The sequence below is a fragment of the Rubrivivax sp. JA1055 genome (assembly GCF_020966565.1).
GTDB lineage: Bacteria > Pseudomonadota > Gammaproteobacteria > Burkholderiales > Burkholderiaceae_C > Rubrivivax > Rubrivivax benzoatilyticus.
The window spans coordinates 282,415-338,912 of record NZ_JAJKFP010000006.1 but is presented as its reverse complement, the minus strand read 5'-3'; the positions used below and the strand labels follow the sequence as shown (position 1 = coordinate 338,912).

Here is a 56,498-nt window from a genome sequence, read left to right as displayed (position 1 = left end):
GCATGGTCCACCTGCTGCAGCGCGAGGCGTCGCCGCAGCAGCAGCGTTCGCTGTCGGTCATCGCGCGCGCCGTCGACCACCTGCTGTCGCTGGTCAACGACGTGCTGGACCTGTCCAAGATCGAGTCCGGCAAGCTGACGCTCGAGACGGTGGACTTCGCGCTCGACGAGGTGCTCGAGCGTGCACGCGGCCTCGTCGCCGACCTGGCGGCCGAGAAACACCTGACGCTGTCGGTGGACAACCGTGCCGCTGGCGCCCGGCTGCGTGGCGACCCGACGCGGCTGGCCCAGCTGCTGCTGAACCTGCTGGGCAACGCGGTGAAGTTCACCGACCGCGGCGAGATCCGCCTGACCTGCGCCGTCGACGCCAGCGAGGCCGCCGCACCACGGCTGCTGCTCGAGGTGAGCGACACCGGCATCGGCATCGAGGCCGCGCGGCTGGCGCAGCTGTTCGCGCCTTTCCAGCAGGCCGACAGCTCGACGACGCGGCGCTTCGGCGGCACCGGCCTCGGGCTGGCCATCTGCCGCCACCTCGTCGAGCTGATGCACGGGCGCATCGACGTGCGCAGCGTGCCGGGCCAGGGCAGCACCTTCTGCATCGAGGTCAGGCTGCAGCGCGCCCAGGACGAGGCCGAGCGTGCGGCGGCACCCGCGCCGGGCATGGACCTGGAGACCCTGGTCCGCCAGCGCCACGCCGGTGCCCGCGTGCTGGTGGCCGAGGACAACGAGATCAACCAGCTGGTCGCCGAAGAGCTGCTGGAATGCGCCGGGCTGGTCGTCGACCTGGTCGGCGACGGCCGGCAGGCCGTCGAGCGTGCGGCGGCCAACGCCTACGCGGCGATCCTGATGGACGTGCAGATGCCGGTGCTCGACGGGCTGCAGGCCACCCGGGAGATCCGCGCCCGCCCCGGCGGCGAACACGTGCCGGTGATCGCGATGACCGCCAACGCCTTCGGCGAGGACCGCGAGGCCTGTCTGGCCGCCGGCATGAACGACCACCTGCCCAAGCCGGTGGCCGCCGAGCGGCTGTACACGCAGTTGCTGCGCTGGCTGCCGGCCGGGGAGACGGCGCGGCCCCGCCGCTGAGACCCCGCGCGCACGCGGGGCCGGGGCTCAGTGGTCGAGCTCGGCGTAGCCCGAGACGATCAGCCAGGCGTCGTGGCGTTCGACACACAGCTCCACCCGGTCCCCCGGGTGCAGATGCGCGAAGTCGGCGCCGGGCGTGCTCTTGGTGACGGTCCATTCGCGCTGGTCGTCGCCGTCGAGGTAGGCCAGCCCGGTACGGGGCAGGATCTCGCGGACGACGGCCCGGACGATCGACGGGTGCGACGCAGTGGACATGCGGTTCTCCTGACGGGGTGTCACCAGCCAGCCGCCACGGCGGCCGGCCTGCCGATTAGGCGCCCGGGCGCCGGTGGGGATTTGATGCAGCCCAAGCCGGGCCGAACCGCGCCCGGCGCGGCGGCCCGGCGCGGGCTGCTGCATCATCGCGCCGGCGGGGCGACCCGACAGCCGCCGGACACGCCACTGTCGCGTCGCTGTCGCCGTCTGTCGTGGCGCTGACGTCGCGCGCCGCCGCCGGGACGGGCAAGCTGAAGCCGTCGATTGCAGGGACACACGATGCTGGTTCAGAAACTGAGGATCCAACGCGGCTGGTCGCAGCAGCAGCTCGCCGAGCTGAGCGGCCTGAGCGTGCGCACCATCCAGCGCATCGAGCGCGGCCAGCCGGCCAGCGCGGAAACCCTGAAATCGCTGGCGTCGGTCTTCGAGATCGACTTTTCAGTGCTGATGCCGGCCGACGCGCCGGCGCCCGAACCGGAGACCGCGATGGCCGCCGAAACCCTGCCCCCGCCCGCCGCCCCGCCCGCCACCACCGCGTCGGCCGACGCCGCCCGCCTCAGCGCCGAGGAACGCCTGGCGCTGCGCCACGTGCGCCGCCTGCGCGCGTTCTACGGCCAGCTGGCGAGCTACGCCGGGGTGATGCTGATGCTGCTGGCGATCAACCTGCTGACGACGCCGGGTTATCTCTGGGTCGTGTGGCCGGCGCTGGGCTGGGGCATCGGTCTGGTGGTTCAGGCCGCAGGCGTCTGGGGCCCGTCGCGTTTCCTCGGCCCGGAATGGGAGCGCCGTCAGATCGAGAAGCGCCTGGGCCGCCCGCTCTGAGCCGTCACCACGGCGTCACGCCGGCCGGCGACGATGCCGGTCCATGCAGACGGCGCCCCCCTCCCCGCCCGACGCCCGAGACGGCGCCGCGGACGGCGTGCCGCTGCGGGTGCGCACGGCCTGGATCTCCGACATCCACCTCGGCACACCCGGCTGCCAGGCGCAGGCGCTGCTCGCCTTCCTGCGTGACCTGGAGTGCGAGACGCTGTACCTCGTCGGCGACATCGTCGACGGCTGGCAGTTGAAGCGCAGCTGGTACTGGCCGCAGGCCCACAACGACGTCGTGCAGAAGATCCTGCGCAAGGCGCGCAAGGGCACACGCGTGGTCTTCGTGCCCGGCAACCACGACGGTTTCGCGCGCCGTTACGTCGAGCTGAGCTTCGGCGGCGTCGAGGTCGTCGAGGACTGCCTGCACGAGACCGCCGACGGCCGCGTGCTGTGGGTCACGCACGGCGACCTGTTCGACGGCATCGTGCAGCACGCGCGCTGGCTGGCCCACGTCGGCGACGCCGCCTACACGCTGGCGCTGGAACTGAACCGCTGGTTCAACCGCGCCCGCGAGCACTTCGGCCTGCCGTACTGGAGCCTGTCGGGCTACCTGAAGCACAAGGTCAAGCGCGCGGTCAGCTACATCGACGACTTCGAGACCGTGCTCGCGCACGAGGCGCGCCGGCGCGGCGCGCACGGCGTCGTCTGCGGCCACATCCACCACGCCGAGATCCGCACGATCGACGGCGTGCTCTATTGCAACGACGGCGACTGGGTCGAGAGCCTGACGGCGCTGGTCGAACACGCCGACGGCCGGCTGGAGATCGTGCGCGGCGGCAAGCGCCCGCAGCCGACGGCGCTGCCGGCGCCCGCCGAGGCCCTGCCCGAGGCCGAGCCGGTCGCCTGACGCGGCTCAGGCGGGCAGCGCCTCGGCGATGGCGGCGGCGGCCGCCGGCGCGCGGCGCGAGCGCAGCAATTCGTCGAAGACCTGCAGCACCTCGGCGGCACCGCGGTTGTCCACCCAGCGCACACGCGCCTGGTACTGCGGCAGGCGCTGCAGCAGCTCGGCCATCGCGCCGGGCAGCTCGCGCAGCGAGCCCACCGCCAGCCCCAGGCCCAGCTCGCGCAGCCACTGCACGTTGTAGCGTTCCTGCGGCAGCGTCGACGCGTTCTCGAAGGTCAGCACCGGCAGCCCGAGCTGCACCGCCTCGCTGATCGAACCCGGCCCCGGCTTGCCGACGAAGACGTCGGCCAGCTGCAGCACACGCGGCACGTTCTGAGTGAAACCCAGCGCGACATGCGGCGCCGCGCGGCGCATCGCCGCCAGCTCGGCCTGCAGCGCGCTGTTGTGGCCGCACAGCAGCACCAGCTGCACGTCGCCCAGCGCGCGCGCGATCTTCAGCATCTGGCGCGAGCCATGGCCGCCGAACATCACCGCGGCCACCGGGCGATCGGGGTCCAGCCCGAGCGCGGCGCGGTCGGCGCGCCGGTCCAGCGCCTGCGGGTGGTGGAAGGCCGGCCGCAGCACCATGCCCGAGACGTGGTGCAGCCGCGACGCCGGCACGCCGGCGGCACGCGCCTGCTCGGCGGCGCGCGGCGTGCCGCAGATCAGGTGCTGCTGGACCCGCGGCTCGATCCAGAAGCGCGGCGGGTGGTCGGCCAGATCGGTCATCACGGTGACGAACGGCAGGCCGTTGCAGGCCGCCTGCGCCGACTCGGCGAGCACCCGGTTGAAGTTCGGCACCACCGAGACCACCAGGTCGGGCCGGCTGGCCAGCCAGTGGCGGCGCAGCGCGGCGAGCATCGGCCGGTGGGCCAGCCGGATCAGGCCCTGCAGCAGCTTGAGCTCGTGCGCCAGCCCGGCGGTCCAGCCGCGGCGCAGGCGCAGGTTGTAGTAGTCCTCGGGCTCGAAGCCGGTCAGGCGCTGGAAGCTCGCGCCCGGGTCCAGCACGCGCACCAGGTTGACCGGGCGCAGCGTCCACGGCCGGCCCTGTTCCTGGGCCGTCTCCTGCAGCGCCTGCACCGCGGCCCGGTGGCCGCCGCCGGCGTTGAAGTAGACGAGGTCGATCGTCGTCATGGCCGCATGCTGGGGCCGCGGCGTGACGCGGCGGTGACGGTCACGAAAGCGCCACGCGGCGGGCGCAGAGTGGCCACGGGGAGAACACCGACCGATGGACCGTACCACCGACGCCAACGCCACCACCCGCGAAGCCGCCGCCTCCGGCCCCTGGGACCATCCGGCCTGCGAGGCCCTGATCGCCGAGCTGCAGGTGCTGCGCGAGTCGATGCTCGAACACGAGGCCCGGCTGGCGCCGCAGCTGGCCGCCGTCGACCCGGCCTACCGTGCCAGCGCCGCCAACCTCGCGCACTACCTGGCGCTGCGCCGCTACGACCTGCGCCGCGTGCAGCAGCGGCTGGCGGCGATCGGCCTGTCCTCGCTGGGCCGCGCCGAAACCCATGTGCTGGCCAACCTGGACCAGGTGCTGGGCATCCTGCACCGGCTCGTCGGCCACGAAGGGCGCCTGCCCGTCCGGCCCGAGCCCACCGGGCTCAGCGAAGGCGCGCGGCTGCTGGCCCGGCACACCGAGGCGCTGCTGGGCGCCGCACCGGCCGAACGCAGCGCCCGCATCATGGTCACGCTGCCCGGCGAGGCGGCCCACGACGACACGCTGGTGGCTGCGCTGGTGGCCGCCGGCATGGACATCGCGCGCATCAATTGCGCCCACGACGACGCCGCGGCCTGGGTCGCGATGGCCGCGCGCGTGCGCCACCACGCCCGGCGCTGCGGCCGGCCGGTGCGTGTGCTGATGGACCTGGGCGGCCCGAAGCTGCGTACCGGCGCGCTGCGCGCCGGGCCGGCGGTGGTGCACCTGAAACCCGAACGCGACGCGCTGGGCCGTGTCGTCCAGCCGGCGCGCCTGGGCCTGCGCGCTGCCGGTGACGGCGCCGAGCTGCCCGGCGCCGCGCTGACGCTGGCCGTCGAGCGCGACTGGCTGGAAACGCTGGACGTCGGCGACCGCGTCGAGCTCGTCGACACGCGCGGCCGCCCGCGCCGCCTGCGGGTCGCCGAACGGGCCGCAGCCGGCGTGCTGCTGGAATGCCGCCGCAGCCTGTGGCTCGCCGACACGACCGAGATCCGGCGTGCCGGCGACACGCACGGCGCCCGGCTGCAGGCGCTGCCGCGCGAGCCCGGGGCGCTGTGGCTGCAGCGCGGCACGCGGCTCGTGCTGCAGCCCGAGCGCGACGGCCACCCGGCCGACCCCGGCGCCACGCCGCCGGCCATCGGCTGCACGCTGCCGCAGGCGCTGGCCCAGGCGCGCAAGGGCGACCGCGTCTGGTTCGACGACGGCCATCTGGGCGGCGTCGTGCGCCGCAGCGGCACGCGCAAGGTGGAGGTCGAGATCACCCACGCCCGCGACGGCGGCCAGAAGCTCGGTGCCGACAAGGGCATCAACCTGCCCGACACCGAACTCGACCTGCCGGCGCTGACCGCGCAGGACCTCGCCGACCTGCCGACGGTGGCCGCGCACGCCGACCTCGTCGGCCTGTCGTTCACGCAGTCGGCCGCCGACGTGCAGGCGCTGCGCGCCGCGCTCGCCGCACTGCCCGGCCCGGCCCCGGCGCTGATGCTGAAGCTGGAGACGCGGCGCGGCTTCGAGGCCCTGCCCGAGATCCTGCTGGCGGCAATGGCCGGCCCGGCGGCCGGCGTGATGATCGCGCGCGGCGATCTGGCGGTGGAGTGCGGCTTCGAACGCCTGGCCGAGGTGCAGGAGGAGATCCTCTGGGCCTGCGAGGCCGCGCACCTGCCGGTGGTCTGGGCCACGCAGGTGCTCGAGGGCCTGGCCAAGACCGGCCAGCCCAGCCGCGCCGAGATCACCGACGCGGCGATGGCCGGCCGCGCCGAGTGCGTGATGCTCAACAAGGGCCCGCACGTCGTCGACGCGATCCGCACGCTCGACGACATCCTGCGCCGCATGCAGGCCCACCAGGACAAGAAGCGGCCGCTGCTGCGCGCGCTGAAGTCCTGGGGCGCACCGGCGGTGGCGCCGCAGAAGCGGCCGCGGATGGTGCAGGTCAAATGACCGCCGGCGCTCGCGCCGGACAATCGCAGCCCGCGGCGGGCCGGCCCTCATCCCGGCCGACGGCCGAGCATCGATGGGCCCGCTTCAACACAACAGCCACGTCCTGTATCGCGTCGTCGAGGTCGTCCGCGGCGCCGACGGCCGGCTGCAGAAGATCCACGCCGCCTACCACGCCGACCTGGCCTACGTGCGCCGGCACGCGGCCTTCGTCGCCGAACGCACGCAGGCCGCGCGGCTGTACATCGCCGACCACACCGGCCAGGTCGTGCAGCGGCTGATCTGAGGCCGCACCGCCAGGCCGGCGAAGCGGCCTTGCGCTAGAGTCGCGGCCGCATCCGCGCGTCGCGGGTGCGGCAGCAGGACGACCTCGCTGAACCGGTTCGCAGGGGACGGCCCCGACACGCATGGAGTGCGTATGAACTGGTCTGCAACGATGTCGCCCACCACCCGCCGCGTGGTCCAGGCGATCCTGTACGAAATAGGCGCCGTGTCCTTCGTCGGGCCGGCGCTGAGCTGGGGCTTCGACCAGCCGGTGGGCGAGTCGCTGGCGCTGGCGCTGCTGATGTCGGCCATCGCGCTGGGCTGGAACTACGTCTTCAACGGGCTGTTCGAGGCCTGGGAGGCGCGCCAGGCGGTCAAGGGCCGCTCGGCCCGGCGCCGGCTGGCGCACGGCATCGGCTTCGAGGGCGGGCTGGCGATCCTGCTGGTGCCGCTGGCCGCCTGGTGGCTGCAGACGACGCTGCTCGCCGCGCTGCTGGCCGAGCTGGTGCTGCTGGCCTTCTTCTTCGTCTACGCGATCGTGTTCACCTGGGCCTTCGACCGGGTGTTCGGGCTGCCGCGCTCGGCCGGCGGCGCGGCCTGAGGCGCCGCCGCCATGACCACCCGAGCCGGCCCCTCGTCCCTCCCCGTCGACTGACAAGGTGGCGCAGCGCGACGCGTGTCACAGGCAGGCAGAACCTCGCCCCCTATACTGAGGGTTCGTTTTGTGTGAGGTTGTAACAGAAGGCGCACCCCATCCGGCAACCCAGTGCCGACAGCGCCCGACCATCCCAAGAAAAGAACGACATGTCGAAGCTGCTTGACCTGATGAGAAAACTCGGAAGCGATGCCGCGCTGAACAGCGAATACGAGAAGGACCCGCAAGCGGTGATCCGCCGTTTCGGCCTGTCGGCGGAGGAAGGCGCGGCGCTGCTGGCGAAGGACTACGAGGCGATCAAGCGCCTCACCGGGCTGAAAGATGGGCAGTACACCATCAACCACACCGTACGCGCCTACGACCAGTAGCCTGACGCGAGCGTCGAGCACCCCCATGCGCCGCTGCCGGTCCGCCGCGGCGCTTTGGCTCGCGCTCGCGGGCCTGCCGGCGTTTGCCAACGGAGCGCTGGAGCCGCAGGTGGCCGAGATCGAGCGCCTGGGCGTTGCCGCCGGCTGGCGCGACACCAACGCGAAGATCCAGGCGTTGTCGCCGCAGCTTCCGGCGCTGAGCCCGGAACAGCGCCAGCGGCTGGAGTTCGTGCGCCTGCGCATGCTGGTGGTGTCGGGCGACGAGCGCCTTGCGATCAACGGCTTCAACGCACTGCTGAAGGAGCCGCTGCCCCCGCCGCTGCGCGCACGAGCGTACGCCACCGCGATCAGCGCGGCAGCGAACGTCGAGGAGTGGACGCAGGCCTTCACATGGCTCGACGAGGCGCTCTCCCATCTGAGCGAGGCGCCGCAAGAGTCCGCCAGCCTGCTGGGCGTCGCCAGCTACCTGCACACGCTGGTCGGGGAGCCCGAGCGGGCGCACGAGCTCGCGATGCGCGCGCTGAACCTGGTCGAAAAGGGCACCGATCAACGCGCCCGATGCGTCGCGCTGAGCGACGTCGCGATGTCCGAGGACCATCGGCACCGCTATCGCGAGGCCGAACGCTGGCGCCGGCGCCAGATCGAGGCCTGCAAGCTCGCGGGCGACAGGATCTTCACCGCCAATGCCAAGTACGGCATCGCGAAGATGGCCGCGGCACAGGGACGCCACGTCGAGGCCGTGGCATGGGCCGAGCAGGCGCTGGCGGACTTCGGCAGTGCCGGCTTCACCGTCGGCGAGTGGACCGCGCGGGTGATGCTCGCCGGCAGCCTGGTCGTGGAGGGCCGCGACCTCGAGCGCGCCGAACGGCTGCTGACCGACACCCTGCGCCACTACCGCGGCCTGAAGCACCAGAACGCGATTGCCGAAACCGAACACCACTTGGCGCTGCTGGCCGAGAAACGCGGCGACCCCGCCGGCGCGCTGGCGCACTACAAGCAGGCCAGCGAGGCGGCCGCGAAAGCCGAGAGCGATGCACGCCAGCGCCGGGTGGCCTTCCTGCAGGTGCAGTTCGACACCCGCCTGAAGGAGCAGCAGATCGCGCTGCTGGAAGCCGAGAAGCAAGTGGCCGCGCTGCAGGTCACCGCCGCGCAGCGCCGGCAGTGGCTGCTGTGGGTCGGCGTCGGCGGGCTGGCGCTGGTCGCGATGCTGCTGACGCTGCTGCTGCGGCGCGCGTTCGTCGAGCGCCGGCGCTACCGCTGGCAGTCCGAGCACGACGGCCTGACCGGCCTCTACAACTACCAGCAGGTGCGCAAGCTCGGCGAGGCGGCGTTCGCCGCGGCACGCCGACGCGGGCAGCCGTTCACCGCGATCGTCGCCGACGTCGACCGCTTCAAGGGTGTCAACGACCACTTCGGGCACGCCGCCGGCGACGCGGCGCTGCGTTCGCTGGGCGGGTGGATCGCCGAGGTGGTGGGCGCGCGCGGCATCGCCGGGCGCAGCGGCGGCGACGAGTTCACGATCCTGCTGAAGGACGACGCGGCGCAGGCCGAGGCGCTGCTGCGGCAGCTGCGCGAGCGCATCGAGCCGATCGAGGTGTTCGGCAAGACCGTGCACTTCAGCATCAGCTCCGGCGTCTGCGAAGCCGGCGAGGGCATCGAGACCTTGGAACAGCTGGTGCACGAGGCCGACCAAGCCCTGTATCGCGCCAAGCACAGCGGGCGCAACCGCATCGTGCGTGCCGGCGGCGACGAGCCCCCCAAGAGCCGGCAGGCCGGCCTGGTGGTGGTGGGCAGCGGCATCGATTTCGGCCGCCACGCCAGCGAGCGCTGCCTGTCCGAGATCCGCGAGGCCGAGGTCGTGTTCTGCCTGGTGAATCCGGTCGCGCTGGCGATGATCTGCAGTTTCCGTCCGGACGCGATCAACCTCGGCGTGCACTACGCCCCCGGCAAGGACCGGCGTGAGACCTACCGCGAGATCGACGACCGGATCATGGCCGAGGTTCGTGCCGGCCGGCGCGTCTGCGCGGTGTTCTACGGCCACCCGGGCGTGTTCGCCGACGTGCCGCATCGCGTGGTGCGCCAGGCGCGTGCCGAAGGCATCCCGGCGCGCATGGAGCCGGGCATCTCGGCCGAGGCCTGCCTGTACGCGGACCTCGGGCTGGACCCGGGCCGGCGTGGCGTGCAGTCGATGGAGGCCACCCATCTGATGGTCTACGACCGCCAGCTCGACAGCGCCGGCCTGGTGCTGCTGTGGCAGGTGGCCCTGGCCGGCGACCTGAGCTGCACGCGTTTCCACGCCGAGCGCGACGGGCTGAAGGCGCTGGTGGACCGGCTGCTGTGCTGGTATCCGCCGGAGCACGAGGTCATCCTGTACGAGGCGGCGTGGCTGCCGATCGAGCAGCCGCGCATCGAGCGCCTGGCCTTGCGCGACCTGCCCGACGCGCGGTATGCCGAGTACACGACGCTGGTGATCCCGCCGCTGGGCCCGCTCGAACCGGCCCCGGCCGTCATGACGTCCGAGCCGCGCGCAACCGCGGACAGCCCCACCGAGGCCTGCTGAGCACGCGGCGCCGGCCGCCGCGGCCGTGCCGCCCGGCCGGCCGATCCCGTGCAGAAGTCACTGCGCCCCGCGGCGCGCGCGGCGCCGCGCCGCGCCGCGCGGCGTGCCGCACGGGATGATCCGGGGTCGCCGGGCGCCGAGGGTGCCGCGCCGGGCCCCTTTTCTGCGCCGCCCCGCACCCAACCGATGAACGCCCCCGATGCCCCGCCCGGCGCCGGCACGGCCAGCGGCCGGGCCCATGCCCTGCCACTGCGGCTGCTGCTGCGTTTCGCCGATCCGGTCTTCGAGCAGCGCTTCGTGCGCCACTACGTCGCCTATTACTTCCGCTTCGCCCAGGCCAGCCTGGTGCTGGGCCTGGTGCTGGTCATCGGCGACTACCTCGTCGACCTCGTCGTGCACCACGGCGGCGGCGCCAACCTGCTGCGCCTGACGCTGGCCGTGCCGGTGCTGCTGGCCGGGCTCGGCTACTCGCTGCAGCCGCGCTGGCGCCGCCACTGGCAGCCGGTGATGGCCGGCTTCATCGTCACCGCGGCGCTGTGCCTGTTCCTGATGCTGGTGCGCCTGGACGCCGAAGGCGGCGCCGGGCTGACGTCCTGGGTCGGGGTGCTCAACTTCACCTTCCTGCAGTTCTATTGCTTCGTCGTGCTGGGCGTGCAGTTCCGCCACGCGCTGGTCTCGGGCCTGCTGATCCTGGCGGCCTTCGAATACGCGCTGTGGCAGCACGCCGGCCTGCCGGCGCCCGAGGCGGCGTACGGCACCTACCACGTGCTGACGGTCTTCGTGCTGGCCGCTGGCATCGGCTGGTGGCGCGAGTACGTGCTGCGGCGCGAGTTCATGGCACGCGCCGCGCTCGACGACTCGCGCGCCGCCGCCGAGCTGCGGGCCCAGCTGCTGGCGCACTACGACGAGATCACCGGCCTGCCCAACCGCCGCCTGTTCGGGGAGCTGGCCGTCGCGGCGCTGGAGCGCGCGCGCCGCACCGGCAACGGCTGCGCCGTGCTGCACGCCCAGATCGACCGCTTCGGCAGCGTCACCGACGTCTACGGCCGAGGCCAGGGCGACGCGGTGCTGAACGTCGTCGCCCAGCGCGTGCGCACGACGATCCGCGGCGGCGACCTCGCCGCCGTCGGCACGGCAGGCGACGAGTCCGGCGTCGTGGCGCGCCTGGGTGACAACGCCTTCTCGGTGCTCGTCACCGATCTGGACAGCCAGCAGCGCGCCTCGGCGGTGGCGCAGCGGCTGCAGGCGGTGATCGGCCAGGCCATCGAGGTCGACGGCGCGCCGCCGGCGCAGCCGCTGCTGCTGTCGGCCAGCGTCGGCATCGCGATGTTTCCCGGCGACGCGCAGGACGTGGCCGGCCTGATGCGCTGCGCCGAGCTGGCGGCCCGCGCGGCACGGGCGGCCGGCGGTGCGCAGCACGCGTTCTTCGACGCCGAGCTCAACGCCCGCTCGCGCGCGCGGGCGCTGCTGGAAGCCGAGCTGCGCCAGGCCCTGGAGGCCGGCCAGTTCGTGCTGCACTACCAGCCCAAGGTCGACGTGCGCAGCGGGCGCATCGTCGGCGCCGAGGCCCTGGTGCGCTGGCAGCACCCCGGACGCGGCCTCGTCGAGCCGGGGCGCTTCATCCCGCTGGCCGAGGAGATCGGGCTGATCCTGGCGCTGACCGAGCAGGTGCTGCAGGCCGCGTGCAGCAGCCTGCGCCGCTGGGCCGATGCCGGCCGCCGGCCGCTGCCGCTGTCGGTCAACCTGCCGGCCAGCAGCCTCGCCGACCGCCGGTTGCCCGGCCGCCTGGGCGAGCTGATGCGCGCCCACGGCCTGCCCCCGTCCAGCCTGGTGCTGGAACTGACCGAGACGATGCTGATGCACGACGTGGACGCGGCCATCGAGGTGCTGGGCGAGCTGAAGGCGCGCGGCTTCGGGCTCTCGCTGGACGACTTCGGCACCGGCTACTCGTCGCTGAGCCACCTCAAGCGCCTGCCGATGAGCGAGCTGAAGATCGACCGCGCCTTCGTCACCGACGTCGCGCAAGGCGGCCCCGACGCGGCGCTGGCCGTGGCGATCATCACGCTGGGCAAGGAGCTCGGCCTGCAGGTCGTGGCCGAGGGCGTGGAGACGCCGGCGCAGTCGGCCTTCCTGAAGGCGCGGGGCTGCACGCTGCAGCAGGGCTATCTGTTCTCGCGGCCGCTGCCGCGCGAAGACTTCGAGCGCCTGCTCGACGAGGGCTGCGGCCCCCGGGTCGCGCACGCCAGCGCGGCCTGAGCCGGCGCCAGCGGCACCGACGTGAAAACGCCCCGCCACAGGATGTGGCGAGGCGTCGGTGTTGGCATCGGCCATGCCGGGTGACGGGTTCCCGTGAGTCGCCCAGTGTCGCGACCGGTTTCGCACGCCGATGCCGGCATTGTGGGCGGCCCGTGTGTCGGCCGTGTGTCAACGGCGGTCGTTCAGGGCTGCCAGCGGCCGCGCTGGTGCACCAGCACGCGCTCGCCGCGCGTGACCAGCAGCTCGCCCGACTCGGAGACGCGGTAGACGGTGTCGCCGTTGCGGAACTCCCAGCCGATGAAGCGGCAGGGCGTGACGCCGTCGGCGCAGCGCGTGTGCAGCGCGCGGCCGTCCAGCGTGATGCCCAGCCCGCTGCGGCGGCTGACACCGTGGTAGCCGACCTCGGTGCACGCGACCTCGCCCTCCGGGCAGCGCGGCTCGATCGTCACGCGGTAGCCCGGCGTCAGCAGCGTCTGCGCGGACACGCCGACCGCCATGCAGCCCGCCGCGCCGGCGAGCGCGGCGGCGACAGCGGGGCGGTGAAGGCGTTTCATGGCGGGCCGGCGGCACCACTGTAGCGCCGCCGGCCCGGGGCCTCAGCGCTGCGCCGGACGGGCCGACGGCGGCACGGCCATGTGCTCGTCGACGGCGTCGAGCACGGCCTCGGGCTGCTGCGCCTGGGCCACGGTCTCGCCGTCGAGTTGGCGGCGCATGCGTTCGCCGTCCAGGCCGCCGGTCCACTTGGCGACGACCAGCGTCGCGACGCCGTTGCCGATCAGGTTGGTCAGCGCACGCGCCTCGGACATGAAACGGTCGATGCCGAGGATCAGCGCCAGCCCGGCGACCGGCACGTGGCCGACGGCCGACAGCGTGGCCGCCAGCACGATGAAGCCGCTGCCGGTGACGCCGGCGGCGCCCTTGGAGGTCAGCAGCAGCACCAGCAGCAGCGTCAGCTGCTGGGTCAGCGTCATCGGCGTGTCGGTGGCCTGGGCGATGAAGACCGCGGCCATCGTCAGGTAGATCGAGGTGCCGTCGAGGTTGAACGAGTAGCCCGTCGGGATCACCAGGCCGACCACCGACTTGCGCGCGCCCAGGTTCTCCAGCTTGGCCATCATGCGCGGCAGCACCGACTCCGACGACGAGGTGCCGAGCACGATCAGCAGCTCTTCCTTGATGTAGCGGCAGAACTTCCAGACCGAGAAGCCGTGCGCGCGCGCGATGGCGCCGAGCACGACGAAGATGAACAGCAGGCAGGTGGCGTAGAAGGTGGCCATCAGCGCGCCCAGCGAGGCCAGCGTGCCGATGCCGTACTTGCCGATCGTGAACGCCATCGCGCCGAACGCGCCGATCGGCGCGACCTTCATGATGATGCCGACGATGCCGAACAGCACGTGGCTGGTCTTCTCGATGAACTCGAAGACCATCGAGCCGCGGCCGCCGAAACGGTGCAGCGCGAAGCCGAACAGCACCGAGAAGAACAGCACCTGCAGGATCTCGCCCTTGGCGAAGGCGTCGACGACGGTGGTCGGGATCACGTGCAGCAGGAAGTCGACCGTGCCCTCCATCTTGCCGGGGCCGGTGTAGGCCGCCACGGCCGCGGTGTTCAGCGTCGCCGGGTCGACGTGCATGCCGACGCCGGGCTGCACGATGTTGATGATGACCAGGCCGATGACCAGCGCGATCGAGCTGACGATCTCGAAGTACAGCAGGGCCAGGCCACCGGTGCGGCCGACCTGCTTCATGTCTTCCATGCCGGCGATGCCGACGACGACGGTGCAGAAGATGATCGGCGCGATGATCATCTTGATCAGCTTGATGAAGCCGTCGCCCAGCGGCTTCATCGCGGCACCGGTTTCCGGCCAGAAGTGGCCTAATGTGATGCCAACGGCAATTGCAATAAGTACTTGTACGTACAGGGAACGGTAAAAGGGTCGATTAGCGCTGTTCGAATTCACTGACATCTCCCCGCAACGACAACTCGCGCGGAAATGTCATTGTCGCATTAGGGCATTCCCGAATCGTGGAAACCCTGAATGCGACGTTCCTGCGAACGAATGCGCGGGCGGTGGACGCCGCCGGCCGGAAGCCTCAGCGGCAGCGGCAGCCCAGGCGCCGCATCAGCGCGCGGGCTTCGGCGCGGCTGGACTCGGCGTGCTCGCCGCGCAGCACGCCGTGCTCGTCGAAGTGGCGCGCCTCGAGCAGCGGGATCAGCGCCGCCAGTTCGTCCGGCGCGACGCCGACCAGCAGCACCTCGGGCAACCCGGCCAGCGCCTGCTTCAGGCGGCGGGCGATCACGCGGTACTCCAGCGGGTGCAGCAAGGCCTCCCCGCAGTCCATGTCGCCGAGGCGGCGGGCGAGGTCGAGGACGTAGAGACGGCGGGCGGCAAGTGCGGTCATCGGGGCGGGGCCGGGTGGCAGGAGATCGGCCGTTAGGATGGCGCAGCAGGCCCGCCTGCGATCGGTGCAAGAACGGGCGACAAGCCCTTCACTTCGTGCTCAAGCCGCGCGGCGTGTCGCCGCTCGGCACCAACGGGGGACGGCAAGCCCCCGCAGCGGCACCGCATCCCCTCCCGATCGGGGTTCGTCGGGGGGCTGTCACGGCGGATGGCCTGCGCCGCGTTACGCTCACGCACCACGTCCACCCTGCCCGCCATGTTCGTCACGCGCGTCCCCACGACCCCGATCGCCGGCATGAAGCCCGGCACCAGCGGCCTGCGCAAGAAGGTCGCCGAATTCGCCCGCCCGCACTACGTCGAGAACTTCGTGCAGTCGGTGTTCGACGCCGTGCGCCCGCCCGCGGGCTTCGCTGGGCTGACGCTGGTCGTCGGCGGCGACGGCCGCTTCCACAACCGCGAGGCGATCCAGACGGTGATCCGCATGGCCGCGGCCAACGGCTTCGCCCGCGTCGTCGTCGGTGCCGGCGGCATCCTGTCGACGCCGGCGGCGTCCTGCGTGATCCGCGCCCACCAGGCCTTCGGCGGGCTGATCCTGTCGGCCAGCCACAACCCCGGCGGCCCCGACGGCGACTTCGGCATCAAGTTCAACACCGCCAACGGCGGCCCGGCCCCCGAGCGCGTCACCGACACGATCCACGCCCGCACGCTGGCGATCACCGAATACCTGACGGTCGACGCCGACGACCTCGACCTCGACACCCCGGGCACGCGCACGCTGGGTTCGCTGGCCGTCGAGGTCGTCGACCCGGTGGCCGACTACCTGGCACTGATGCAGCGCCTGTTCGACTTCGACGCGCTGCGCGCCTTGTTCGCCGGCGGCTTCCGGCTGCGCTTCGACGCGATGCACGCCGTCACCGGGCCCTACGCGCACGCGATCTTCGAGCGTGAGCTCGGCGCGCCGGCCGGCACGGTGATCCACGGCACGCCGCTGCCCGACTTCGGCGGCCACCACCCCGACCCCAACCTCGTGCACGCCAAGGCGCTGTACGACGAGATGATGGGCGCCGACGCGCCCGACCTCGGCGCCGCCTCCGACGGCGACGGCGACCGCAACCTGATCATCGGCCGCGGCATCTTCGTCTCGCCGTCGGACTCGCTGGCGATGCTGGCGGCCAACGCGCGCTGCGCACCGGCCTACGCCCAGGGCCTGGCCGGCGTCGCGCGCTCGATGCCGACCAGCGCCGCCGTCGACCGTGTCGCCCAGGCGCTGGGCATCCCCTGCCACGAGACGCCCACCGGCTGGAAGTTCTTCGGCAACCTGCTCGACGCCGGCCGCATCACGCTGTGCGGCGAGGAGAGCGCCGGCACCGGCAGCGACCACGTGCGCGAGAAGGACGGCGTCTGGGCCGTGCTGCTGTGGCTGAGCATCCTCGCCAAGCGTCGCCAGAGCGTGCGCGAGATCGCCGAGGCGCACTGGGCCACCTACGGCCGCCACTACTACACCCGCCACGACTACGAGGACGTCGAGGTCGAGGCCGTGCACGGCCTGCTCGACGCGCTGTCCGATCGCCTGCCGCGCCTGCCCGGGCTGACGATCGCCGGCCGCCGCATCGTGCTCGCCGACGACTTCGCCTACACCGACCCGGTCGACGGCAGCGTCTCGCGCCACCAGGGCCTGCGCATCGGTTTCGGCGACGGCTCGCGCATCGTCTACCGGATGTCGGGCACCGGCACCAGCGGCGCGACGCTGCGCGTCTACATCGAACAGTACGAGCCCGACCCGGCACGCCACGGGCTCGATCCGCAGGCGGCGCTGGCGCCGCTGATCACCCTGGCCCGCGACATCGCGGGCATCCCGGCGTGGACCGGCCGCGAAGCGCCGGACGTCATCACCTGAGACCTCTCTCCATGCGTTTTCCCCGTCGCAGCGGCGTGCTGCTGCACCCCACTTCCCTGCCCGGCCCGCACGGCTCGGGCGACTTCGGCGCCGGCGCCTACCACTTCGTCGACTGGCTGGCCGTCGGCGGCCAGAAGCTCTGGCAGATCCTGCCGCTGGGCGGCATCGGCCCGGGCAACTCGCCGTACATGAGCAGCTCGGCCTTCGCCGGCAACGTGCTGCTCGTCGACCTCGACGACCTCGCGCAGCACGGCTGGCTGGAGCCGGGCGAGCTGGCGCCGCCGCCCGGCGCTGACGAGCACCAGGTGAACTTCGAGGCCGTCGTGCCGTTCCGAATGGACCGGCTGGCGCGCGCCGCGGGCCGTTTCGCCGCCTCGGCGAGCGCCGCCGACCGCGCCGACCTGGCCGAGTTCAAGGCCGCCAACGCCGACTGGCTGGACGACTACGCGCTGTTCATGGCGCTGGCCGAAACCCACCCGGGCCGCTGGACCGAGTGGCCGGCGCCGCTGGCGCGGCGCGAGAAGAAGGCCCTGGCCGCGGCGCGCCAGCAGCACGGCGAACGCGTGGACTTCTGGACCTTCTGCCAGTGGCGCTTCTTCCGCCAGTGGGGCCGGCTGCGCGCCTACGCCCACACCCGCGGCGTGCAGATCGTCGGTGACGCGCCGATCTTCATCGCCCACCACAGCGCCGAGGTCTGGGCGCGGCCGGAGCTGTTCATCCTCGATGAACGCGGCGAGCCCAGCGTCATCGCCGGCGTGCCGCCCGACGGCTTCTCGGCCACCGGCCAGCGCTGGGGCAACCCGCTGTACCGCTGGGAGGCGCACGCTGCCGAAGGCTTCGCCTGGTGGATCCAGCGCATCAAACGCGGCTTCGAGCTCGTCGACCTGCTGCGCATCGACCATTTCCGCGGCTTCGCGGCCTACTGGGAGATCCCGGCCAGCGAGCCGACGGCGGTCAACGGCCGCTGGGTGCCGGCACCGGGCGAGGCGCTGTTCGAGGCCATCGCCGCGGCGCTGGGCGAGCTGCCGGTCATCGCCGAGGACCTGGGTGTCATCACGCCCGACGTCGACGCGCTGCGCAAGCGTTTCGCCTTCCCCGGCATGCGCATCCTGCAGTTCGCCTGGGGCGAGGACATCAACGCCGAGCGCCGTTTCCTGCCGCACCGCTACGAGCCCGACACCGTCGTCTACACCGGCACGCACGACAACGACACGACCGTCGGCTGGTACGCCAGCGCCAGCGAGGCCTCGCGCAACCACCTGCGCGAGTACCTGGCCACCGACGGCCGCACGCCACACTGGGACCTGATCCGCTGCGCCTGCGCCAGCATCGCCGACACCGCGATCTACCCGATGCAGGACGTGATGGGCCTGGACGGCCGCCACCGGATGAACTTCCCCGGCACCGGCCGCGGCAACTGGGGCTGGCGCTTCGTCTGGAGCGACGTGCCCTCCGAAGCCGCAACGAGGCTGCACCGCATGGCCCAGCTCTACGACCGGTTATGACGGCCCCCGGCCGCCTGGCGGCCGCCCCCCGAGGGGGCTCCGAGCCCGACCGGGCGACCCGGATCGGGTTCGGCACGCTTGCCTACGCCGCTCCCCCTGAGCGCCTGCGGCGCTCGGTCCCCGAGGGGCTGGCCGCTGCGTGCAGCCTGCGGCGAGAAGTTCCAGTGCAGGACGCACGATGACATTCCCGCCGCTCGGCCGCCTGGGCCACCACCGGCTGGCCGACGGCCGTTCGGCCTTCCGTGTCTTCGCGCCGGAGAAGCTGGCGCTGCGCATCGTCTTCGACGACGGCCGCGCGCCGCTGGTGCTGCACAGCGACGCGCTGGGCTACTGGAGCGCGGCCACCGAGGCGCTGCCGGCCGGCACGCGCTACCGCGTCGAGGTCGACGGCGCCGCCTGGCCCGACCCGGCTTCGCGCCGCCAGCCCGACGGCGTGCACGGGCCGAGCGAGGTCGTCGACATCGCCCCGGCGGCCAGCACCGGCTGGCGCGGCGTCGAGATCGAGGACGCGGTGATCTACGAGCTGCACCTCGGCACCTTCACGCCCGAAGGCACGCTGGCGGCAGCCACCCGGCGCCTGGGCCATCTGGCGGCCCTGGGCGTCAACGTCGTCGAGCTGATGCCGCTGGCGGCCTTCCCCGGCGAACGCAACTGGGGCTACGACGGCGTGCAGCCCTTCGCGCTGCACGCGGCCTACGGCTCGTGGGCCGAGCTGCGGCAGTTCATCGAGCAGGCGCACGCGCTGGGCATCGCGGTGCTGCTGGACGCCGTCTACAACCACTTCGGGCCCGAAGGCAACTACAGCGGCCGGTTCGCGCCCTACACGCGCGCCGCGGCCACGCCCTGGGGCGCGGCGATCAACTTCGATGGCGAGTACGCCTACGGCGTGCGCGAGTACTTCGCCGAGAACCTGCGTTTCTGGATCGAGGACGTCGGCTTCGACGGCGTGCGCCTGGACGCGGCCTCGGAGATCCACGACAACAGCCCGGTGCCCATCGTGCGCGAGCTGAGCGAGCTGGCGCGCGAGATCGGCCGGCGCCAGCGCCGCACCGTGCTGACCATCGCCGAGCACCTGCGCAACAACGCCCGTGTCACCGCCGCCGACGGCCTGGGCTGCGACGCGCAGTGGAACGACGACCTGAACCACGCGCTGGTGGCCTGGCTGACCGGCGAACGCTGGCGCCACTACGCGAGCTTCGGCCGCTTCGAGGACGTGGTCACGGCGCTGGCGCGCGGCTGGGTGCTCGACGGCACGCGGCTGGACCGCTTTCGCCGCCACTTCACCGGCAGCGACCCGGCGTCGACGCTGCCGCGTGAACACGTCGTGCACGTGCAGAACCATGATCAGGTCGGCAACCGCCCCGGCGGCGAACGCCTGGCGGCGCTGGTCGGCCCCGAGCGCGCGCTGCTGGCCGCAGTGGCGATGTTCGCCAGCCCTTTCGTCCCGATGCTGTTCATGGGCGAGGAATGGGGCGAGACGGCGCCCTTCCTGTTCTTCGAGGACTTCGGCGACCGCCGCGTCGTGCGCGGCGTGCGTGCCGGGCGCCGTGCCGAGAACGGCTTCGTGCCGGGTTTCGACCCGCCGGACCCGCACGCGCGCTCCACCTTCCTCGCCTCCAAGCTGCGCTGGCCGCAGGCGGCGACGCCCGAAGGCCGCTTCGTGCTGGAGCGCTACCGCACGCTGATCGCCCTGAAGCGCGCCGGGGACCTGGGCCCACGCGAACGCGGCGCCGTGCAGGTCGCCGGCGACGCGGCGACGAAGCTCGTGCGCCTGGCCGCACCGCGCACCCTGACCTGGCTGAACCTCGGGCCCGACGAGCAGGCCATCGCCGTGCCCGAAGGCTGGACCGAGGTGCTGTGCAGCGCGCCGACACGCACGCCGGGCCGGCTGCCGGGCCATGCGGCGATCGTCTTCCGCGCGGGCGCCTGAGCCCCGGACGGCGGCCGCCGCACGCCGCGATCAGTTGACGACGATCTTCACCGTCGTCGTGGTTGCCGTGCCGCGCGCATCGGCAACGCGCACCGTCACCGCCCAGTTGCCGCGCACCGGCTTGGCCCAGCTCAGGCGGCCGGCCGCGCTCAGCGTCAGGCCGGCCGGCACGCTGCCGCTGAACGCGAAGCTCAGCGCGTCGCCGTCGGGGTCACGCGCCAGCAGCTGGACGGAGAAGGCGAGGTTGGCCGTCGTCGTGATGCTGAGGCTGCCCACCGTCGGCGCGCTGTTGGGCTTGCTGACGACGAGGGTCATCGTCGCCACCGAGGACGCACCGGACGGATCGGTGGCACGCACGCCGACCTTGTAGCTGCCGGCGACCGGCGCTGCCCAGCTCATCAGGCCGGTGCTGCCGATGGTCATGCCCGACGGCACGCCCGAGATCAGCTCGTAGCGCAGCGCATCGCCGTCGGCGTCGCTGGCCGTCACCTGGCCGGTCCATCGGGTGCCGGCCACGGCGGTGTAGCTCTTGGCCGTGACGACCGGCGCGCGATTGGCCGGCTTGACGGTCAGCGCGTAGACGCCCGAGGCCGAGCCGCCGGCGTTCGTCGCCGTGACGCGGATGCCGTAGCTGCCGGCCACCGGGGCCGGCCAGCTCAGCACGCCGGCGCTGCTGATCGTCATCCCCGCGGGCTGGCCGGTGAGCGTGTAGCGGATCGCCACGCCCGACGGCCCGGTGACGCCGGTGGCGGCGCTGAAGGCCGTGCCGACACGGGCGCTGAACGTGCCGCCCGGCACGACCGGCAGCGCGACCTTCTGGGACTTGACGGTCAGCGAGATGGCGCGCTGGCTCGTCTGGCCGAAGGGATCACGCGCGGCGACCGTCAGCGAGTGGCTGCCCAGCACCGGCGCGCTCCAGGTCACGACGCCGGCCGAGGACACCGTCAGCCCGCTCGGGCCGGAGACCAGCGCGAAGCTCAGCGTGTCGCCGTCGCCGTCGGTCGTCGGCAGCGGCTTCGAGTAGGCGGTGCCGGCCATCGCTTCGGGCAGCGAGGCCGGCAGCGTGTCGGGGGCGCTGTTGACGCGCAGCGAAACGGTGTTGCGCGCCGTCACGCCCGACGGCGAGGTCGCGGTCACGGCGAACGAGATCAGCCCGGCGGAAGCCGGCGCGGTGAAGACCAGCGTGTCGGCCGTGCGGCCGGAGACGATCGTCGCCGCGCTCCCGCTGGCCTGCTGCCAGGCGTAGCTGTAGCCGCTTCCCGACGGCACCGCGGCTTTCAGCGTCGCCGACGCGCCACGGGCCACCAGGCCGGCCTGCACGCCGTTGCTGCCGGTCGTGACGCCGGCCGTCGGCGTGATCGTCACCAGCGGCGCGGCCAGCGTCGCCAGCGAGCCCGAGGCGTCCAGCAGGCCGGTGCCGCAGCGGCCGGCGGTGGTGCAGAAGGTGCCCGCCGGGAACGGCCGCGCGCCCGACAGCAGCGCCGAGCGCACCTGCGCCGGCGTCAGCGACGGCGTGTAGGCCAGCAGCAGCGCCGCGGCGGCCGAGACGTGAGGCGTCGCCGCCGAGGTGCCGGCGAAGTAGCGCGCCGGCGTGTAGCCGACGAAGCTGCTGCTGCCATCGACGCCCGAGGCGATCGTCGGCGTCGTGTCGCAGCCGGCGGTGGCCTGGCGGCACTGGCCGCCGCCCGGCGCGGTGATCGCCACCTGCGACGAGTAGTTCGAGTAGCTCGCCAGGTCGCCGGTGGCCGTGGCCGCGGCCACCGCGATGACGCCGCTGCAGCTGGCCGGCGCGTTGATCGTCGCCGCGCCGTCGTTGCCGGCGGCGGCGATGACGACGATCCCGGCCGCGTTGGCCAGGTTGATCGCGTCCTGCATGTAGCTCGGGCAGCTGGTGCCGCCACCCAGGCTCAGGTTGATGACCTTGGGCCGCACCGACGGTGCCGGGATGCCGGCAAAGCTGCGCCCGGCCAGCCAGGCGATCGCGTCCGAGGTATCGGACAGCCAGCCGCCGCACTGGCCGAGCACGCGCACCTGCTGGATGCGCGCACCCGGCGCGGCGCCGGCGATGCCGTAGCCGTTGTCGGCGATGGCCGCGATCTGCGAGGCCACCGCGGTGCCGTGCCAGCTGCTCGCGCTGCCGCTGCTGGGGCAGGCGTCGCCGGGGTCGGTGGGGTCGGCGTCGCGGCCGCTGCCGTCGGCGCCGGTCGTGGTGTCGGAGACGAAGTCGTAGCCGGCGAACTGGCGGCTCTGCAGGTCCGGATGCGCCGTCATGCCGGTGTCGAGCACCGCGACGACGACGTCGTTGCCGGTCGTGTAAGGCCAGGCGGCGACGAAGTTGCCGGCACCGGCCTTGGCCGCGGGCGAGCCCAGCGCCCACTGCATCGAGAAGTAGGTGTCGTTGCTCGTCGCCGCGACGCGCACGTCGGGCTCGGCCGACAGCACTGCCGGGTCCCGTGCCATGCGCAGCGCCATCGCGCGCAGCTCGTGTGCGTCGACGGCGTCGCGGGTCTCGTAGACCGCGGCGCTGGAGCCCGTCGTGCGCAAGGTCTTCAGCCGCACGCCGGCGCGCGTGGCCATCGAGCTGGCACGCTGGGACATCGTCGCGGCCATCGCATCGGGCGACACGCCGGCGGCCTGCACCACCGGCTTGTAGCGCACGACGATGCGGCCGACGTCCTGGGCCCAGGCGCCGCCGGCGCCTGCCGCCAGCAGGCCCACGGCCAGGCCGCGCAGGATGATCGTTCGGGGAGAGACGGGTCGCTGCATCGGCCGCTCGTGACGTTCGGGACACAAAGGCGCGGCCTGACACCCGGGCGACGGCCCGTGACGGCAACCCCGCTGGCGTAGGCGTTGCCGCCCGTAGCCCGGAAGCTTTGCGTCCCCGGCTTTCGCCGGGTTTGCCCATCGGCCGCCTCGCGGCGGCCGGCTCACGGCCCGGGCGACTGCCCGAGCAGGCGGCGCGAGTGTCTCGCGGCCGCGTCCTGCGCGGAAGCCGTCGGCACCAGCGCGTTCAAAAGAACGCGAAAAACGGCGCACATCCGGCGATCACGCCGCGCCGCGCGTCAGGCCGGCGCCTGACGCTCCACCCAGGCCAGGAAGGCGTCGAGCCAGCCCTGGACGAAACGCCGCGTGCGCTCGTCCGCCAGGCTGCCGTCGACGGCGAAGAACCCGTCCCTGGCCTGCAGATAGACCTCGGGCTGGGTCAGCGTCGGCATCGCCAGGTAGGCGAGCACGTTGCGCAGGTGCTGCTGCGCCAGCGCCGTGCCGATGGCGCCGATCGACACGCCGACGACACCGGCCGGCCTGCCGGCCCAGACGCTCTGGCCGTAGGGCCGCGACGCGTGATCCAGCGCGTTCTTCAGCACGCCCGGGATCGAACGGTTGTATTCCGGCGTCACGAAGATCACGCCTCGGCAGGCGGCGATCCGGGCCTTGAAACGGCGCACGGCCTCGGCGGGAGAGGCGTCGTCGTCCTGGTCGTACAGCGGCAGGTCGCCGATCTCGACGATCTCCAGCTGCCAGGGCGCGGGCGCCATCGTCGCCAGCGCCTGCGCCAGACGGCGGTTGAAGGAGTCGCGACGCAGGCTGCCGACGACCAGACCGATGCGGTGGGATTCGCTCATCGAGGACCTCCAGGTTCAGGCATTGGCCGCATCCGGCGCACGCTGGCGGCGGATGCCCAGCGGCAGCGCCGGAGCGCCGCCGTCCTTGCCGGCGCCGGCGTAGACGGTCAGGTGCGGGTACGGGATCTCGATGCCGCGCTCGTCGAAGGACCGCTTGAGCCGGCGCAGGAACTCGCGCCGCACCTCCCACTGGGCCAGCGGCGCGACCTTGAAACGCACGCGCAGCGTCACCGCGCTCTCGTCCCAGCGTTCGACGCCGGCGATCTCCAGGTCCTCGAGGATGCGCGCGGCGAAGCGTTCGTCGGCCCGCAGCCCGGCGGCGACCTCGCGCACCACGGCGCAGACCTCGTCGAGGTCCTCGCGGTAGGCGATGCGCAGATCGGCCACCGAGAACGCGAAGTTGCGGCCGCGGTTGGTCACCGTCGTGATCAGGCTGTTGGGCACGAAGTGCACGTTGCCGTCGTAGTCGCGCAGCCGCACGTGGCGCAGCGTCATGTCCTCGACGAGGCCGCCGATGCCGGCGATCTCGACCACGTCGCCGGTGCGCAGCTGGTCCTCGAACAGGATGAAGAAGCCGGTGAAGTAGTCCTTGACCAGCGACTGCGCGCCGAAGCCGACGGCGATGCCGACGACACCGGCCGCGCCCAGGATCGGCGCCAGCGAGATGCCGACCTCGGCCAGCACCGTCATCGCCGCCAGCGCGCCGACGACGATGCCGATCAGGTAGCGCGCGACGCGGTTGATGGTGTGGGCGCGCCGCACCGCGTCGCCCTCCAGGCGCTGGCTGAAGCGGGCGTTCATCAGCCGCACCAGGCGCTGCAGCAGCCTCGCCGCCAGCCAGGCGGCCAGCAGGATCAGCACGATGCGCAGGCCCGAACGCAGCGGTTCGTTCCAGCGCCCGAAGTCCAGGTCGCTCAATGCGGCAGTCCACGAGAAATCCACGCGGTTCATCCTCCTTGGGGGGTACGCCTCACGCCGGGCGCGAGCCGACTCTACGGGCAGGGCCAAAGCCCCCACCCGTCGGCCGGCCGGCCGCGGCGCCGGCATCACCCGCGCTCACGCGGCCGGCACTTGCCAGGCAGGCCCGGTCGATGAAAGCATTGGGCAATGCCCGACAACGTCCTGCCTGCCCGCGGCCGCCGCCTCCGCAGCCCGGCCCCGTGCAGGCCCCGCGGCGCCGGGCGCGCGGCGCTGCCGGCGGCCTGGCTCGTCTGCCTCGCGCTCGGCGGCTGCGCCGGCCTGGCGCACGAGCCCGCAGACCGGCCGGATGCCCAGGCCACCACCGAGCCGGCCGAGTCGGCGCCGGTGCTGGTGCTGCGCGTGGCGGCCCCCGAGACCGTGCGCGCGCTGCTCGAGCAGCAGCTCGACCTCGCCCGCCTGCCGGCACTGGCCCAGGGCCGGCGGCCCTCGGTTCGCGAGGTCGAACGCCTGATTGCCGCCGCCCCGGAGCAGGTGCAGTCGCTGGTCGAGACCGAAGGCTTCTTCACGCCGACGATCACGATCGAACGCTACCCCGGCGACCCGCCGGTGGTGCTGGTGCGCGTCGAGCCCGGCCCGCGGGCCCGGGTTCGCGGCCTGAAGATCGAGATCAACGGCCCGCTGGCCGAGGCGCGTGCGCTTGGCGAAGCCGAGGCCGTCGACGGCGACGCCGCGCTGCGCGAGGACTGGCCGCTGGACCCCGGCGAGCCGTTCCGCAACGAGGAGTGGGCGGCCGCCAAGCGCTCGGCGCTGGCGCGGCTGCGCGCGCTGGGCTACGCACGCGCCGAATGGGTATCGACGCTGGCCCGCGTGGACGCGACGGCGCACCGCGTCGACCTCGAACTGGTGGCTGACAGCGGGCCGCTGTTTCGCACCGGCGAGCTGCGCATCCGCGGGCTGCAGCGCCAGGACGAGGCCACGGTGCGCAACCTGGCCGGCTTCCGCGCCGGCACGCCGGCCACCGAGAAGCTGCTGCTCGACTTCCAGGAGCGGCTGCAGCGCTCGGGGCTGTTCACCACCGCCTCGGTGCAGCTCGACGCCCGTGCCGAGGACCCCGGCCGGGCGACGATCACCGTGCGCGTGGCCGAACGCGAGATCCAGGAGGCCACCTTCGGCCTCGGCGTCAGTTCCGAGGTCGGGCCGCGCGGCACCGTCGAGCACGTGCACCGCCGCGCCTTCGGCCAGGCGCTGACGGCACGCAACACCTTCGAGCTGGGCCGCGTGCGCCGCTCGTGGACCGGCGAGCTGAGCACCCACCCGCTGCCCGGGCTCTACCGCAACCTCGTCGGCGGCGCCGCCGAGCGCATCGAGTCCTCGACCGACATCGTCTCGTCGGTGCGTGCACGCCTGGGCCGGGCCCAGGAGACGCCGCGCATCGACCGCCTGCTCTACGTCGAGGCCGAACGTTCGGTGCGCCGCCTCGACGACGGCACACGCACCGACGCCGACGCGCTGAGCCTGCACTACCAGGGTGTCTGGCGCCGCGTCGACAACATGCTGCTGCCGACCGAGGGCTGGGTGTTCTCGGGCCAGGTCGGCGGCGGCCGCGCGCGTTCGGACCCCGGCGGCACCGGCCCCTTCGTGCGCGCCTGGGGCCGGCTGGCCGTCTACCAGCCGCTGGGCCGCTGGTACGGCACGCTGCGGCTGGAAGCCGGCGAGGTCTTCGCGCGTGACGACGTACTGCCGCCGGAGTCGCTGCTGTTTCGCGCCGGCGGCGACGGCTCGGTGCGCGGCTACGAGTACCGTTCGCTGGCCCCGACCGACGACGGCATCGTCTCCGGCGGCAAGGTGATGGCCACCGCCAGCGCCGAGATCGCCCGGCCGATCCTGGCGCGCCTGCCGCAGCTCTGGGGCGCGGCCTTCGTCGACGCCGGCCGCGCCGCCGATCGCTGGCAGGGCTACCGACCGGCGGTCGGTTACGGCGTCGGCCTGCGCCTGCGCAGCCCGATCGGCCCGCTGAGCGTCGACGTCGCACGCGGCCACGAGACCGGCAACGTGCGGCTGCACCTGAGCGTCGGCGTGACCTTCTGACGATGACCGGACCCGCCTCTTCCACCACCAACGCCGCCAACGGCGCGCCGCCGCGACGCCGCCTCGCCGCGTGGCTGGCCGCCGCCGCCGCGCTCACCGTCGCCGCCGGGGCCGGCGCGGCCTGGGTCTGGAACACCGAAGCCGGCTGGCGCTGGCTGCTCGCGCGCGTGCCGGGGCTGGAAGTCGACACGATGCAGGGCCGGCCGGTGGCCGGCGGCTTCGCCGTGCGCGAGCTGCGCTGGCAGGATGCCGACGGCGCCCGGCTGCGCGTCGAGAACCTCGCCTGGCGGGATCTGTCGTGGCGCTGGCGGCCGCACGCCGGCGCCTGGGCGGGCATCGTGCTCGACACGCCGAGCGCGTCGCGCGTCGAATGGACCGCCGGCACGGCCGCACCCGAGCCGGCACCGGCGCGGCGCCGCGCGCCCGAGGACCTGCGCCTGCCGCTGGCGCTGGAGATCCGCTCGCTGGCCGTCGGCGCGCTCGAGATCGGCGGCGCGCCACCGCTGTCCGACCTGCGCGCCGACCTCGCGCTCGGCGCCGAAGGCGGCACGCTGCACCGCTTGGGACGGCTCGAACTCGCCTGGCCCGGTGGCCGCGCACGCGCCAGCGCCAGCGTCGGCACCGACGGCGAACGCCGCGTGCAGGCCCGCGTCGACGCCGCCGCCGCGCCCGGCGCCGCCCTGCCCTGGACCGCGGCGCTGGACGCCAGCGGCAGCATCGCCCGGCTGCAGCTGGCGGCCACGCTGGCCGGCGACGGCGGCGCGCGGCTGGACGCGAAGGCCGCCGTCGCGCCGTTCGCGCCGTGGCCGCTGGAGTCGCTGCAGGCCTCGACGCGTGCGCTCGACCTCGCCCAGCTCGCGCCGGCGCTGCCGTCGACGCGCCTGGAGGGGCGCATCATCGTCGACAGCCAGGGCCGCGACGTGCCGGTCAACGCCGACCTTGAGCTGCGCAACAGCCGCCCCGGCGCCTGGGACGCCGGGCAGCTGCCGCTGGCCTCGCTGGTGGCCAGGATCGCCGGCCGGCTGGACGGCCCCCGCCGCATCGAACTGCAGGCCTTCGACGCCCGCCTGGCCGGCGAGCGGCCCGCGGGCCGGCTGCAGGGCCGCGGCCACTGGGAGGGCGACACGCTGGATCTGGCGCTGGCGCTGGAGGCACTGCGGCCGGGCGAGCTGGACCGGCGGCTGCCGGCGATGACGCTGGGCGGCCCGCTGACGCTGCGCCTGAGCGGCCTGCCCGGCGCCGCCACGCCGCCGGCGGCGCTGGACGCCGTCGCCAAGGCCGAGCTCTCCGGCCGCCTGGACACGCCGCGCGGCCGGCCGGTGACGCTGGCGCTGGACGCCTCCTGGCGCCAGCCGCAGGACGGCACGTTGCAGGCCGGGCTCCAGCGGCTGCTCGTCGCCGCCGGCGACGCCCGGCTCGAAGCCAGCGCCAGCGTGGCGCGCGACGCCGCGGCCGTCTGGCGCCTGCGCAGCCGCGGCGAGCTGTCGCGCCTGGACCCGTCGGCCTGGTGGCGCGGCGCCGACGGTTCGCCGTGGCGGCGCGGCCCGCACGCGCTGAACGGGCGCTGGAACGCCGACCTCGGGCTGCCGCAGTCGGCGCTGGCCCAGCCGCTGCCCACGCTGCTGGCGGCGCTGGCCGGCGAGGCCCGCGCCGAGCTGCGCGACAGCGTGCTGGCCGGTGTCGCGCTGCAGGCCGGCGCCACGCTGAAGGGCGACGGCCGCGCCGCCCAGGCCGACGCCGAGCTGAACGCCGCCGGCAACCGCGCCACGCTGGCGCTGCGCAGCGGCGCGCGCGACGCTGCGCGGCTGGTCGTCGAGGCCGGCTCGCCGCAGGCGCTGGCCCCGCTGGCCGGGCTGGTGCCGGGCGCGGCCGCGTGGTGGCCCAGCGCCGGCACGCTGGCGCTGGACGCCCGCGCCGACGGCCGCTGGCCGGCGCTGCGCACCCAGGGCACGCTCGCCGCGGCCGGGCTGCGCTCGCCGGCCTACACGCTGCAGCAGGCCGACGCACGCTGGAACGGCTCGACCGGCAGCCGCGACGCACCGCTGGAACTCGCGCTGCAGGCCCGCGGCCTGGCGCGCGGCGAGCAGCGGCTGGAACGCCTGGACGCCAGCGTCGCCGGCACGCTGGGCAGCCACCGCATCGTGCTGGAGGCGCGCACGCCGCTGCGCCCGCCGGCCTGGACCGACGTCGCGCCGGCGCCGGCCGGCGGCCCGACGACGCTGCGGCTGCAGGCCGGCGGCGCCTGGGTGCCCGAGCGCGCCGGCGGCGGCCGCTGGCGCGCGACGATCGCCGAGCTGTCGGCCGGCGCCGAAGGTGCGACCCCCTGGGTGCTGGCGCGCGACCTGGACTTCGGCGCCGACTTCGCCCCCGACGGCGCGCCGCGCGCGGCCCGCCTGGCGCCCGGCCGGCTGGCCCTGCTGGGCGCCGCGCTGCGCTGGCGCGAAGCCGGCTGGCAGGCGCCGCCGCGCGACGGTGCGCCGTCGCGGCTGCAGCTGGCGGCCGAACTCGAGCCGCTGGCGCTGGCACCGTGGCTGCAGCGCGCCCAGCCCGACGCCGGCTGGAGCGGCGACCTGAAGATCGCCGGCCGCGTCGACATCCGCCGCGCCGAGCGTTTCGACGCCGACATCGTGCTCGAGCGCCACGAAGGCGACCTGTCGGTGGTGCGCGGCAACCTGCCGATCGCCTTCGGCTTCACCGGCCTGCGTTTCGCGCTCGCCGCCCACGACGGCCGCTGGGAAACGACGCAGGCCGTCGTCGGCACGCAGATCGGCGTCATCGCCGGCTCCCAGACCGTGCGCGCCAACCCGGCGCTGGCCTGGCCCGAGCCGCAGGCGCCGGTCGACGGCGTCGTCGAGATGCGCATCCCCGACCTCGACGTCTGGAGCGCCTGGCTGCCGGCCGGCTGGCGGCTGGGCGGCACGCTGTTCACGACGGCACAGGTCGGCGGCACGGCGGCGGCGCCGCAGTTCGGCGGCCGCGTCGAGGGCTCGCGGCTGGAGGTCGGCAACCTGCTGCAGGGCGTCGACCTGGACGACGGCTCGCTGCTGCTGACGCTGCGCGGCGAGGCGCTGCGCCTGGAGCAGCTGCGGCTGCGCGGCGGCGACGGCACGCTGGCCATCGACGGCAGCGCGCGGCTGGGCGCGGCGCCGAGCGCCGAGCTCAGCGTCGTCGCCGAGCGTTTCGAGGCCTTGTCGCGCGTGGACCGGCGCATCGCCGTCAGCGGCCGCGCGACGCTGGGGCTGCGGCCCGACGCGCTGGTGCTCCACGGCAGGTTCGGCGTCGACCGCGGCCGCATCGACATCTCGCGCAGCGAGGCGCCGTCGCTGGACGCCGACGTCGTCGTCGAGAACCGGCCGCCACGCCCGGGACAGCGGCCGGCGCCGCCGGCACCGGGCACACGCGAGCCCTCGGCGCTGATGAAGAACAGCCGCGTCGCGCTGGAGCTGGCGCTCGGCGAGGACCTGCGCCTGACCGGGCGCGGCGTCGACACCGGCCTGACCGGCACGCTGCGCGTGTCGACGCCGCAGGGGCGGCTGGCGATCAACGGGCTGGTGCGCACCGTCGGCGGCCGCTACGCCGCCTACGGCCAGAACCTGGCCATCGAGCGCGGGCTGATCCGTTTCGCCGGCGAGGTGGCGGCGCCGCGGCTGGACATCCTCGCGGTGCGGCCGGACCTGGACGTGCGTGTCGGCGTGACGATCCAGGGCAGCGCGAGCGACCCGCGCGTGCGCCTGTACAGCGAGCCCGAGATGAGCGAGCTGGACAAGCTGTCGTGGCTGGTCACCGGGCGCGCCTCCGAAGGCCTGGGACGCGCCGACACGGCGATCCTGCAGCAGGCGGCGCTGGCGCTGCTGGCCGGCGAGAACGGCGGCCCGTCGACCGGGCTGCTGCAGCGCCTGGGGCTGGACGAGCTGTCGGTCTCGCAGAGCGGCGACGGCGACACGCGCGACACCGTGGTCACGATCGGCAAGCAGCTCAGCGACCGGCTCTACGTCGGCTACGAACGCGGCGTCAACGCCACCGCCGGCTCCTGGCAGCTGATCTACCGCGTCGCGCGGCGTTTCACGGTGCGCGCGCAGACCGGCGACGAGAGCGCCGTCGACGTCATCTGGGCCTGGCGCTGGAACTGAGCGCCGCCGCGCGGCACCGCCGCCGCCACGGCCGGCCGAATCCCCCGCCCCGCCAGGCCCATTCATTGACAGCCGTCAACGGCTCCGGTTGACGCGACGCGGAACCCTCGGCAGTATCGGCAATGTTGTTGCGAACTACTCGCATTTGCATTGTCCATAACCGAGAGTCCTTCGATGAAACCGTCCCACTGGGGTGCCGCCCTCGCCATCGCCGCGGCCTGCTTCACCACCTCCGCCTACGCGCTCGAGTACCCGATCGGCACGCCGCAGAACCTGGCCGGCATGGAGATCGCCGCCGTCTACCTGCAGCCGATCGACATGGAACCCGAAGGCCACATGCGCAAGGCCTCGGAGTCGGACATCCACATCGAGGCCGACATCCACGCGCTGGCCAACAACGCCAACGGCTACCCCGAGGGCTTCTGGATCCCCTACCTGCTGATCAAGTACGAGATCACGAAGATCGGCGGCTCGGGCGCGCCGATCACCGGCGACATGATGGCCATGGTCGCCAGCGACGGCCCGCACTACGGCGACAACGTCAAGCTGCAGGGCCCGGGCAAGTACAAGGTCAAGTACACGGTCTACCCGCCCAACGCCAAGGAGAACCCGGCGTCGCCGCTGTACGGCCGCCACACCGACCGCGAGACCGGCGTGCGCCCCTGGTTCAAGCCGTTCACCGTCGAGTGGGACTTCACCTACGCCGGCATCGGCAAGAAGGGCGGGTACTGAACCATGTCCACCCTGCCCCCGAGACACGGGTTCGTGTTGCGCAACGCCCGGCTCGTCGCCGCGCTGACGCTGGCCGGCCTGGCCGGCGGCGCGCAGGCCGCCGGCAGCGAGATCGAGCAGCTCAAGGCCCAGCTGCGTGAGCTGGCCGCACGCTTCGGCCAGCTCGAGCAGCGCAACCAGGAGCTCGAGAAGAAGGTCGGCGAGCTGAGTGCCACGGCTCCCAAGGCGGCGCCGATCGAGGCCCGCGTCAAGGCGCTGGAAGACGCCCAGGCGGCAACCGACCAGGCGCTGCTGACCGACCGCCTGAGCGAGAACGAGCCCGAGCTCGTGACGCGGCTGAAGGCCGTCGAGACGCAGACGCTGGCGATGCAGAAGCCGGTGCGCCAGATCGAGGCGCTGGAAGGCATCACCGTCGAAGGCGGCCTGGTCGCGGTGGCGCAGCGCGTCAACGGCGCCGGCACCGACAGCGGCCAGCGCGAGTCGCGGCTGAACTACCGCGGCGACATCGAGGTCACGCTGCCCGGCGGCGAGATCGGCCAGGCCGAGGGCACGATCTACGCCCAGCTGCGTTTCGGCCAGGGCGAAGGCGTCGCGCTGCGCCCGACCTACACCAGCACGACGAACTCGTCGACCTTCCAGGTCGCCGGCGTCAACGACCCCGACTCCTCGTTCGCGGTGCTGGCCCAGGCCTGGTACCAGCTGAACGTGCCGCTGCCCTTCGACGGCTACAAGGCGTATTCGCGCCAGCGCCTGGAGTTCACGGTCGGCAAGATGGACCCGTTCGTCTTCTTCGACCAGAACGCGGCGGCCGACGACGAGACGGCGTTCTTCCTGAACAACGCCTTCGTGCACAACCCGCTGCTCGACTCGGGCGGCGACGCCGGGGTCGACGCCTACGGCTTCACGCCGGGTTTCCGGGCCGCCTACGTCAACGAACAGGACAAGGCGGGGGTCTGGAGCGCGTCGCTGGCGGTGTTCGGCTCGGGCCCGGCGACCAGCTTCTCCGGCTCGCTGGGCAAACCCTTCGTCATCGGCCAGCTCGAGTACTCGACACGCTTCTTCGACGGCCTGCCGGGCAACTACCGGCTCTACGCCTGGCGCAATGGCCGCGCCACCGACCTGGACGGCCACGAGCAGGCGCACGGCGGCTGGGGCCTGTCGATCGACCAGCGTGTGACCGACGACCTGACGCTGTTCGGCCGCTTCGGCAACCGCAGCTCGGGCACGGCGAGCTTCGACCGCGCGCTGACGCTGGGCGGCGAACTCTCGGGCGGTGCCTGGGGCCGCGCCTCCGACGGCCTGGGCCTGGCCGCCGGCCTGCTGCGCACCAGCGACGACTACCGCCGCGTCAGCACGTCGCGCGGCAACGAACGCGTCGCCGAGATCTACTACCGCTACCACGTCAACGAGCAGATCGCGCTGACGCCGGACTTCCAGTGGATCTCGCGTCCGGGCGGCGACGACGGCGCCGGCGACGTCAAGGCCTTCGGCCTGCGCGCCACGCTCGGGTTCTGAGCGCCGTGGCCGCCCGCGTCTCGCGCCGTGCGGCCCTGGCCGCGGTGCTCGCCCTCGGGGCGGGTGCCGCGGCCGCCCAGGGCCTGGCCACCTACCCCGTCGTCATCCAGAACGGCCGCATCGAACCGGCGCGCCTGGAGGTGCCGGCGGGCGTGAAGATCAAGCTGACGATCCGGAACGAGGGCCCCGGCCCGTCGGAGTTCGAGAACCTGGACCTGCGGGTCGAGAAGGTGCTCGGCCCCGGCGCCAGCTCCTTCGTCGTCATCCACCCGCTGCGCCCCGGCAGCTACCACTTCATCGACGAGTTCCACCTGGACCAGCCGGGCATGACGCTCGTCGCGAAATGACGCTCCACACGGAGCACGAAACGTCCTCATGTTGAATGCCCTGATCGTCGTCTGGCGCGAGAGCCTCGAGGCGATGCTCGTCATCGGCGTGCTGCTGGCCTGGATCTCGCGCCAGAGCGAGCCCGCGCCGCTGCGCCGCGGGCTGTGGCTGGGTGCCGGCGGCGGCCTGCTGCTGGCCGCGGCGCTGGGCGCCGCCACCTTCCTGGTGCAGAGCGAACTCGAAGGCCAGGCGCTGGAGGTCTTCCAGGTCGTGATGGTCTTCACCGCCGCCGCGCTGATCGTGCAGATGGTGCTGTGGATGCGCCGCCACGGCCGCGGCATGAAACGCGAACTGGAACGCCAGGCCGGCCAGGCCTCGGGCGCGCTCGGGGTCGGCCTGGTCACCGCGTTCGCCGTCGCCCGCGAAGGCGCCGAGACCGTGGTCTTCCTCTACGGCCTGGGGCTGGAGTCGGGGGGGTCGGCGCTCGCCGCCAACGCCGCGGCCGCGGCGGCCGGTTTCGTGCTCGCCGCCGCCACCGCCGCGCTGATCGCGCGTGGCGCGCGTTTCCTCAGCTACCGCGTGCTGTTCGGGATCAGCGAAGTGCTGCTGCTGCTGATCGCCGCCGCGCTGCTGGCCGGCGGCCTGGACCGCATGATCGGCATGGACTGGATCCCGCCGCTGGTCGACCCGGTCTGGGATAGTTCCGCCCTTCTCGACGACGGCCGCGGCATCGGCCGCGTGCTCGCCGACTTTCTCGGTTACCGCGCGCGGCCGTCGGCGACGGTGCTGATCGGCTACCTGGTGTTCTGGAGCGCGACGATCTGGGCACTGCGGCGCAGCGCCGCGCCGCGCGGCCCAGGCGCGCACGGATGACCGCCGCCGTCCCGATCCGCTTCATGCCCCGGCCGCGCAAGACGCGGCTGGCGCGCATCGGCGACGCGCTGCGCCGCCACCGCCGGGCGGTGCTGGCCGTCCAGTGGTTCGTCGTCGCGTTCTATGCGGCGCTGGTCGTCGCGCCGGTGTTCCTGCCGCTGCCGCCGACGGGCGCGAGCATCGTCTCCAACCTGACGCTGGCGGCGCAGTTCGCGTTCTGGGGCCTGTGGTGGCCGGGCGTGATCCTCAGCACGGCGCTGTTCGGCCGCGTCTGGTGCGGCGTGTTCTGCCCCGAAGGCGCGGTGACCGAGTACGCCAGCCGCCACGGCCTGGGCCGCACCATCCCGCGCTGGGTGCGCTGGAGCGGCTGGCCGGTCGTGGCCTTCGTCTGCACCACGGTCTACGGCCAGCTCGTCAGCGTCTACCAGTACGCGGCGCCGGCGCTGCTGATCCTCGGCGGCTCGACCGTGCTGGCCGCCGCCGTCGGTTTCGTCTGGGGGCGCGAGAAACGCGTCTGGTGCCGCTACCTGTGCCCCGTCAGCGGCGTCTTCGCGCTGCTGGCCAAGATCGCGCCCTTGCACTACCGCGTCGACGAAGCCGCGTGGAAGGCCTACCCGGGCCGCCCGCCGCGCGTGGACTGCGCGCCGCTGGTCGACCTGCGCCACATGACCGGCGCCTCCGACTGCCACGCCTGCGGGCGCTGCAGCGGCCACCGCGACGCGATCGAGTTCGCGGCGCGTTCGCCGAGCCAGGAGGTGCTGGCGGCGGCGCCGTCGCGCAACGACCGCGCGCTGGCGCTGCTGCTGGTCTTCGGCACGCTGGGCGTGGCCGTCGGTGCCTTCCAGTGGAGCGTGAGCCCCTGGTTCACCGCGGCGCGCCAGGCCGCGGCCACCTGGCTGATCGACCACGACGCCTTCTTGCTGCTGCAGGACAACGCGCCGTGGTGGCTGCTGACCCACTACCCCGAGGTCAACGACGCCTTCACCTGGCTCGACGGGCTGCTGGTCTGCGGCTACATCGGCGCCTACACGCTCATCACCGGCGTGCTCGGCTGGGCGGCGCTGCGCGGCGCGGCGCGGCTGGCCGGCGGCATCGGCTGGGCCGCGCTGGCGATGGGCCTGGTGCCGATCGCCGGCGCCGGGCTGTTCCTCGGCCTGTCGATGACGACGCTGACCCAGCTGCGTGCCGAAGGCTGGGTGCCGCCGGGCGTGTCCGGCGCGCGGGCGCTGCTGCTCGCCGGCGCGGCGCTGTGGTCGCTGTGGCTGGGCTGGAAGCTCGTGGCGCGCGGCGGCGCCGGCTGGACCAACCGGCTGGCCGCGACGGCGCTCTACACGCTGCCGGCGGCCCTGGCCGTGGCGAGCTGGTGGCTGATCTTCTGGGGCTGGTGACCCGCGCCCGAGCGCCGGCCGCGACGCCGCGACGCGGGCGCCGAAGCCCCCTCCCCCGCCGGAGGATTTCGCCCGCGGCACGGTGATCGGTTACGGTCCCCGGCGGGCTGCGCATGAGGCCCGATGCCGCCGCCACCACGAGGACCATGAAGGGCGAAGACCTCACCGCCATCAACGCCACCCGGCCCCAGACGCCGGACGACGCCACCGCACCCGCGCACGACCCGCTGTGGTTCAAGGACGCGGTCATCTACGAGCTGCACGTCAAGTCCTTCGCCGACGGCAACGGCGACGGCATCGGCGACTTCGCCGGCCTGATCTCCAAGCTCGACTACGTGCGCGACCTCGGCGTCAACACGATCTGGCTGCTGCCCTTCTACCCGTCGCCGCTGCGCGACGACGGCTACGACGTCGCCGACTTCATGGCCGTCAACCCGGCCTACGGCACGCCGGCCGACGTCGCGCGTGTGGTCGCCGAGGCGCATGCACGCGGGCTGCGTGTCATCACCGAGCTGGTCGTCAACCACACCTCGGACCAGCACCCGTGGTTCCAGCGTGCACGCCGGGCGCCGCGCGGCTCGCCGGAGCGCGACTTCTACGTCTGGAGCGACGACCCGACGAAGTACGCCGGCACGCGCATCATCTTCACCGACACCGAGAAGTCGAACTGGACCTGGGACGAGGTCGCCGGCCAGTACTTCTGGCACCGCTTCTTCAGCCACCAGCCCGACCTGAACTTCGACAACCCCGCGGTGCGCGAGGCGGTGTTCGGGATCATGGAGTTCTGGCTCGAGCAGGGCGTCGACGGCTTCCGCCTCGACGCCATCCCCTACCTCGTCGAACGCGAGGGCACGAGCAACGAGAACCTGCGCGAGACGCACGAGGTCATCAAGGAGATCCGACAGCGCCTGGACGCCCGGTACCCCGGCAAGCTGCTGCTCGCCGAGGCCAACATGTGGCCCGAGGACGTGCGCGAGTACTTCGGCGACGACGACGAGTGCCACATGGCGTACCACTTCCCGCTGATGCCGCGCATGTACATGGCCATCGCGCAGGAGGACCGCCACCCCGTCGTCGAGATCCTGCAGCAGACGCCCGACATCTCGCCGCAGTGCCAGTGGGCGATCTTCCTGCGCAACCATGACGAGCTGACGCTCGAGATGGTGACCAGCCGCGAGCGCGACTACATGTACTCGATGTACGCCGCCGACCCGCGCGCGCGGCTGAACCTCGGCATCCGCCGGCGCCTGGCGCCGCTGCTGGAAAACGACGCCGAGCGCATCAAGCTGATGAACAGCCTGCTGCTGTCGATGCCGGGCTCGCCGGTGCTGTACTACGGCGACGAGATCGGCATGGGCGACAACATCTTCCTCGGCGACCGCGACGGCGTGCGCACGCCGATGCAGTGGACCAGCGACCGCAACGGCGGCTTCTCGCGCGCCGACCCGCAGCGCCTGGTGCTGCCCGCCATCCAGGACCCGGTCTACGGCTTCGAGGCGGTCAACGTCGAGGCCCAGAGCCGCGACGCCTCGTCGCTGCTGAACTGGACGCGGCGCATGCTGGCCATCCGCCGCTCGACCCAGGTCTTCGGCCGCGGCCGCATCACGATGCTGCACCCCGGCAACCGCAAGGTGCTGGCCTATCTGCGCGAGCTGGGCGACGAGGTCGTGCTCTGCGTCGCCAACCTCGGCCGAGCACCGCAGCCGGTGGAGCTGGACCTGTCGCGCTTCAAGGGCCGGGTGCCGGTCGAGATGGGCGCGCACACCGCGTTCCCGCCGGTCGGCGAGCTGCCCTACCTGCTGACGCTGGCGGGCCACGGCTTCTTCTGGTTCCGCCTGGCCACCGACGCCGCGCCACCGGACTGGCACGCCGACCGCCGCCCGGTCGAGCACCTGCCGGTGCTGGTGATGTTCGACGGCTGGAACAGCTTCTTCCGCGACCGTGTCGTGCCCTGGCGCATCGCGCTGGCCGGCAAGACGCTGACCCAGCTCGAGGACGAGCTGCTGCCGCCGCATCTGGCACGCCAGCGCTGGTTCGACGCCGGCGAGGCGCCGGCGCAGGCGCGCATCGCCGGCCACGCGACGCTGGCCCAGGCCGGGCGCGAATGGCTGCTGGCGCTGGTCGACACACGCGGCCCGCACGAGGACGCACGCTGGTTCTCGCCGCTGGCCGTGGCCTGGGAGGACGACGAGGCCGACGAGGCCCGCATCGGCCAGCTGGCGCCGGCGGCGCTGGCCAAGGCGCGCATGCAGGCGCGCATCGGCCTGCTCGGCGACGCCGGCGGCGACGAGGCCTTCTGCCGGGCGCTGGTGGCCGCGGTGGCCGCCGGGCGCAGCCTGCCGGCCGCCGGCGGCGGCCAGATCCGCTTCGTCGCGCTGCGCGGCTTCGACGCCGAGGCCGTCACCGCCGAACTCGACACGCTGCCGGTGCGCGCCGTGCCGCAGGGCCGCAACACGACGCTGCAGCTCGGCGACCGGCTGTTCGTCAAGCTGCTGCGGCGGCTGCGTCCCGGCGTCAACGTCGAGGTCGAGATGGGCCGCCACCTGCGCGAGGTGGCGCAGTTCGACAACGCCGTCGTGCCGGTCGGCCATGTCGAGCACGTCGCGGCCGACGGCACGGTGTCGACGCTGGCCGTGCTGCAGCCCTGGGTGGTGCACCAGGGCGACGCCTGGGACCTCGCGCTGACCCAGCTCTGCCGCCACCTGGAACGCAGCACGCCGGCCCCGGGTGACCCGGACGGCGCCGCCGAGGGCGGGCTGCTGGCGCGTGTGCGCGCGCTCGCCGAGCGTGTCGCCGCGCTGCACGCGGCGCTGGCGCTGCGCCGCGGCGACCCGGCCTTCGACCCCGAACCGCTGCAGCCCGAGGACCTGAAACGCTGGGCTGCGACGACGACCCGGCTCGCCCAGGCCACGCTGGCGCTGCTGGCCGATGCCGCGCCGCGCCTGCCCGCCACGCAGCAGCCGCTGGCCCGGCGCCTGTCCGCGGCCGCGCCCCGGCTGCGCGACCGGCTCGCCGCCTGCACCGCGCACGGCGCCGGCGGCCCCAAGATCCGCATCCACGGCGCGCTGCGGCTGCAGGAAGTGCTGCTGGTGCACGAGGACTTCGTCATCGCCGACTTCGAGGGCGACACCACGCTGGCCGCCGCCGAGCGCCGCGAGCGGCGCTCGCCGCTGCGCGACGTCGCCGGGCTGCTGCAGTCGCTGGAACTGGTGCGCGTGGCGGCGCTGCAGCGCGGCGCGCACGGCGAGGCCGAGCAGCGGCGCCGCGAGGCCCTGGCCGAGACCTGGGCGTCGACGCTGCGCCAGACCTTCGTCGAGACCTACGCCGGACGTGCGCTGGCGCTGGGCCTGGTCGCCGGCCGCGACGCCTTCGACGGCCCGGCCTCGACGCTCGCGCTGTTCGAGATCGACGCCGCGCTGCGCGAGCTGCACGACGAACTGCGGCGCCGCCCGGCCGGCGCCACCGCCCCGCTAGCCGCGCTGGCGACGCTGGCCCGGCTGCTGGGCCCGTAGACGGAGACCTCCCATGGACACGCTGGACCTCGCCATCGAACCGCTGCGCACGCTGCTCGCGCAGGCCGGCGCCTTCCTGCCGCGGCTGGGCATCGCGCTGGCCATCGCGGTGGCCGGCTGGCTGCTCGCCAAGGCCGCACGCTACGCCACCGGCCGCGCGCTGAAGGCGCTGAACTTCCACGTGCTGACCGAGCGCGCCGGCTTCGACGGCTTCCTGCAGCAGGGCGGCACCGACAAGACGACCAGCGACCTGTTCGCGCTGATCGTCTTCTGGCTGGTGCTGCTGGGCGCGCTGGTCGTGGCCTTCAACGGCCTCGGGCTGGCGCAGGTGACCGAGCTGCTGTCGCGTGTGCTGCTGTTCCTGCCGCGGCTGCTGGTGGCGCTGCTGGTGCTGGTCTTCGGGCTGTACTTCGCGCGTTTCGTCGGCCAGTCGGTGCTCGCCTGGTGCCGCACGGCGGGCATCGGCGACGCCGAGATCCTGGCGCGCATCGTCCAGTACGCGATCGTCACCTTCGTGCTGCTGATCGCCATCGACCACCTCGACATCGGCGGCGGCCTGGTGCAGCAGACCTTCCTGATCCTGCTGACCGGGGTCGTGTTCGCGCTCGCGCTGGCCTTCGGCATCGGCGGGCGCGACCGTGCGGCGGCGCTGATCGAGCACTGGTTCCCGCGCCGCGACGACCCCCGCAGGCGTTGAGGATTCACGCGAGCCCCTGTCCTACACGGGGCTGCGCACCGGGCCGACCACGCGACATCGCGCTTGCGGCGACGATGTCGACATGGACTCACACCGCCCGCCCCTCTCCGCCGCCCCGCACGCCCCGCTGCTGCCGGCTCTGGCCGGCGAGCAGCACACGCTGGGGGACCTCGGCTACTACGTCGCCGGCCGCGGCCGGCCGCTGCTGCTGGTGCACAGCGTCAACGCCGCCGGCTCGGCGGCCGACGTGCGGCCGATCTTCGACCACGCCTGCCGCGAACGCACGGTCTTCGCGCTCGACCTGCCGGGCTTCGGCAGCAGCCAACGCAGCGACCGCGACTACACGCCGCGGCTGATGACCGACGCCGTGCTGGCGATGCTGGCGCCGATCCGCGAGCGCTGCGGCGCCCAGCCCGTGGACGTGCTGGGCGTGTCGCTGGGCTGCGAGTTCGTCGCCCGCGCCGCGCTGGAGGCGCCCGAGGCCTTCGGCCGCGTGGCGCTGGTCAGCCCCACCGGCTTCAGCGGCCGGCGCACGCTGCGCGGGCCGCAAGGCAGCACGCTGGCCATGCCCTGGCTGCACCGGCTGCTGTCGGCGAAGCTCTGGTCGGACCCGCTGTACCGGCTGCTGACACGCCCCGGCGTCGTGCGCTACTTCCTCGAGCGCACCTGGGGCAGCAAGGGCATCGACGAGACGCTGTGGGCCTACTGCGTGGCCACCGCGCGCCAGCCCGGCGCCCGCTTCGCGCCGCTGGCCTTCCTGGCCGGCAAGCTGTTCAGCGCCGACATCCAGCGGGTCTACGAGGCGCTGCCGCAGCCGGTCTGGGCCAGCCACGGCGTGCTCGGCGACTTCACCGACTATCGCGCGATGTCCATCGTCAACGGCAAGCCGAACTGGCGCTTCAGCGTCTACCCGACCGGCGCGCTGCCGTTCTTCGAGCTGCCGCGGCCGTTCCTCAACGACCTCGACGCCTTCCTCGCGGCCGGCAGCCCGGCCGCGCCGCGGCCGGTGCTCGAGGCGGTCTGATCTTCGGGCCCGCCGGCGGCGGGCCCCGGTCTCACTTGACGACGTCGCCGATGACGATGCGCACGCCGTTGGCGCCGACGGCCACCGGCTCGCTGAAGCCCTGCAGGTCGCCCGGCTGAGGCATCGCGTCGCCGGTCTTGCTGACGCGCACGCCGACGATCACGCGCTTCTGCGCCGACAGCAGCATCTCCTGCGTCATCGCCTGGCTGTCGTCGAGCGTGAACTCGAACGGCAGCTCGCCGGCGGTGCGCTTGACGATCGCCAGCGGCATGCGCGAGCCGTCGGCCGGCCGCGCGAAGACGAAGACCGTGTCGCCGGACGCGACACGCTCGCGCAGCGCCGGCGCCAGCTCCACGCGGCCGCTGACGCGGCCGTTGGCCGCCGCCACCGCGGCCCCGCTGGCCGGCACGGCCGGCGCCTGCGGGGCGGCCTGGGCCAGCGGCGCGGCCGGTGCCATGCCGCCGCGGCGTCGGGCCTCGTCCACCGCGCCCTGCAGCTGCTGCGCGAACTCGCCCGACGGGCCGGCGGCCTGGATCGCCTGCTCCCACAGCTGCACCGCACGCGGGTACTGCTCGCGGTTGAAGGCGATCGTGCCGCCCAGCGCCAGCGCCTTGACGTTCTTCGGGTCGGCCTTCAGCGCCTGGGCGATCAGCTTCTCGGGTTCGCCGTCGAGCGAGCGGTTGTTGACCATGCCGATCGCGTCGGCCAGGTCGGCCAGCGCCTGGGCGTCGCCGGGCTTGAGCTCGGCGACCTTGCGGTAGGCCTTCAGCGCCACGTCGGCACGGCCGAGCGCGGCATAGGTGCGGCCGAGCATCTGCCAGGCCTGCACGTCGCCGGGCTCCTGCTTCAGCCGCTCCTCGAGCGCGCCGACCAGGGCCTCGATCTGCTGCTGGCTGGGCGCGCCGTCGCCGGTCGCGGCCGCCTGCTCGCGCTGCGCCGGGTCGGGCGGGCCGACCTTCCAGCCGGGCCAGTCGCCGTGCACCGCGTAGCCGGCAGCACCGGCGACGAGCACGAAGGCGGCGACCGCCAGCGACAGCCGGCGCGGCACGCGGGGCTGGGGCGGCTCGGGCGGCGTGGCCGCCGCCGCGCCCTGCGCGGTGACGGCGGCGACGATGCGGCGTTCCAGGTCTTCGCGGGCGCTGCGCGCGGCATCGCCGGTCAGCACTCCCTGGCGGCCCAGTTCGTCCAGCTCCGCGAGCTGGCGCTTGAGCTCATCGAGGGAGGCGGGGTTCGTCATCATCGTCGGGGGTGTCGGGGTCGAAGGCCTCGGGCGCGGCACGCTGGCGCCGGCGCAAGGTGATGAACAGGGCCGCCAGCGCCAGCACCAGCAGCACCGGCGGGCCGACCCAGAGCAGCGCGGTCTCGGGCTTGAACGGGGGCTTGTAGAGCACGAAGTCGCCGTAGCGCTCGGTCATGTAGCTGCGGATGTCGTCCTCGCTCATGCCCTTGTGCAGCATCTCGCGCATCTGCTGGCGCAGGTCGACGGCGAGGTCGGCGTGCGACGCGGCGATGGTCTCGTTCTGGCAGACCAGGCAGCGCAGTTCCTCGGCGAGCTTGATCATGCGCGCCTCGACGACCGGGTCCTCGGCGACCGGCGGCGCCTCGGCAGCGAAGGCGGCGAGGCTGGCCGAGCAGGCCAGTGCGAGCGCGACGCGGCGCGCCCAGGTGGTGAAGCGCTCAGCCATTGAGTTTCCTCACCAGCGGTTCGATCGTGTCGCGCAGCGCCTCGGGCGTCACCGGGCCGATGTGCTTGTAGCGGATGACCCCGGCCTTGTCGACGACGAAGGTCTCGGGCACGCCGTAGACGCCGAAGTCGATGCCGATGCGGCCGTCGCGGTCGACGAAGGACGCCGTGTACGGGTCGCCCAGGCGCTGCAGCCACTGCTTGGCGGCCCCCGGCTCGTCCTTGTAGTTCAGGCCGTACAGCGGCACCGAGGCGCGCTTGGCCCAGTCGACGAGCACCGGGTGCTCCTCGCGGCAGGCGGTGCACCACGAGGCCCAGACGTTGAGCACCCAGACCTTGCCGACCATGTCCTGCTTGCCCAGGCTGCGCTCGGGCTCGTGCAGCAGCGTCGTGCGGAACTCGGGCGCCGGCTTGTCGATCAGCGGCGACGGCACCTCGCGCGGGTTCAGGCCCAGGCCGACGCCGAGGAAGCCGACGAGGACGAGGAAGGCCAGCAGCGGCCAGAGGAAACGGTTCATGCGAGGCTCTCGGCGGAAGCGGAACGCGGCGCGCCGGCCACGGCCGTCTGGCGCACGCGGTAGCGGCGGTCGGCCGCGGCGAGCAGGCCGCCGAGCATCATCAGCAGGCAGCCGCCCCAGATCCAGGAGACGAAGGGCTTGTAGTGCACGCGCACGACCCAGGCGCCACCCTCGATCTGCTCACCCATCGACACGTACAGGTCGCGCCAGAGGTTGCCGTGCACGGCGGCCTCGGTCATCGGCATCTGCTGCACGCGGTAGATGCGCTTCTCGGGCGCCAGCGAGCCGACCGGCTCGCCGTCGCGGGTGATGTCGATGACACCCTGCGCGGCGATGTAGTTCGGGCCCTGGACCTCGCGCACCTCCTTCATCGTGAAGGTGTAGCCGCCGACGGTCGTCGTGTCGCCGGGGGCCATCTTCACGTCGCGCTCGGTCTCGTAGGTGTTGACCATCGCGACGCCGAAGGCGAAGACGCCGACGCCCAGGTGGGCGATCATCATCCCGGCCATCGCGCGCGGGATCAGGCGCAGCCGGTGCAGCAGCTGCCCGGCCTGGCCGCCGGCCGGCCACAGCCGCTGGCGCAGGTCGACCAGCGTCGCGAACAGGATCCAGTAGGCCATCGCCAGGCCGCCGGTGGTGGCCGCGGTGATGCGCCCCGCGGCCCAGCCGGTGGCCAGCGCCGCGCCCAGCGTGAAGACCAGCGGCAGCACCATGCGGCGCAGCAGCGGGCCGGCCTCGTCACGCTTCCAGCGCGTCAGCGGGCCGATGCCCAGCACCAGCACCAGCGGCGCCATCAGCAGGCCGAAGACGGTGTCGAAGTACGGCGGGCCGACCGAGATCTTGCCCATGCCCAGCGCGTCGAGGAACAGCGGGTACAGCGTGCCCAGCAGCACCGCGCCGGTGGCCACCGTCAGCACCATGTTGTTGACCAGCAGCATCGACTCGCGCGACATCAGCCCGAAACGCTGCCCCAGGCCGACCTTGGGCGCACGCCAGGCGAACAGCGCCAGCGACGCGCCGATGACGATCACCAGGAAGGCCAGGATGAACAGGCCGCGGCGCGGGTCGGTGGCGAAGGCGTGCACCGACGACAGCACGCCCGAGCGCACGAGGAAGGTGCCCAGCAGCGACAGCGAGAACGCGGTGATCGCCAGCCACACCGTCCAGACCTTGAAGCTGCCGCGCTTCTCGGTCACCGCCAGCGAGTGGATCAGCGCCGTGCCGACCAGCCAGGGCATGAACGAGGCGTTCTCGACCGGGTCCCAGAACCACCAGCCGCCCCAACCCAGCTCGTTGTAGGCCCACCAGGAGCCCAGCGCGATGCCGAAGGTCAGGAAGATCCAGGCCCAGGTCGTCCAGGGCCGCGTCCAGCGCGCCCAGCCGGCGTCGAGGTTGCCGCCGAGCAGCGCCGCGATCGCGAACGCGAAGGCCACCGAGAACCCGACGTAGCCCATGTAGAGCATCGGCGGGTGGAAGATCATGCCCGGGTCCTGCAGCAGCGGGTTCAGGTCGCGGCCGTCGATGGCCGCCGGGATCAGGCGGTCGAACGGGTTGCTGGTCAGCAGCATGAACAGCAGGAAGCCCGCGGCCACCAGCCCCATCACGCCCAGGATGCGGGCCACGAAGGGCAGCGGCAGCGAGCGGCTGAACATCGCCACCGCCACCGTCCAGCCGACGAGCATCAGCACCCACAGCAGCAGCGAGCCCTCGTGGCCGCCCCAGACCGCGGCGACCTGGTAGATCACCGGCAGCGCCGAGTTGGAGTTCTGCGCGACGTAGACGACCGAGAAGTCGTGGCGCAGGAATGACACCGTCAGCAGCACGTAGGCGGCAAACACCAGCAGCGCCAGCCAGGCCGACAGCGGCCGCGCCAGCGCCATCCATTCGCCGCGGTCCTTGTGGGCGCCGACGATCGGCAGCACGCCCAGTGCCAGCGAGACGGCGAGCGCGAAGAACAGCAGCAGGTGGCCGAGCTCTGGGATCACTTGGAGTCTCCGGTGGCCAGCGTGTCGGCGCTGTGCTTCATCTTCTCGGCACGCTGCACGGCGTCGGCGGCCTCGGGCGGCATGTAGTTCTCGTCGTGCTTGGCCAGCACCTCGCGCGCGGTGAACACGCCGTCGGCACCGAGCTGGCCCTGGGCGACGACGCCCTTGCCTTCCTTGAACAGGTCGGGCAGCACGCCCTCGAAGCGCACCGGCACATCCTTGGCGGTGTCGGTGACGACGAAACGCACCGTGACGCCGTCACGCACCACGCTGCCTTCGCGCACCATGCCGCCGATGCGGAAGGTGCGGCCCTCGGGCGCCTCCTTCGTCGCGACCTGGGTCGGCGTGTAGAAGAACACGAGGTTGCTGTTGAAGGCGTTGAGCACCAGCCCGGCGGCGACGCCGACGGCGGCCAGCACCCCGACCGCGATCGCGGCGCGTTTGTGGCGCGGCTTCATTGTTCGCCCCCGTCACGCGCGGCGGCGAAGGCCTTGCGCCGGCGGCGCTCGGCGAAGTGCGACTCGGCCAGCATCACCGCCAGCGTCACGCCGTAAGAGCCCCAGACGTAGAGGCCGTAGCCGCCCATCTGCAGGAAGTCTTCCCAGGAGTTCCAGTACATCAGTCAACCCTCACCGTGCGCCGGTCAGCGAGCGGACCCAGTCGGTGTCCGACTCCTGCTCCAGCACGATCGCGCGGGCGCGCGTGAACACGACGGCGAAACTGTAGGCCCAGCAGGCCACCGTCATCAGCAGCATCGCCACCAGCATGGTCGTGGCCATCTTGGGTGCGGCGGTCATGCTGATGGTGGCGCCCTGGTGCAGCGTGTTCCACCACTTCACCGAGAAATAGATGATCGGCACGTTGACCGCGCCGACGATGGCCAGCAGCGCGCCGGCGTTGGCCGCGCGGCGGGCGTCGTCGATGGCCTCGGTCAGCGCGATGTAGCCGAAGTACAGCAGCAGCAGGATGAACTCGGACGTCAGGCGCGCGTCCCAGACCCACCAGGTGCCCCAGGTCGGCTTGCCCCACAGCGCGCCGGTCCACAGCGCGAGGAAGGTGAACATCGCGCCGGTGGGCGCCAGCGCCCGGGCGTACATCGACGCCATGCGCGCGTTCATGGCCCAGCCGACGGCGGCGAAGAAGGCCATGACGAGGTAGATCAGCATCGACATCCAGGCCGCCGGCACGTGGATGAAGATGATCCGGTAGGCGTCGCCCTGCTGGAAGTCGGTGGGCGCGATGCCGAAGCCGACGTACAGGCCGGCGATGGTGAACAGCACCGTCACCGCCCAGCACCAGGGCACGAGGCGCCCGGCCATCGAATAGAAGCGCGAAGGCGCGGAAAAGGTCGACCAGCGCAGGCGTTGGGTCATGGTCCGGAGGGTCAGTCGAGCGAGATGCGCAGCGCCGCGGCGGTGGCCGGCGGCGCGCCGAGCGCGGTGAGGATCAGCACCGCGCCGAGCAGGGAGAAGTGAGCTGCGGGCGACAGGCCGCTTTCGACCGCGCCGACGGCGCCGGTGCCGAAGATCAGCGTCGGCACCGTCAGCGGCAGCACGAGCAGGAAGACGAGCGCGGCACCGCTGCGCAGGCCCAGCGTCAGCGCGGCACCCACCGCACCCAGCAGGCTCAGCACCGGCGTGCCGACGAGCAGCGTCGCGGTCAGCGCGGCGATGGCCGCGCCGTTCATGTCGAAGAGCAGGCCGATCAGCGGCGCGGCGATCACGAGCGGCAGGCCGGTCGTCAGCCAGTGCGCCAGCACCTTGCCGGTGACCAGCATCACCAGCGGCTGCGGCGCCAGCAGCATCTGCTCGAGCGAGCCGTCCTGGTGGTCGGACGCGAACATCTGCGTCACCGACAGCATCGCCGCCAGCAGCGCGCAGACCCAGACGACGCCGGGGCCGATCTGGCGCAGGGTCTGCGGCTCGGGGCCGACGCCGATCGGGAACAGCGACGCGGCGACGATGAAGAAGCCCAGCGGCAGCAGCGCCTCGATGCGCCGACGCCCGGCAAGCAGCAGGTCGCGCTGCGTGGTGGCCAGCAACACGGAACTCATGCTCGGGAGCGACGGAGGTGACGGAACATGAGGCTCATGCGCTGAGGACGGGCGATTGTAAGGAGGCGTTGGGACACCGGAACCACGCGGCCTCACCCGGGAAAAGGCGTTTGCGCGGCACGCGCCGGGGTGTGGCCTGCGGGGCGTGTCCGCCACGCCAGGCCGCCACGGGGCGCAGGGGGCGGGAGCAGGCGTTCACGGAGGGGGTTTTCAGGTGGTGTCTCGGCCCCGGAGCGCTGGCGCGGCTGGCGCGGACACCCCGATCTGGACTGAGTCCAGACCTTAACCGTGCCGCAGCCGCCGCGCCGCGATCTTCGCGGCTTTCTTGATGTTTGTCAGACGGTCACGCGGCCGCGGCGAGCGCTCTGCACGCGGCGCGTTTCCAGGTCGTATTCCACCGCGCCGGCGAGCTCGACGACCTGGTGGCTGGTCAACAGCACCGCACCGCCGCGTGCGGCGTGCGCCAGCAGCAGCGCCGACAGCCGCGCCGTGCTCTGCGCGTCCAGCGCGTCATACGGCTCGTCGAGGATCCAGGTGCGCGCACGTTCGTCCAGCGCCAGCCGCGCCAGCGCGCCGCGGCGGCGCTGGCCTTGCGACAGCGTGCGCACCGCGGCCGCCCGGCGGTCGGCGAGACCCGCCTGCTCCAGCGCCGCGGCGGCACGTTCGCTGGCGTCGGCCACGCCGCCCAGGCGGCCCAGGAACGCCAGCGACTCGCCCAGCGTCAGGTCGTCCTTCAGCGCGTTGGCGTGGCCGATGTAGAGCACCGCCTCGCGGGCGGCGGCGCCGGCTTCGCGCACCGGGCGGCCGTTCCACAGCAGTTCGCCCGCTTCGGGCGTCGACAGCCCGGCGAGGATGCGCATCAGACTGGTCTTGCCGCTGCCGTTGGTGCCGCGCAGCCAGGTGATGCTGCCGGGCTTCAGCTGGATGTCGACGCCTTCGAACAGCAGCCGGCGCCCGCGCCGGCAGGCGAGCGCGCGCCCTTCGAGGCCGGTGCCCGGCGAGGTGGTGGTGGGGGTGTCGGCCACGGCGGTGATCAGCGGTTGCCGGCGAGCGCCGGCGGCGCGCGATTCTGTCACGCGCCGTGTCGCACCTTCACCGAATCCGGCGGCGCAGCCGGGCGATCTCATCTTCCAGGTCGGCCACCAGCGCCGCCAGCTCGGGCACGGCGTCGAACTCGCGCTCCAGCAGCGCCATGCGGCGCACGCGGCGCAGCGCGACGGCGTCGAAACGCCAGTCGCCACGGCCGCCGCCGGCCGGCCGCACGAAGCCGGCCTCGATGCGTTCGGCCACCCAACCCGGCGCCACCGGCGCGGCGCGGCAGAGTTCGTCCAGGGTCAGCAGCGCCTCGTCGAGCAGGCGCAGCGTGTCGTCGCTCATCGCTCGTCTCCACCACGGCGTTCGGCTTCGGCGGCAGCCACCTTGCGCGCGTCGAAGTCGGGCAGCGCCTGCGCCATGCGTTCGTACAGCGCACGCGCCCGCGGGTCCAGGCCGCTGGGCAGCACGACACGCACGACGAGGTCCAGGTCGCCCAGCGGCGAGCCCGGCAGGCCGCGGCCGCGCAGCGTGAGGCGCTGACCCGCTTGCGCGCCGGCCGGCACCCGCACCTGCAGCGTGCTGCCGTCGGGCAGCGCCACCGGCACCACGCCGCCCAGCGCCGCCTCCCAGGGCGCGACCGGCAGCTCGCCGACGAGGTCGGCACCGTCCACTCGCCAGCGCGGGTGCTCGTGCAGCGCCACTTCGAGGAACAGGTCGCCCGGCGGCTGGCCCGGCCCGCCCTGCCCGGCCAGGCGCACCAGCCGGCCCGGGCGCACGCCGGGCGGCAGCGTCACCTCGAGCGTGCGTTCGCCGAGCACGACGTGGCCGTCGGGCCCCAGCTGCGGCTGACGCAGCGAGACGCGGTGCACGCCGCCGCGCAGCGCGGCTTCGAGGTCGAGCACGATCTTGGCGTGGTGGTCCTCGCCGCGCATCGCGCTGCTGCGGCCATGGCGGGCGGCGCCACGCGGCATGCCGGCGCGGCCGAAGAGCTGCTCGAAGAAGTCGCTGAAGTCGCCGCCGAACTCGGCGCCGCCGCCCGGCGCGCGGCCCTGGAACTCGAAGCCGGCGTCCCAGTCGGGCGGCGGCGTGAAACGTTCGCCGGCCTGACGGCCGCGGCCGAGTTGGTCGTAGGCGGCGCGGCGTTCGGGGTCGGACAGCACGGCGTAGGCCTCGTTGACCTCGCTCATGCGCGCCGCCGCGTCGGGCGCCTTGCTGACGTCCGGGTGGTACTGCCGCGCGAGCTTGCGGTAGGCCTTCTTGACCGCGTCCTGCGTCGCGTCGCGGGCCACGCCCAGCACCTGGTAATAGTCCTTGAACTCCACCGTGTGATGCCTCCGAGCCCGCAGATGGCGGCGGCAGGCGGCCGATTCAAGAGCCGGCCGGCGGCCGAAACACGCTACCGAGGCACCGGGACGGCCTTGGCACGGCGCCGGGACACCGGTGTTCGCCTGGCCGAAGGCCCCCGCCCGCCGGCCGGCACACGCTGGCTCAGCAGCACGTCACCCGAGATCTGCAGGTCCGAGCGGAGCCGCTTCATCATCGACAGCGTCAGCGGCCGGGTGCGGTTCAAGACCTCGTAGACACGGTTGGTGGCACCGATCATCGGCACCAGATCCTGGACCGTCAGCCCCTGCTGCTCCATCCGGAACTTGATGGCTTCGATGGGGTCCGGCGGCTCGATCGGGTGGCGGGCGCTTTCGTAGGCGTTCAGCAGCGTCAGCAGGACCTCGAAGCGGTCCCCTTCCGGCGTGCCGCGCGCCGGCGGCTGGTCGAAGAAGGCCGACGCGGCGGCCAACGCATCCTGGTAGTCCGCTTCGGTACGGATGGGCTTGATCTCCATGTTCACTCCATCTCGACGGTGGCGGCGTCGACAGCGTCGTACTGCTGACGCGTGCCGACGATTCTGATCGAGCGCTGCGGCGCCGAGGCGTGACTTGGGCCTCGCCTTCTCGACGCATTGAGTTGGAGTGATTGGATTGCTGTGGACGGGATGGCCGTTAGGACCCGTATCGCTCTTCTTTTCAGGGTCGCCGTTGCTGGTGACGCGGCATGCCGCCATCGGCGCGAGAGCCGGCCACCGGGGCGTGTCCCTCCGTTCATGTCCCCCGGGCGGGCTGCGCCCGCCCTCCTCCTAATACTTCTCTGCGGGACACGCCCCGGCGACCGGCTCCGGTGCGGTGGAGGGGCGCAGGCGGACGGCGTGCCGGCTTCGGTTCAGCGCATCAGCGGCTGCACCACTGCGCTTCACACGGGACGCCGTCGTGGTTGCCGTCCATCTTCACGCCTGGACAGTGCTCGAGGAAGAACTTGGCCTCCTCGCACGAGTGCATCTGCGAGCAGTACGTGCGCCCGTCGCAGCTGAACCGGGACGACGTGGCGGCCGGCAGTGGGGCGGTCTCGGTGCGGGATTTGGCCGCCGCCGCGCGGCGCGCCTTCTCGGCGGCGTTCAGCTCCTCGATCGTCGGGTCCTTGCGCGGCTGCGTCGAAGGGCACGGCGCCTGTTGGTAGGTGACGGTGCCGTTGATGATGCACTTGTTCATCGACGCCGCGTCAGCGGCGGGGGCGGCCGTGACGATCGTCACCGCAGCCACGACGAGGCACAGCCACGAGGGAACCGCCAAGCGCGGACGAGGCCGTCGGCTCCGCTCGACCCTGTAGCTGGTCCACCTGACGAGCCGCCCGGCGCTCGCGATCGCGGTCTTCACACCCATGCTCATGAAAAAACTGTCCTGGTGATCGATGGGAGACGAGGCATCCCGATGTGTCGGCGCGAAGCCTAGCAACCCAGCTGGATGAAACGCTGACGCATCTCCAACAGCAGTTGTTGAACCAACGGCAGCGCATCGCGCGACGCATGCCGCTCGCGCTCCTGCATGGTGGGAATGTCCTCGTCCAGTTGCCGGCACTGGCGCTGAGCCGATGGCGGCAGCCCGAGCCGCTTCGCATCGACTTTGAGCTGTTTGGCATCCTTGCCGGTCGCCGGCCGGAATGCCTCGGCGAACTCCTCGTGGAAGCGCTCCTTGCGCACATCGGCGCCGGTCTGCACCCGACCGGAAGAGGCATCCAGGCCTCTGGTCGGCTCGACATCCACCTTCTTCGCACCGAGGCACGGCGAATCCGAATAGCTGACGTTGCCATTGATCTCGCATCGAAACACGTCGCGGGACGGGGCGGGGAGCTTCTGCGCCTGCGCCGCGGTGGCGCCAAGGGCGGCGGCAATGCACAGAACGAAGCGTATAGCCATGGAATCCGGGCTGAATCGAATCTGTGTTGGGTACGTCGGTGAACAGCACTGGCATTCACGGCCCCGACCTGATTGGTATTCCGCATGCAATGGCGCCCGGGATGCCGACCTTGCTGCGCGAAACAGCGCGGCGATACCGAACATCACCCAGCCTTCAACCAAGACCTCGTCAGAATTGCTGACATGGCGGGACGGATGGTCGGGTTAACAGGCCTATCGGGATTGACACAACAGCCGCGAACCACTTCGCAGCTCACCGCTCGCTGCGTTCGGTTGGAAGATGCAACGCGTCATTGCGGCTTGCCGATAAGCCCTGTCTTTGCGGCTCCTGCTGCGGCATCGGCGAGTTCTCCTGCTGGGCTCACGGTCAGGCGATGCCTGTCGTAAATTCGACCCGGAGGGCTTCCAATCGTTTCGAGGGTGTCTTGGCAAAGCTGGGATAGAGGCGATCCCTCTGATACGTCTTCGCCAATTTTTGCCATCTGTCTCTGGAAACCCAAGAAGGACGCCGCGATCGCCGCCTTGTACCCGTAGTCCTCTTCCAGTCTCTTGGAGAGCGCGGCTTCGCGACTGGCATGCAGCGCGAGCCAGATCAGAGCTCCGGCGATTGGCAAACGTGCAATCCAAAGCCTTGCCAGTTCATCCCAGCCAAGGACCGAGTTGCCCTTGTACACGTTGTAGAGACCAGAAATCGCAAGGATTACAAGGCAGGCGACGGATCCGACAAATAGCCATTGCCAACGTCTTGAAGGCTGGAGAAAAGTCTTCCTTCGATCATCAAAGGCGTGCGCAAGTCCTGCGGCTGTTGCCCCAGGCAGAAGGCCGGTGATTGTTTGAAGTTGATCTTCAGACTGTTTCCGCAGGTCGACTAGGGCGGCTTCGTACTCGGCGAGTTTCTTTTCTATGTTGTCAGATCGATCCGCAAGCTTCTTGGTTACTGAGGAAGCCTCTGCAGCCGTTTCCTGCAACTCTGCCACGGTGTCAGCCGCGTTCTGAACGGAGGCCTTCTGCGCTCGAATCTCTGCGAGGAGTTCTGAAGCGACATCAACAGCCGACTGCGCCCTTCGCTTGTGGCCATCCGCCTCTGTTGCTGATTGAATTGCAGCAGTTTGGACGCGATCGAGTTCTGCACGAATCTTGTCCGCATGCTCTTGTGCGTTTTGAATGTGCGCAGACTTTGTCGCAATGACGGCCTGCTCATCCGCGATTTGAGTCCGAATCGCAATGGCTGCCGTTGCCGCCGCCTGCGCTTCCGCGAGCCTCACCTGAAGTGCACTTGCAAGTTCGACCGCACCTGTGCGGATTAGATCAACCTCAGACAGATGCTGCCGAAGACCAGCAATCGTCGACTGGGCTGATTGAAGCTCAAGCCGTAGCGCGTCAACGGTTGCCGCAACTTCTGGTGATTGGTCGTCCACCGGACTCCCCCTAAAATCTGCTTGAATTGATGTGCAACTTTTTGAATGAGCCAGCCGCCAACCGCCGGCGATGCCGGTATGGCACCCAAAAATTAAAGGGACGCTCTATATCATCCCACCTGCCCGAGGCTATCCCTCAGACAAGGACAGCAGCCTCGAAAGTCGATGAGGTTGCAAAATCTCATACTCCACACGGCTGGCGCAAGGAGATGTTCGTGACGATTGTTTTTATAGGCATCGATCTGGCCAATGACGCATTTTCCTGCACGACATCGAAGAGCACAGCAAAATCGCACTGGCGCACCCCGCCCTGCACCGCGACTCGTCTTGGTCGACAGACGAAATACCCTTTTAGTTTGACGTGAGCGGCCGCCGTAGAGGCTTAGCCGCGAAGGAAGACAATCACAGCTTGCGAACGACCCTTATAGGAGAAATTTTAGGAGAAGTTACCACTTCTTCGCGAAATTGCTTTTCACAACAGTGGAAATATATGAATTCAAGCCCCACCCTTGCGCAGCCAAGGCTTTCATCCGATCAACCATAGCCTTCCCAGGCCGAGCATGGTTGTAGAGGTAGTTACGGTGCGCCCCAGACTTAAATACAACGTGAATTGAATCGTCAGCGGACTCGTATGAGGCCACATTCGAGTTTCCATTGAGGTTTTTGTAAGGCGTCATGATTCCTCCTGAAATCGATTAATCCAACCTGTTATAGACAAAGCGTGGACACCGCGCGATACCGTCGATGCTCGCGTAGCAGGAGCCTTCGACCGAAGGTTCAAGCTCTTGTCTTGCTTGAGATTCCATCGCCGAGCATCCAGCTACACGGGCGTAAAAATTACGCCCAAAGCGGCGCCGGTTACAGATCATTCTGAGCCCTCCCCACCGTGCCCGCCAAGCCCATCGCCCACCGTTGAGGGGAGTTCGCTCACACCAAGCAAACAAACCCAGCCCCGCCCTGCCGCGGACGTCGGGTGGCCGGTGTAGGGAAGTATTAGGAGGAGGCCCGGCGCAGCCGGGCCGGGGGACATGACCGGAACCGGCCACCCGACGTCCGCGGCATACAGCGAGCGCCAGCGTGCAACCAGCCGCACACCAACAACTGCGCCAGATCAAATCCACACAGCCGCACCACCCAAACACGGTCCCCAAAGCGCCAACAAGAAGCCGCTACACGCGCAACGAAGCGCCGAACAAGCCCCCTCTTGAAAGCCCGAACCCCGACCCCTAACTGACCCGTACAGCCAGCGGCGGCACCCACAACCAGCCCCGCCGGCCGCAACCCGACACTAGGAGGTCAACCATGTACCGCACCCTGTTCCCGCGCGACGTCTTCGCCGAGCTGGATCGCCTGCAGCGCGACCTGACGTCGGTGTTCGAAGGCTCACCCAGCATTCGCGGCATCGGCCGCGGCGGGTATCCGGCGCTCAACGTCGGCAGCACCGACAGCGCGTTCGAGGTCTACGCCTTCGCTCCGGGCCTGGACCCGGCCACCATCGACGTCAACCTCGACCGCGGCGTGCTCACGATCGACGGTGAACGCAAGGCCGGCCTGCCGGCGCAAGCCGAAGCCGGCAGCGACAGCAAGCGCACCGTGCACCTGCAGGAGCGCTTCACCGGCCGCTTCCGCCGCGTCGTCAGCCTGCCCGACGACATCGACCCCAACGCCGTCACGGCCGACTACAAGGACGGCGTGCTGCGCGTCAGCGTCCAGCGCCGCGCCGCCGCCCAGCCGCGCCGCATCGCCGTCAACTGAACGCCAGCCTTCGGAGGACACCATGAACGCCGTCACCCAAACCCGTGACACCGCGGCCACCACCGCGGCCCGCGAGCCCGCGCTGCTGCCCCCGGTGGACGTCGTCGAGGACGCGACCGGCATCACGCTCTACGCCGACCTGCCCGGCGTGCCGCGCGAGAACCTGCACCTGCGCGTCGAAGGCGACCAGCTGACGCTGGAAGCCGAGATGGCGCTGGCCTTGCCGCAGGCGCTGCAACCGCAGCACGCCGAGGTGCAGCTGTCGCGCTACCGCCGCGGCTTCACGCTGAGCAAGGAGCTCGACGCCGAAAAGGTCAGCGCCGAGCTGTCGCAAGGCGTGCTGCGCGTGCGCATCCCCAAGGCCGAGCACGCCCAGCGGCGCAAGATCGCCGTCCAGGTCGCCTGACCGCGTGACGACACGCCGGCCGCCGCCGCGGCCGGCGCTTTTTCCATCCGCATCACCCCATCCCCATCGGAGCAACGCCATGAAGATCGACGAGATCCGCCAAGGCTTCGGCACGCTGTGGGACAGCGTCACCGAAGGTTGGGACCGCCTGCGCCAGTCGGCCGCCGGCGCTCTGACCCGGCTGCGGCCGGGCGACGACACCGCCCTGCCCGCGCGCGAGCACGTGGACGACACGCTGTGGATGCCCAGCGCCGGCTGGGCGATGATGGGCGGCGAGGTCTTCGAGGACGACGACCGCCTCGTCGTCCGACTCGAAGCCCCGGGCCTGGAGAAGGAAGACTTCGACGTCCAGGTGCAGGGCGAAGTGCTGGTCGTGCGCGGCAGCAAGCGCTTCGAGCGCGAAAGCACCGAAGGCCGCTGGCGCGTGATGCAGTGCGCCTACGGCGCCTTCCAGCGCACGGTGCCGCTGCCGGTGGCGGTGCGTGGCGAAGACGCCCGCGCCAGCTACCGCAACGGCGTGCTGCGCGTCGAGCTGCCCAAGCTCGCACCGGGCAAGCCGCGCACGGTGTCGGTGCAGGTGGGCTGAAGCGCGCGCCGCGCGCGGGCCGGGCGCCTCACTCGGGGCAGTCTTCCAGCCCGTGCGCGGCCACCTGGGCGAGGCCGGCTTCGTCGACGACGAGCAGGCGCGAGCCCGAACGCTCCACCAGCCCCTGCTGCAGCATCGCGCGCCAGGCGCGGTTCACGCGCTGGCGGCTGCCGCCGACGCTGGCCGCCAGTTCGGCCTGCGAGACGTCGAGCTCGATGCGTGTGCCTTCGGGCCCGTCGTGGCCGAACTGGCGTGCCAGCCGCTGCACCTGGCGCGCCAGGCGCTGGGCCAGCGGCATCGTGTGCAGCTCCTCGAAGCGGCGGAACATGCGCCGCAGGCGCTGGCAGTTCAGCTGCAGCAGCGCGTCGCGCAGTTCGGCGTGCTGGTCCATCAGCTCGCGCAGCGTCGGCTTGGCCAGCACCACCAGCGTCGACGGCATGTGGGCCACGGCGTCCAGGTCGGACGGGCGGTCGTCGATGGCGGCGATGTCGCCGAACCACTGGCCGGGGCCGACGAAGTCGAGCGTGAAGCTGCGGCCGTCGGACAGCGCCGTGCCCAGGCGCACCGCGCCGCGTGCGACGCCGAACCAGCAGGCCGACAGGTCGCCGCGGCTGCCGATGCGCACGCCGGCGGCCACGCGCCGCACCTGGCCGCGCGACAGGATGGCGTCGCGCAGGCCCGGCGACAGGCCGGCGAACCAGGGGCCGGCCTGCAGCGCGGCCTTCTCGCCCAGGCGCAGTTCCTGGTGCGCCGGCAGCGTCGCCCAGGCGGGCAGCGGGCGGCGCAGCAGCGGCAGCTCGATCGGTTCGGCAGTCAGCATGGCGTGGTCTCCGGCACCGGCGGCACCCGCCGCCTCGACAAACCCGTTTTTCGGCCGGTGCCTTGTTAACCCCGATCAAGCGAGAGAAAAACAAGGAAACGACC

General features: G+C 72.3%; 49 protein-coding genes and 1 riboswitch (1 of these 50 running past the window's edge). Of the genes, 25 read left to right on the top strand and 24 right to left on the bottom strand.

Translation table 11 applies throughout. The features are described from left to right. Positions 1–1,085, top strand: partial view of a response regulator gene (locus tag LOC65_RS10970; protein WP_009858369.1) — the 3' portion only. 940 nt of this gene lie to the left of the window's left edge; 1,085 of the gene's 2,025 nt are visible here — the last part of the coding sequence; the start codon falls outside the window, past its left edge; the stop codon is at positions 1,083–1,085. A gap of 27 nt (positions 1,086–1,112) precedes the next feature. On the opposite strand, the gene LOC65_RS10965 is transcribed toward LOC65_RS10970, so the two are convergent. After that, positions 1,113–1,340, bottom strand: coding sequence for a hypothetical protein (locus LOC65_RS10965; protein WP_009858368.1), 228 nt, complete (start codon positions 1,338–1,340; stop codon positions 1,113–1,115). Positions 1,341–1,619: 279 nt separating this feature from the next. Here LOC65_RS10965 and LOC65_RS10960 point away from each other — a divergent pair, with 279 nt between their 5' ends. Both LOC65_RS10960 and LOC65_RS10955 read left to right on the top strand, forming a co-directional pair. Continuing rightward, positions 1,620–2,162, top strand: coding sequence for a helix-turn-helix domain-containing protein (locus LOC65_RS10960; protein ID WP_164963821.1), 543 nt, complete (start codon positions 1,620–1,622; stop codon positions 2,160–2,162). Between the two features lie 43 nt (positions 2,163–2,205). Continuing rightward, positions 2,206–3,057, top strand: a complete 852-nt coding sequence (locus LOC65_RS10955; protein ID WP_009858366.1) for a UDP-2,3-diacylglucosamine diphosphatase — start codon at positions 2,206–2,208, stop codon at positions 3,055–3,057. Positions 3,058–3,063: 6 nt separating this feature from the next. On the opposite strand, the gene LOC65_RS10950 is transcribed toward LOC65_RS10955, so the two are convergent. Further along, positions 3,064–4,227 (bottom strand): glycosyltransferase, encoded by a 1,164-nt coding sequence (locus LOC65_RS10950; protein WP_230247502.1) that lies wholly within the window; start codon positions 4,225–4,227, stop codon positions 3,064–3,066. Between the two features lie 94 nt (positions 4,228–4,321). Here LOC65_RS10950 and LOC65_RS10945 point away from each other — a divergent pair, with 94 nt between their 5' ends. From LOC65_RS10945 to LOC65_RS10920, 6 genes are all read left to right on the top strand, one after another. Then, positions 4,322–6,232 carry a pyruvate kinase gene (locus LOC65_RS10945; RefSeq protein WP_230247501.1) on the top strand — a complete coding sequence of 637 codons (1,911 nt, stop codon included), beginning with the start codon at positions 4,322–4,324 and terminating at the stop codon, positions 6,230–6,232. Positions 6,233–6,305: 73 nt separating this feature from the next. Then, positions 6,306–6,515 (top strand): hypothetical protein, encoded by a 210-nt coding sequence (locus LOC65_RS10940; protein WP_009858363.1) that lies wholly within the window; start codon positions 6,306–6,308, stop codon positions 6,513–6,515. Positions 6,516–6,665: 150 nt separating this feature from the next. Then, positions 6,666–7,094 carry a PACE efflux transporter gene (locus LOC65_RS10935; protein WP_230247500.1) on the top strand — a complete coding sequence of 143 codons (429 nt, stop codon included), beginning with the start codon at positions 6,666–6,668 and terminating at the stop codon, positions 7,092–7,094. 203 nt (positions 7,095–7,297) lie between these two features. Continuing rightward, entirely contained in the window at positions 7,298–7,516 is a 219-nt protein-coding gene (locus LOC65_RS10930) for a hypothetical protein (protein WP_009858361.1), read from the top strand. 25 nt (positions 7,517–7,541) lie between these two features. After that, positions 7,542–10,076, top strand: coding sequence for a diguanylate cyclase (locus LOC65_RS10925; RefSeq protein WP_230247499.1), 2,535 nt, complete (start codon positions 7,542–7,544; stop codon positions 10,074–10,076). 186 nt (positions 10,077–10,262) lie between these two features. Further along, positions 10,263–12,332 (top strand): bifunctional diguanylate cyclase/phosphodiesterase, encoded by a 2,070-nt coding sequence (locus LOC65_RS10920; RefSeq protein ID WP_230247498.1) that lies wholly within the window; start codon positions 10,263–10,265, stop codon positions 12,330–12,332. Positions 12,333–12,514: 182 nt separating this feature from the next. Here LOC65_RS10920 and LOC65_RS10915 read toward each other — a convergent pair whose 3' ends face one another. From LOC65_RS10915 to LOC65_RS10905, 3 genes are all read right to left on the bottom strand, one after another. Continuing rightward, positions 12,515–12,886 carry a hypothetical protein gene (locus tag LOC65_RS10915; RefSeq protein ID WP_009856710.1) on the bottom strand — a complete coding sequence of 124 codons (372 nt, stop codon included), beginning with the start codon at positions 12,884–12,886 and terminating at the stop codon, positions 12,515–12,517. Between the two features lie 42 nt (positions 12,887–12,928). Further along, positions 12,929–14,293 carry a dicarboxylate/amino acid:cation symporter gene (locus LOC65_RS10910; protein ID WP_081467604.1) on the bottom strand — a complete coding sequence of 455 codons (1,365 nt, stop codon included), beginning with the start codon at positions 14,291–14,293 and terminating at the stop codon, positions 12,929–12,931. Between the two features lie 127 nt (positions 14,294–14,420). Beyond that, positions 14,421–14,729 (bottom strand): hypothetical protein, encoded by a 309-nt coding sequence (locus tag LOC65_RS10905; RefSeq protein ID WP_009856712.1) that lies wholly within the window; start codon positions 14,727–14,729, stop codon positions 14,421–14,423. Positions 14,730–14,984: 255 nt separating this feature from the next. Between LOC65_RS10905 and LOC65_RS10900 the strand changes: the two genes are divergently transcribed. From LOC65_RS10900 to treZ, 3 genes are all read left to right on the top strand, one after another. Further along, positions 14,985–16,625 (top strand): alpha-D-glucose phosphate-specific phosphoglucomutase, encoded by a 1,641-nt coding sequence (locus LOC65_RS10900; RefSeq protein WP_230247497.1) that lies wholly within the window; start codon positions 14,985–14,987, stop codon positions 16,623–16,625. 11 nt (positions 16,626–16,636) lie between these two features. Next, complete coding sequence (gene malQ / locus LOC65_RS10895; protein WP_164963813.1) at positions 16,637–18,130, top strand: 4-alpha-glucanotransferase; 1,494 nt, start codon at positions 16,637–16,639, stop codon at positions 18,128–18,130. A 178-nt stretch (positions 18,131–18,308) separates the two neighbouring features. Continuing rightward, entirely contained in the window at positions 18,309–20,060 is a 1,752-nt protein-coding gene (treZ, locus tag LOC65_RS10890; protein WP_230247496.1) for a malto-oligosyltrehalose trehalohydrolase, read from the top strand. 30 nt (positions 20,061–20,090) lie between these two features. On the opposite strand, the gene LOC65_RS10885 is transcribed toward treZ, so the two are convergent. The 3 genes from LOC65_RS10885 to LOC65_RS10875 all read right to left on the bottom strand — a co-directional run bounded on the left by LOC65_RS10885 (position 20,091) and on the right by LOC65_RS10875 (position 24,634). Beyond that, positions 20,091–22,826, bottom strand: coding sequence for a S8 family serine peptidase (locus tag LOC65_RS10885; RefSeq protein ID WP_230247495.1), 2,736 nt, complete (start codon positions 22,824–22,826; stop codon positions 20,091–20,093). Positions 22,827–22,885: 59 nt separating this feature from the next. Continuing rightward, positions 22,886–22,972: riboswitch (cyclic di-GMP riboswitch) on the bottom strand. A gap of 150 nt (positions 22,973–23,122) precedes the next feature. Next, the gene (locus LOC65_RS10880; protein ID WP_009856717.1) at positions 23,123–23,683 is read right to left on the bottom strand and encodes an NADPH-dependent FMN reductase; all 561 of its coding nucleotides are present in this window, start codon (positions 23,681–23,683) and stop codon (positions 23,123–23,125) included. A 15-nt stretch (positions 23,684–23,698) separates the two neighbouring features. Further along, on the bottom strand, positions 23,699–24,634 hold the full coding sequence (locus LOC65_RS10875; RefSeq protein WP_230247494.1) for a mechanosensitive ion channel family protein: 936 nt from the start codon (positions 24,632–24,634) through the stop codon (positions 23,699–23,701). 156 nt (positions 24,635–24,790) lie between these two features. Here LOC65_RS10875 and LOC65_RS10870 point away from each other — a divergent pair, with 156 nt between their 5' ends. From LOC65_RS10870 to LOC65_RS10825, 10 genes are all read left to right on the top strand, one after another. Next, complete coding sequence (locus tag LOC65_RS10870) at positions 24,791–26,692, top strand: autotransporter assembly complex family protein (RefSeq protein WP_230247493.1); 1,902 nt, start codon at positions 24,791–24,793, stop codon at positions 26,690–26,692. A 2-nt stretch (positions 26,693–26,694) separates the two neighbouring features. After that, positions 26,695–30,822 carry a translocation/assembly module TamB domain-containing protein gene (locus LOC65_RS10865; RefSeq protein ID WP_230247492.1) on the top strand — a complete coding sequence of 1,376 codons (4,128 nt, stop codon included), beginning with the start codon at positions 26,695–26,697 and terminating at the stop codon, positions 30,820–30,822. A 174-nt stretch (positions 30,823–30,996) separates the two neighbouring features. Continuing rightward, positions 30,997–31,554 (top strand): iron transporter, encoded by a 558-nt coding sequence (locus tag LOC65_RS10860; RefSeq protein ID WP_009855243.1) that lies wholly within the window; start codon positions 30,997–30,999, stop codon positions 31,552–31,554. Positions 31,555–31,557: 3 nt separating this feature from the next. After that, on the top strand, positions 31,558–33,069 hold the full coding sequence (locus LOC65_RS10855; protein ID WP_230247491.1) for a carbohydrate porin: 1,512 nt from the start codon (positions 31,558–31,560) through the stop codon (positions 33,067–33,069). A 5-nt stretch (positions 33,070–33,074) separates the two neighbouring features. Next, on the top strand, positions 33,075–33,416 hold the full coding sequence (locus tag LOC65_RS10850; protein ID WP_230247490.1) for a cupredoxin domain-containing protein: 342 nt from the start codon (positions 33,075–33,077) through the stop codon (positions 33,414–33,416). A gap of 28 nt (positions 33,417–33,444) precedes the next feature. Then, a complete protein-coding gene (locus tag LOC65_RS10845; RefSeq protein WP_230247489.1) occupies positions 33,445–34,269 on the top strand; it encodes an FTR1 family protein in 825 nt (274 codons plus the stop codon). Positions 34,270–34,292: 23 nt separating this feature from the next. Continuing rightward, positions 34,293–35,657, top strand: coding sequence for a 4Fe-4S binding protein (locus LOC65_RS10840; protein WP_230248283.1), 1,365 nt, complete (start codon positions 34,293–34,295; stop codon positions 35,655–35,657). A 113-nt stretch (positions 35,658–35,770) separates the two neighbouring features. Continuing rightward, positions 35,771–39,169: a maltose alpha-D-glucosyltransferase gene (treS, locus tag LOC65_RS10835; protein ID WP_405048246.1), complete on the top strand. Its 3,399-nt coding sequence runs from the start codon at positions 35,771–35,773 to the stop codon at positions 39,167–39,169. Between the two features lie 13 nt (positions 39,170–39,182). After that, the gene (locus tag LOC65_RS10830) at positions 39,183–39,866 is read left to right on the top strand and encodes a mechanosensitive ion channel family protein (protein WP_009856817.1); all 684 of its coding nucleotides are present in this window, start codon (positions 39,183–39,185) and stop codon (positions 39,864–39,866) included. 82 nt (positions 39,867–39,948) lie between these two features. Then, positions 39,949–40,890: an alpha/beta fold hydrolase gene (locus tag LOC65_RS10825; protein WP_230247487.1), complete on the top strand. Its 942-nt coding sequence runs from the start codon at positions 39,949–39,951 to the stop codon at positions 40,888–40,890. A 31-nt stretch (positions 40,891–40,921) separates the two neighbouring features. Here the strand turns inward: LOC65_RS10825 and ccmI are convergent, their stop codons facing one another. The 15 genes from ccmI to LOC65_RS10750 all read right to left on the bottom strand — a co-directional run bounded on the left by ccmI (position 40,922) and on the right by LOC65_RS10750 (position 52,827). Next, entirely contained in the window at positions 40,922–42,130 is a 1,209-nt protein-coding gene (gene ccmI, locus LOC65_RS10820) for a c-type cytochrome biogenesis protein CcmI (protein ID WP_230247486.1), read from the bottom strand. Continuing rightward, the gene (locus LOC65_RS10815; protein ID WP_230247485.1) at positions 42,102–42,575 is read right to left on the bottom strand and encodes a cytochrome c-type biogenesis protein; all 474 of its coding nucleotides are present in this window, start codon (positions 42,573–42,575) and stop codon (positions 42,102–42,104) included. The genes ccmI and LOC65_RS10815 overlap by 29 nt, the downstream gene beginning before the upstream one ends. Then, a complete protein-coding gene (locus LOC65_RS10810) occupies positions 42,568–43,092 on the bottom strand; it encodes a DsbE family thiol:disulfide interchange protein (RefSeq protein WP_009855717.1) in 525 nt (174 codons plus the stop codon). Before LOC65_RS10810 ends, LOC65_RS10815 begins: the two co-directional genes overlap by 8 nt. Continuing rightward, positions 43,089–45,077, bottom strand: coding sequence for a heme lyase CcmF/NrfE family subunit (locus LOC65_RS10805; protein WP_230247484.1), 1,989 nt, complete (start codon positions 45,075–45,077; stop codon positions 43,089–43,091). The genes LOC65_RS10810 and LOC65_RS10805 overlap by 4 nt, the downstream gene beginning before the upstream one ends. Further along, positions 45,074–45,535 carry a cytochrome c maturation protein CcmE gene (ccmE, locus tag LOC65_RS10800; RefSeq protein WP_009855719.1) on the bottom strand — a complete coding sequence of 154 codons (462 nt, stop codon included), beginning with the start codon at positions 45,533–45,535 and terminating at the stop codon, positions 45,074–45,076. The genes LOC65_RS10805 and ccmE overlap by 4 nt, the downstream gene beginning before the upstream one ends. Beyond that, positions 45,532–45,696: a heme exporter protein CcmD gene (ccmD, locus tag LOC65_RS10795; RefSeq protein WP_009855720.1), complete on the bottom strand. Its 165-nt coding sequence runs from the start codon at positions 45,694–45,696 to the stop codon at positions 45,532–45,534. The genes ccmE and ccmD overlap by 4 nt, the downstream gene beginning before the upstream one ends. A gap of 10 nt (positions 45,697–45,706) precedes the next feature. Then, complete coding sequence (ccmC, locus tag LOC65_RS10790) at positions 45,707–46,450, bottom strand: heme ABC transporter permease CcmC (RefSeq protein WP_009855721.1); 744 nt, start codon at positions 46,448–46,450, stop codon at positions 45,707–45,709. An 11-nt stretch (positions 46,451–46,461) separates the two neighbouring features. After that, on the bottom strand, positions 46,462–47,130 hold the full coding sequence (gene ccmB / locus LOC65_RS10785) for a heme exporter protein CcmB (protein WP_230247483.1): 669 nt from the start codon (positions 47,128–47,130) through the stop codon (positions 46,462–46,464). 335 nt (positions 47,131–47,465) lie between these two features. After that, the gene (gene ccmA / locus LOC65_RS10780) at positions 47,466–48,155 is read right to left on the bottom strand and encodes a cytochrome c biogenesis heme-transporting ATPase CcmA (protein ID WP_230247482.1); all 690 of its coding nucleotides are present in this window, start codon (positions 48,153–48,155) and stop codon (positions 47,466–47,468) included. Positions 48,156–48,222: 67 nt separating this feature from the next. After that, positions 48,223–48,507, bottom strand: coding sequence for a chaperone modulator CbpM (locus LOC65_RS10775; RefSeq protein WP_009855724.1), 285 nt, complete (start codon positions 48,505–48,507; stop codon positions 48,223–48,225). After that, the gene (locus LOC65_RS10770; protein WP_230247481.1) at positions 48,504–49,487 is read right to left on the bottom strand and encodes a DnaJ C-terminal domain-containing protein; all 984 of its coding nucleotides are present in this window, start codon (positions 49,485–49,487) and stop codon (positions 48,504–48,506) included. The genes LOC65_RS10775 and LOC65_RS10770 overlap by 4 nt, the downstream gene beginning before the upstream one ends. Before the next feature lie 74 nt (positions 49,488–49,561). Next, positions 49,562–50,005, bottom strand: a complete 444-nt coding sequence (locus LOC65_RS10765) for a type II toxin-antitoxin system HigA family antitoxin (RefSeq protein WP_230247480.1) — start codon at positions 50,003–50,005, stop codon at positions 49,562–49,564. Positions 50,006–50,387: 382 nt separating this feature from the next. Then, on the bottom strand, positions 50,388–50,876 hold the full coding sequence (locus LOC65_RS10760; protein WP_230248282.1) for an excalibur calcium-binding domain-containing protein: 489 nt from the start codon (positions 50,874–50,876) through the stop codon (positions 50,388–50,390). 65 nt (positions 50,877–50,941) lie between these two features. After that, positions 50,942–51,553, bottom strand: a complete 612-nt coding sequence (locus tag LOC65_RS10755; protein WP_230247479.1) for a hypothetical protein — start codon at positions 51,551–51,553, stop codon at positions 50,942–50,944. Positions 51,554–51,699: 146 nt separating this feature from the next. After that, positions 51,700–52,827 (bottom strand): hypothetical protein, encoded by a 1,128-nt coding sequence (locus tag LOC65_RS10750; protein ID WP_230247478.1) that lies wholly within the window; start codon positions 52,825–52,827, stop codon positions 51,700–51,702. A gap of 1,302 nt (positions 52,828–54,129) precedes the next feature. Between LOC65_RS10750 and LOC65_RS10745 the strand changes: the two genes are divergently transcribed. The 3 genes from LOC65_RS10745 to LOC65_RS10735 all read left to right on the top strand — a co-directional run bounded on the left by LOC65_RS10745 (position 54,130) and on the right by LOC65_RS10735 (position 55,574). Next, on the top strand, positions 54,130–54,582 hold the full coding sequence (locus tag LOC65_RS10745) for an Hsp20/alpha crystallin family protein (RefSeq protein WP_009855656.1): 453 nt from the start codon (positions 54,130–54,132) through the stop codon (positions 54,580–54,582). 22 nt (positions 54,583–54,604) lie between these two features. Further along, on the top strand, positions 54,605–54,988 hold the full coding sequence (locus LOC65_RS10740) for an Hsp20/alpha crystallin family protein (RefSeq protein ID WP_230247477.1): 384 nt from the start codon (positions 54,605–54,607) through the stop codon (positions 54,986–54,988). A 79-nt stretch (positions 54,989–55,067) separates the two neighbouring features. Further along, complete coding sequence (locus LOC65_RS10735; RefSeq protein ID WP_009855654.1) at positions 55,068–55,574, top strand: Hsp20/alpha crystallin family protein; 507 nt, start codon at positions 55,068–55,070, stop codon at positions 55,572–55,574. 28 nt (positions 55,575–55,602) lie between these two features. On the opposite strand, the gene LOC65_RS19465 is transcribed toward LOC65_RS10735, so the two are convergent. Further along, positions 55,603–56,394, bottom strand: coding sequence for a Crp/Fnr family transcriptional regulator (locus tag LOC65_RS19465; RefSeq protein ID WP_009855653.1), 792 nt, complete (start codon positions 56,392–56,394; stop codon positions 55,603–55,605). Positions 56,395–56,498 lie beyond the last annotated feature (104 nt).

What these genes read in the sequence shown, in the direction of transcription:
- LOC65_RS10855 (WP_230247491.1), top strand. Translation starts at nt 31,558, where the DNA reads ATGTCCACCCTGCCCCCGAGACACGGGTTCGTGTTGCGCAACGCCCGG.
- LOC65_RS10740 (WP_230247477.1), top strand. Translation starts at nt 54,605, where the DNA reads ATGAACGCCGTCACCCAAACCCGTGACACCGCGGCCACCACCGCGGCC.
- LOC65_RS10870 (WP_230247493.1), top strand. Translation starts at nt 24,791, where the DNA reads ATGCCCGACAACGTCCTGCCTGCCCGCGGCCGCCGCCTCCGCAGCCCG.
- ccmE (WP_009855719.1), bottom strand. Translation starts at nt 45,535, where the DNA reads ATGAAGCCGCGCCACAAACGCGCCGCGATCGCGGTCGGGGTGCTGGCC.
- LOC65_RS10845 (WP_230247489.1), top strand. Translation starts at nt 33,445, where the DNA reads ATGTTGAATGCCCTGATCGTCGTCTGGCGCGAGAGCCTCGAGGCGATG.
- LOC65_RS10930 (WP_009858361.1), top strand. Translation starts at nt 7,298, where the DNA reads ATGTCGAAGCTGCTTGACCTGATGAGAAAACTCGGAAGCGATGCCGCG.
- LOC65_RS10955 (WP_009858366.1), top strand. Translation starts at nt 2,206, where the DNA reads ATGCAGACGGCGCCCCCCTCCCCGCCCGACGCCCGAGACGGCGCCGCG.
- LOC65_RS10815 (WP_230247485.1), bottom strand. Translation starts at nt 42,575, where the DNA reads ATGGCTGAGCGCTTCACCACCTGGGCGCGCCGCGTCGCGCTCGCACTG.
- LOC65_RS10880 (WP_009856717.1), bottom strand. Translation starts at nt 23,683, where the DNA reads ATGAGCGAATCCCACCGCATCGGTCTGGTCGTCGGCAGCCTGCGTCGC.
- LOC65_RS10935 (WP_230247500.1), top strand. Translation starts at nt 6,666, where the DNA reads ATGTCGCCCACCACCCGCCGCGTGGTCCAGGCGATCCTGTACGAAATA.
- treZ (WP_230247496.1), top strand. Translation starts at nt 18,309, where the DNA reads ATGACATTCCCGCCGCTCGGCCGCCTGGGCCACCACCGGCTGGCCGAC.
- LOC65_RS10765 (WP_230247480.1), bottom strand. Translation starts at nt 50,005, where the DNA reads ATGGAGATCAAGCCCATCCGTACCGAAGCGGACTACCAGGATGCGTTG.
- LOC65_RS10865 (WP_230247492.1), top strand. Translation starts at nt 26,695, where the DNA reads ATGACCGGACCCGCCTCTTCCACCACCAACGCCGCCAACGGCGCGCCG.
- malQ (WP_164963813.1), top strand. Translation starts at nt 16,637, where the DNA reads ATGCGTTTTCCCCGTCGCAGCGGCGTGCTGCTGCACCCCACTTCCCTG.
- LOC65_RS19465 (WP_009855653.1), bottom strand. Translation starts at nt 56,394, where the DNA reads ATGCTGACTGCCGAACCGATCGAGCTGCCGCTGCTGCGCCGCCCGCTG.
- LOC65_RS10760 (WP_230248282.1), bottom strand. Translation starts at nt 50,876, where the DNA reads ATGGGTGTGAAGACCGCGATCGCGAGCGCCGGGCGGCTCGTCAGGTGG.
- LOC65_RS10755 (WP_230247479.1), bottom strand. Translation starts at nt 51,553, where the DNA reads ATGTTCGGTATCGCCGCGCTGTTTCGCGCAGCAAGGTCGGCATCCCGG.
- ccmD (WP_009855720.1), bottom strand. Translation starts at nt 45,696, where the DNA reads ATGTACTGGAACTCCTGGGAAGACTTCCTGCAGATGGGCGGCTACGGC.
- LOC65_RS10735 (WP_009855654.1), top strand. Translation starts at nt 55,068, where the DNA reads ATGAAGATCGACGAGATCCGCCAAGGCTTCGGCACGCTGTGGGACAGC.
- LOC65_RS10905 (WP_009856712.1), bottom strand. Translation starts at nt 14,729, where the DNA reads ATGACCGCACTTGCCGCCCGCCGTCTCTACGTCCTCGACCTCGCCCGC.
- LOC65_RS10875 (WP_230247494.1), bottom strand. Translation starts at nt 24,634, where the DNA reads ATGAACCGCGTGGATTTCTCGTGGACTGCCGCATTGAGCGACCTGGAC.
- LOC65_RS10960 (WP_164963821.1), top strand. Translation starts at nt 1,620, where the DNA reads ATGCTGGTTCAGAAACTGAGGATCCAACGCGGCTGGTCGCAGCAGCAG.
- LOC65_RS10915 (WP_009856710.1), bottom strand. Translation starts at nt 12,886, where the DNA reads ATGAAACGCCTTCACCGCCCCGCTGTCGCCGCCGCGCTCGCCGGCGCG.
- LOC65_RS10840 (WP_230248283.1), top strand. Translation starts at nt 34,293, where the DNA reads ATGCCCCGGCCGCGCAAGACGCGGCTGGCGCGCATCGGCGACGCGCTG.
- LOC65_RS10885 (WP_230247495.1), bottom strand. Translation starts at nt 22,826, where the DNA reads ATGCAGCGACCCGTCTCTCCCCGAACGATCATCCTGCGCGGCCTGGCC.
- LOC65_RS10950 (WP_230247502.1), bottom strand. Translation starts at nt 4,227, where the DNA reads ATGACGACGATCGACCTCGTCTACTTCAACGCCGGCGGCGGCCACCGG.
- LOC65_RS10940 (WP_009858363.1), top strand. Translation starts at nt 6,306, where the DNA reads ATGGGCCCGCTTCAACACAACAGCCACGTCCTGTATCGCGTCGTCGAG.
- LOC65_RS10860 (WP_009855243.1), top strand. Translation starts at nt 30,997, where the DNA reads ATGAAACCGTCCCACTGGGGTGCCGCCCTCGCCATCGCCGCGGCCTGC.
- treS (WP_405048246.1), top strand. Translation starts at nt 35,771, where the DNA reads ATGAGGCCCGATGCCGCCGCCACCACGAGGACCATGAAGGGCGAAGAC.
- ccmC (WP_009855721.1), bottom strand. Translation starts at nt 46,450, where the DNA reads ATGACCCAACGCCTGCGCTGGTCGACCTTTTCCGCGCCTTCGCGCTTC.
- LOC65_RS10965 (WP_009858368.1), bottom strand. Translation starts at nt 1,340, where the DNA reads ATGTCCACTGCGTCGCACCCGTCGATCGTCCGGGCCGTCGTCCGCGAG.
- ccmB (WP_230247483.1), bottom strand. Translation starts at nt 47,130, where the DNA reads ATGAGTTCCGTGTTGCTGGCCACCACGCAGCGCGACCTGCTGCTTGCC.
- ccmI (WP_230247486.1), bottom strand. Translation starts at nt 42,130, where the DNA reads ATGATGACGAACCCCGCCTCCCTCGATGAGCTCAAGCGCCAGCTCGCG.
- LOC65_RS10775 (WP_009855724.1), bottom strand. Translation starts at nt 48,507, where the DNA reads ATGAGCGACGACACGCTGCGCCTGCTCGACGAGGCGCTGCTGACCCTG.
- LOC65_RS10925 (WP_230247499.1), top strand. Translation starts at nt 7,542, where the DNA reads ATGCGCCGCTGCCGGTCCGCCGCGGCGCTTTGGCTCGCGCTCGCGGGC.
- LOC65_RS10910 (WP_081467604.1), bottom strand. Translation starts at nt 14,293, where the DNA reads ATGTCAGTGAATTCGAACAGCGCTAATCGACCCTTTTACCGTTCCCTG.
- LOC65_RS10900 (WP_230247497.1), top strand. Translation starts at nt 14,985, where the DNA reads ATGTTCGTCACGCGCGTCCCCACGACCCCGATCGCCGGCATGAAGCCC.
- LOC65_RS10945 (WP_230247501.1), top strand. Translation starts at nt 4,322, where the DNA reads ATGGACCGTACCACCGACGCCAACGCCACCACCCGCGAAGCCGCCGCC.
- LOC65_RS10745 (WP_009855656.1), top strand. Translation starts at nt 54,130, where the DNA reads ATGTACCGCACCCTGTTCCCGCGCGACGTCTTCGCCGAGCTGGATCGC.
- LOC65_RS10810 (WP_009855717.1), bottom strand. Translation starts at nt 43,092, where the DNA reads ATGAACCGTTTCCTCTGGCCGCTGCTGGCCTTCCTCGTCCTCGTCGGC.
- LOC65_RS10830 (WP_009856817.1), top strand. Translation starts at nt 39,183, where the DNA reads ATGGACACGCTGGACCTCGCCATCGAACCGCTGCGCACGCTGCTCGCG.
- LOC65_RS10825 (WP_230247487.1), top strand. Translation starts at nt 39,949, where the DNA reads ATGGACTCACACCGCCCGCCCCTCTCCGCCGCCCCGCACGCCCCGCTG.
- LOC65_RS10920 (WP_230247498.1), top strand. Translation starts at nt 10,263, where the DNA reads ATGAACGCCCCCGATGCCCCGCCCGGCGCCGGCACGGCCAGCGGCCGG.